This window comes from Pseudoalteromonas sp. SWYJZ12, assembly GCF_015864395.1.
Classification (GTDB): Bacteria; Pseudomonadota; Gammaproteobacteria; order Enterobacterales; family Alteromonadaceae; genus Pseudoalteromonas; species Pseudoalteromonas arctica.
On sequence record NZ_JADYXH010000002.1, the window covers coordinates 115,344 to 173,014 of the forward strand.

The window sequence follows — 57,671 nt, forward strand, 5'->3', positions numbered from 1 at the left end:
TGTGCGCAAGGTGCTTAAAACCGACAGCCAATTTGGTAAAGCAACGCCCAATGTTGCAGCCACAGCGCAAGCTGCTAAAGAGCATTTAATTCCGTTATTAGACGCTCAAGTAATTGTAACTCAGGGATTTATTGGTAGTGACGAATATGGTCAAACCACAACGCTAGGACGTGGTGGTTCTGACTATAGCGCTGCATTACTAGCTGAAGCGATTAACGCTAAAAGTGTGCATATTTGGACCGACGTAGTGGGCATTTTTAGCACTGACCCGCGTTTGTGCGCAAAAGCGACGCCTATTGCACGCTTAAGTTTTGACGAAGCCGCTGAAATGGCAACCTTTGGCGCAAAAGTATTGCACCCAGCGACTATTTTACCAGCAAGCCGTAGCCACATTAACGTGTTTGTAGGTTCTAGCCGAGAGCCTGAGCGTGGCGGTACGTGGATTGAGCGTGAAAAATCGCAGCAACCAGGTATACGCGCAGTGACGCAACGTAAAAACCAAATATTGCTTACGCTTAAAAGCCCAGAAATGCTACTCGCAAGCGGCTTTTTAGCACGCGTATTTACACTATTAAGTGAATACAATATATCGGTAGATTTGGTAACCACATCAGAAATCAGTGTAGCTATAACGCTTGATAACGCGCAAAACGCCTCGCGCCCAGAGCTTGATCAAGAATGCCTAGATAAGCTTGCAGAGTTTTGCCATGTTTCGGTAGAAAACAACCTAACATTGGTGGCACTTATTGGCTCTGAGATTCAATTACGGCAACACGAAATGAACTTAATGAGTGTACTAAAAGACTTTAACATTCGATTAATTTGTCACGGTGCTAGTAAGCACAACCTGTGCTTTTTAGTAGAGCAAACTGAGTCAGATAACGTAGTACAGTCTATTCATAGCCGTTTATTAGAAAACGACTTTGCTGCGTAAGTAATCGTTATTCAAGAAAATCACCTAGTAAAGTTACCTAGTAAAATTAACTAGTAAAGTTACTTAACAAAATTACTTAACAAAGTCGGTTAATAAAAAGCATCGCCAGTCGATGCTTTTTTTATGCACCACGCTTACATCAAAACAAACATTGCTGTTACTACTATCAACTACAGTAACGTTATTACTGCTAGCACTCAGCTTTGCACTATGTAATTCGTCAAACACATTGGGGCTAAGTAATTTTGCAATAGGGCGGCTGGTGGCTTTAGCAAGTGACTCTTTTAATGTCCAAATTCTAAAAAACGTATCTGCTTGCGCTTGGGTATTAGTAGGCTCGGTAATAAGTGTAATTTCATCATTATGGTAAAAATGCTTAGCGAGCTTTTCAAACGGGCGCTTTAGGCTTACTTTTTCAATATCAAAACCAAACTCACTTTTATCAAAATTTAGCGCGACCCCAACTAAACCATGCGAATGCGAAATACAGGTATTTATAACATCATCACCCACGTGTATTTGCAGTTTTGAGCTTTCTTCGTCAAATTCTGTACTCATTTTATTAAGGGCTACGTGCGCATGTTGCGGCTGCGCTACTTTAATAAGGTGTTTTAGCAATAACCGCGTCGCTAAATACTCTTGCTTAGCTGGCGGGCTTTTACGGCGGTTTATAATAGTTAATTCAAATGGGCTTAAGCAATCGGGCAAATTAAAGTCACTAAGCTCAAGTGTTTTAGCATTAAATAATAAAATACTGTTACTCGCTAAAGACAAATTTGCCAATTGAGTTGAAGTAATACTCAAGGTGTTTTTAAAATAGTGTTCAGTCATAAAAGCCCTAAAGCAAAAGAAGTCGCTGATATTGTGAGCGGTTAGTGCCACTAATAAAGGCTGGGTACAATTTTATTACTCAGCTGGCATGAAATATGGTTTAATTCACAATAATCAAAATAATAACAGATTTGTAGATGTATGGCACAAGTGCGTGATGGGTTTCAAAGCCGACTTGGTTTTGTTTTAGCCGCTGCTGGCGCAGCAGTGGGTTTAGGTAATATTTGGGGTTTTCCTACGCAAGCGGCCAACCATGGTGGCGGTGCATTTTTACTGGTTTACTTTATTGTTATATTTTTACTTGCGCTTCCTGCGCTGTATACCGAACTATATTTAGGTCACAAAGCACAAGCTAACCCTGTAAAAGCATTGGGCGATGCATGGCAAAACACTAACCGTAAGGTTGGTGCTGCGGCAGGTTATATAGGCCTTGCGGGCGCAGTTGTTATGCTAAGTTTTTACTCAATAGTAGCAGGGTGGATGCTCTCGTACGCTATTGAACCTATAACAACCTTTTTTGGGTTTACAGGCGCAAGCGAGTTTTTACATAGCGACTCAGTGCTGCGTAATTTTGTATTTACGCCGCTTATGCTTATTTTAACTGCCAGTATTATTTTAAAAGGTGTTAAATCGGGAATCGAAACCTGGTCGCGCCGTTTAATGCCACTGCTACTCGTATTGCTTGTTGGTTTAATTGCCTACATTGCAACACTCGATGGCGCAAGCGAAGGCTTTGCCGCGTATTTAATTCCTGATTTTAGCCAAATACTCGACCCTAATTTAATTATTGCTGCAATGGGGCAAGCGTTCTTTTCGCTCTCGTTAGGTGTGGGCTGTATGATGATTTACGGCTCGTATTTACAGCCAGATGCTAATTTACCAAAGCTCACCGCAGGTGTTGCACTACTTGATACTGGCGTTGCTTTTTTAGCGGGGTTACTTATTATTCCTGCTATTTATGTGGCGCAGCACAACGGTGTTGAAGTATTTAGTGGCGGTAAACTGATTGGCGAAGGGCAGCTTATTTTTGCTATTTTACCTGAGCTATTTAGCACCATGGGCGAAATTGGCTTATTAGTTGGTTTATTGTTTTTTGTATTAATGTCTATCGCATCGGTTACGTCAACAATATCGACCACCGAAATTCCGGTAGCGTTTTTAGTCGAAAATCACAACGTTAGCCGCACCAAAGCAACATGGGCAGTAAGCGCCGTTGTACTTGTGTGTGCAAGCGCAATTATACTAAATTTTGATTGGTTATTTGGCTTAGTCATTATGCTATTTACCCAATACCAATTACCGCTTATGGGCTTGTTTTACTTTATTACGGTAGGTTGGATGTGGCAGCGTGGTAATAAATTACATCAAGCAACAACCGGCGTACATTACTGGTTTGCTCAGTATATTCGTTTTGTTTGCCCAATATTAATGACCTTGGTATTTGCAAACGTTGCCTTTGGTTAATTTTATCTAAGCCCTAAAATAAATTAATAAAGCGAAGTGAGTTTAAAACGCACTTCGCTTTTTTGTGCCTGTTATTTAGGTATAGCCAAGAACTTTATAAAACCTCATAAGTTAGAGGTCTACCTTCATTTACTTCAAGCGCGTTAAGTAGGGTTGTGTTTGCTATTTCGGTGAGTGCTTCTTGGGTAAAAAAGCCCTGATGGCCTGTTACTAAAACATTTTTAAAGCTCACTAAGCGCGAGAATATATCGTCTTGATTTATTTCGTCGCTGTGGTTTTTAAAAAACAGCTCCGACTCTTGCTCGTAAACGTCGAGCCCCAAGTAGCCTAATTTTTTAGTTTTAAGTGCATTAATGCACGCTTTGCTGTTAAGCAGTGCACCGCGAGAGGTGTTAATAAGCATAACGCCGGTTTTCATTTTACTAAATGCCTCATCATCTATTAAATGATGAGTTTGCTCCGTTAGGGGGCAATGCAAAGAAATCACATCGCTTTGGCTAAGTAAGGTGTCTATATCGGTAATTGTATAATTGCCAGGTTGTGCGTAGGGGTCGCACACTAATACTTTAGCGCCAAAGCCATTTAAAATGTTGCACAGCGCAAGGCCAATTTTACCGCAACCTACAATACCCACGGTTTTATTGTGCAAGTTAAAGCCTAGTAATCCGTTTAAATCAAAATTGTCTTCGCGTACGCGGTTATACGCTTTATGGGTTTTACGGCTAAGCGTTAGCATAAGTGCAATACAATGCTCGGCTACTGCTTCTGGGCTGTATGCTGGTACGCGTAATACTTTAATTTTATGTGCTTTTGCTGCAGGTAAATCAACATTATTAAATCCTGCACAACGTAGCAAAATAGTATTTATGCCTTGGCTTGCCAATTGTTCAATAACCGTGGCGTTTACAGTGTCGTTTACAAATACGCATATGGCATCAAACCCGCCTGCTAAAATAGCCGTTTGTTCACTCAGGGCTTGCTCAAAATACGTTATTTTTATATCACGGTGATCGCGTGTACTTTGTTCAAAAAAAGGCAGTTCGTACTTTTGTGTACTAAAAAAAGCAATGTTCATGGTAATAGCCTCGACGCTTAAGGAGTATTATTTATTACTAATACAATAAACTACTTTATAAACCTGTGCTTTAGTAACACGCATTTTATTGATTTAAATTAAGCCCTAATTTATGCCTTAGCCGACGTAAACAAAGGTATTTTTGACGATACTTTTTTACCAACTCTGGCAGCGCTTAACTTTGCGGCTTGCAGTAGGTTGCTTTCTATTACTTGTTTAAGTGTTTCAGGCTTAGTACGTGGTGCATAGCGTGCAACAAGTTGCCCTTGTGAGTTAATTAAAAACTTAGTGAAATTCCACTTAATTGCACGATTTTGCGAAATACCTCGCGTATGCGACTTTAAATAATTAAACAACGGATGTGTTTCTGGCCCGTTTACCATTACTTTACCAAATACCTCAAATGAGGTATTAAATTGATCTTGGTAAAAGTCTTTAATGGCTAAATTATCAAGTGGCTCATTTTGGCCAAACTGGTTACACGGAAACGCAAGTACAGTAAAACCATTGCTTTTGTATTGCTGATAGAGCTTTTCGAGCGCATTTAATTGCACCGAAAAATTACACTTACTCGCTGTATTAACAATAAGGACGGTTTTGCCCTGTAATTGGCTAAGAGAAAAATTTTCGCTGTTAAAAAGTGGTGCATTAAATTGATAAATACTATCCATAGGTTACCTACTTACCTTTCCCGCTAAGGAAATTTTATAAAGACTTTCATTCGCTTTTTTATCGACCGGTTGACATAATCGAGGTCTAGTTTCTAAGTTATCAGTTTAATAGGTCATTTTTATGTCAATGAAAGTCGCATTTATAGGTTTAGGCGTAATGGGTTACCCAATGGCGGGGCATTTAGCAAAAGCAGGGCACAGCGTATGCGTTTTTAACCGCACTCAAGCTAAAGCACAAGCGTGGACTGCAGAACATTCAGGAAGCTTTGCATCAACCCCGCGCGAAGCTGCCAGTAATGCCGACATCGTATTTATGTGTGTTGGTAACGATGACGATTTACGCTCAGTAGTGTATGGCGAAGATGGTGTGTTAGCGGGCATGTTACCGCACACTATTTTGGTTGATCACACAACAACCTCTGCCGAAGTAGCCCGCGAAGTGGCTGCAAAAGCGGCTCTGCAAAATATCGACTTTATAGATGCGCCTGTATCGGGCGGACAAGCTGGCGCCGAGAACGGCGTATTAACGGTTATGGCGGGTGGTAGTGAAGCTGTATTTGCTAAAGTGCAGCCAGTTATGGCGGCGTTTAGTCGTTTTAGCCAATTGTTAGGCGGCGTTGGCTCGGGACAACTTTGTAAAATGGTTAATCAAATTTGTATTGCTGGTGTAGTGCAGGGTTTAGCCGAAGGCTTACATTTTGCCAAGCAAGCTGGGCTTGATGGTGAAAAAGTTATAGAAACCATTTCTAAAGGTGCAGCCGGTTCGTGGCAAATGGAAAACCGCTACAAAACAATGTGGGCGGGTGAATATGAGTTTGGTTTTGCCGTAGATTGGATGCGTAAAGATTTAGGTATTGCACTCGATGAAGCTAAAAACAACGGTGCAACACTGCCAATGACCGCAACGGTCGATCAATACTACGCCGATGTACAAGCACTCGGCGGCGGCAGATACGACACCTCAAGTTTACTAGCACGCATTGAAGCACTGCATAAAAAGTAACGCTGTAGACGCGAAGCTTGCTTGCGTGACGGGCAAAGCCCGTAAAGTGACTTATTCACAAAGAGGTTATGAGGCGCTGCGCTTTTAGAGGCAGTGATAGATAAAAAAGATTGTTGTTTTATGTCTTCTCATTTACTTCTCATTCGCTTCTCTTTGTGAAATAGATTTTGCTTGTTTGAAGTGGCACAGATATTTATAAACAAAAAACGCGACGCTTTATTGCTAAAGCGTCGCGTTTTTAATGCGTTATACAAACAAAATTACATGCTTTGAGCGTAATTATACAGTGCCTTTAAAATTGTAAGATTTTTTTCGCTGTCGTCATGTTCATGCGCTAGGTTTTCAAGGGTAATCATAAAATCTTGTGCATTAATCGACGGTTGATCTTCTCCGTGCATTAACTTGTTTTGGCAATACTGGCGCCATTGATCAAGCTCTTGCTGGTTTAGCGTTTCAGGCCAGTTACGGGCGCGGTATCTAAACAACAAAGTATTAAACTTTTTATCTTCAAAGTCTAACTTCAACCCAGCCAATTCATCTGGTTTTGCATCACGAATAATCGCAAATTTAGCTTTATCGGCATGGCTTGTAAACCCATCGTAAAGTAAGTAGTCAACGTTAGTAGTTGCGCTGTAATCGCCTTGCTCGTTAAACACTTCGGTTACTTTATCGCGAAGGTCGGTATTGGCTTTTAAAATAGCTAAGTTAGCGAGGCATTGCTCGCGGTCAATTCCCAAACGGGCGGCATTTTCAGGCAATAACGTTTTAGCTGGGGCTAAAATAGGGCACTTGTTTAAATGCACTAGTTTTAAGCCAACAGGTAAATCGTCTTCGGCTAAATCTACACGTTTGGTGTATAAGCGTTTGCGTAACTCTTCTACGTTTAAATCAATGAGCACTTGCGGGTTTTGAGTTAAATCAAAACAAATAACCGCGTTTTTATTTACCGGATGAAAGCTCATTGGTGCAACCCAGCTTGTACAGCCTTGTGTTGCAGGTATGCGCGACGTGGTATGCACCAGCGGCGTCATGTTAAATACATCAACCAATTCAGCAAGGGCTTTTTTGCCACGCAAACCAAAAAAGAAGTTATACAGCTTTGGTTGTTTTTCTTTTATTAGCTTAGCCAGTGCAATAGTGGCGGTTACATCGCTTAGTGCATCGTGCGCTGCGGCGTGTTCAATACCATTGGCTACGGTTAAATGTTCTAGCTTAAAGCTTGGGCTGCCGTCTTCTTTTAACGGCCATTCAATGCCTTCAGGGCGCAGTGCGTAACAAGCACGTACTAAATCAATAATATCCCATCGGCTATTATTATTTTTGTATTCACGCTCGTATGGGTCGTAAAAGTTACGGTAAAAGCTGTAACGGCTTACTTCGTCATCAAACCGAATACTGTTATAACCGGCAACACAGGTGTTTGGCACGCTAAATTCGGCATGAATTTTTGCTATAAACTCAGCTTCAACTAAGCCTTTTTTCATCGCCACTTGTGGTGTAATACCCGTAATTAAACAGGCCTCAGGGTGAGGCAGGTAATCCGCTTGCGGCTTACAATATTCAATAAGTGGCTCGCCAATAATATTTAAATCAAGATCGGTACGAATACCCGCAAATTGGCTTGGCTTATCCTTTTGAGGGCTCGCTCCCCAAGTCTCGTAGTCGTGCCAATAGATTGTTGCTTGATTTTGCTCTTGATATGCCATGCTGAAAACCCTGAGTAGTTAACTTAAAAACGCCTAAATACGCGCCAAGTTACTAAAATAATGAATTATTTAGATTATGGCATATGGGCGAGGGAGTTTATAGGTTTGGGTGATAAATGATGTGTTAGTACACTTTTTTAATTTTGAGGGCAAGGACTTACCTAATGCTTAATTAAGTAGTTCCAAAGTGGGCTTTATTGCTGCGAATAAAATTAACTGTTACATTTGTAATCATATTATACGAAAGGACTCTGTAAAAATGAAACTCAATCAAGTTTTATCAATTGTTAACCAAGTCGAAAAATCTAAATTCATTTCGTGTCTCGACCGCCTTTGTTCTGATGCTGCGAAAAATAATAAAAAACTAGCTAAAACAATAGACAATATTGACGGTCAAATTAAAAACGCATCTGGTAGCGAAATTACCCAATTATTCCATACGGTCAGAGATTTTTTTAAATGCTCTGTAAAAGATCAAATATTAATGAGTACAGCACAACTCAACTTGCTAGTTAATATTTTGAGTCGTGATGGGAATGGAGTTGCTCGAATTAGCTGGATTGAATCGCTTTATGAGAAAGAGTGGGCTGAATTATCAAGGCTTTCTAAAGAGCTTAAAGAGTATATTCAACAAAATTCGGCTGAAAGCATTTTAGAAAGAAATCGCGCCTTGAAAATTTATCATTCGTGCATGAAAGAAGCATACTTTAATGATGAAAAGAACAATCGCGATGCTAAAGTAACTGACGATGAGCGCAGCATTCTGAATGTGCTTGCAGATGAGTTGAATTTAACAACAGATGAATGCGCTGCTGTAGAGCATTTAGTCGATGTTATTCCTAAAAATGGAGTGTTGGATGCTTTAAATAGCCTGAGGGATATGGGGTTATTGTTTATAAGTAAAAAGCGCCAAGAAGTGTTCATTCCAGATGAAATAGTAACTTTACTTAATGAAATTCAAGGGAAAGATTTAGCTGATAAATATATATTAAGAATCCTTAGAACTCTTACAGACGCTGAGCTTTCAAATGCACTCAAAGCGCATGGGCGTAAAATAAGAGGCGTAAGCCGAACTGATAAGATTCAAACAATTATTCATTCAGGACTTAGCGCAGCTAAATTATTATCAGACGATATTCACAATGTTGAAGATAATCAAAATCAACGTAAAGAACGCTTAAAACAGTTAATACAAGACTTAGAAATTGACACAGAAAAACTTGGTACTACTTTAGATGAACGTATTGGTTTAATACTGTCATCGCTATCAGGTGCAACAGAAAAGGAGTTTGATTCCCTCAGTGCTAGTGGATTTAAGCAGCTTCTAAAAACATTAGAAGAACATTTCCCAACAATGCAGGTAGTGCTTAAAGAAGCATTTGAGCTTGAAGCTAATCAAATAATAGATACTGAACAATTACGTGCCTTAAGTATTACACCTCACGATATTCTATATTTACTTTCAAATGATGAAGTAAGGGAAGTTAGAGATAGTATGGGGCTATCTAAACGAGGTAATGCGCGTTTTGCTATTTTAGAAAGCTTTGCTAACGCGACTGATAAACTAATTGAAAATTACGACGCACTAGCGCGCCGCGATATTAATACTCTTAGAGAAGCTGGTGCAGATGTAACAGAAGCTGATATTGGTGTTAAGTTTGAAGAAGTCACAAAAGCAATTTTTGAACTACTAGAGCTTAATATCGACGAGGACCTTCGTAAAGACTTAAATACCGCTAAAGATAAAGCAGATATCGTAATTTCACTCAGTGATAACGATATAATTATAGGTGAAGCAAAAACATGTAAAAATGGAGATTTTGCCAAATATTCAACAACATCGCGCCAAGTAAAAGCCTATGTAACTCGTGCAGAAAACCAGGGTAAGCGCGTTGCACAAGTGTTGATCATCGCCCCCAGCTTTTCAGATGATTTCATTGAGTCCGCCGAAATGGATACTGAAGTAAATATCTCATTGTTAGAAGCGCATGGTCTTAAGTTAATACTTGATGCTTACAAATCTAAACGTAATCCAAGTTTCGCTCCTAAGTTACTTACTAAAGGTGGTTTGTTAAAAGCAGAGTTAATAGCCAAGAATATTTAAGGCAGACACTAAAGGCATGTACTAACTTTAAAAATTAGTTAATTTAATAAAAGAAAGATCTACCTAATACAATGAGATTAAAATTAAAAGTAACATTCCTTTGCTCATTCCTTATATCTACTAGTGCTTTAGCTGGACTGGCTAAAGTTCAAGTAAATGGCTTTGTCCTTGAATACGAGCTAGCTGGTAAAGGTAAACATACTATTTTTCTTGAAGCGGGCGGCTCTGCTGGTTTAAGTGATTGGGACCCGGTTTTTGAATCACTTACCAAACACGGTAAAGTTATACGGTATTCTCGTATTGGTAATGGTGGTTCTACGCAAATAAAGAAAAACTATAGCTCAGAAGAATATGCAGCGGAGGTTGAGTTATTACTCAAAACACTGAAAATAGATGAGCCTGTTGTATATATTGCGCATTCTTATGGTGCTTATATTGCACGTGTATTTGCTGCAACATACCCTAATCAGATTAAAGCGTTGATGTTAATTGAGCCTGCATCAGAGCACGATGTAGATATTATGCGCGCGATTGATTTGCCACGCGCTGAAAAAGAAATTGCAGCAATAAAGCTCGACGATATGAAAAATGGAATGTCGAATCAGTATTTAGATTTTTGGGCAAAACGCCCGCTACCAGATTATCCACAAATTGCTGATATACCCGTGACAGTAATTGCCTCAGTTAAAAAGTATAAAAAGTCATCTGTATTATTTTTTACCGACAAAGCGCGGGAAATGTGGGGCGACTTACATTCAAAGTGGGCTAATGCATTTCCTCAAGGTGAAATAGTTATAACAGATAAAAGCTATCACTACCCGCAAAAAGATGAGCCAGAAATGGTTGTAGCCCAAGTAGTTAAGTTGCTTGAACGTACTAAATAAGGTGTTGGTTCGGTTGCTGATTGTATAAATACCAATTGCCGTAAATTAGTAATTTGGCATTAGACTAAAGTCTATAGGTTAGATTTATTCACTTATTAGGTTTGTTTTAATCGTTTGTCGGTTTTGTGTTAATTCTCTAAAGTTTAGTTGTCGGCAACAAGTACGACTAACTAATACCAATTTTATTAAAACATGATCATTTTAGCGAATTAAATAACTCACTAACGGCGTTAAAAATTACTTATATAGAACGACTATATTTCATAATTTTTGCCTTGTTATTAAGCTATTTTCTTGACGCTAAAAAAGCTCACTAATTTAAACAATTGGCATAACAGGACTACGACCATGAAAACACTTATCAAAACTATCGCTCTTAGCTCACTACTTACATGTTCAGCTGCTGCAATGGCTGAGCAAAGTGATTACAAATTAATGGTTATTGAAACTGCAACAGCGCCACAGCCACTTGAGCAATCATTTAATAGCTGCGCACTGAATGTTAAGTCAAAAAATTACGCTGAGGCTGAAGCAATTTGTACTAAAGCAATTGCGCTTTTAAAAGACGCAGATGGCCCTAAATTTAAAGTACGCCAACTTACATCGTTTGCATTAAGTAACCGTGGTGTTGCACGTTTAAAAGCGAATAACGACACTGCTGGCCTTGCTGATTTATACGAAGCAAACCAAATGTCTACAAGTACAATGGTATCGCACAACTTAACTCGCGCTAAAGAAGAGCTTTCTTTATAAACACTTTATAAACACTTTATAAACACTTTATAAAGTGCTTACCAAAAGCATGTTATAAAATAGCGAGAGTAAAAAAACCCATGTTAGGTTAATTCCTAACATGGGTTTTTTGTTTTATTTAACGCGTGAGTTAATACTTTAAATACGTTAATAGAGTAGGGTGTGTATTTATAATTAATATTTTGGGTATGCTTGTTTAGGCTACGCGAATATAATGCGAGATAATCGTATAAAAAATAATAACCCTTCTGCTTTGCTTGTTTTGAGCAAGGTATCATTAAATAAATATTGAGATTTAAACCATGGCACCAGGAACCAGCCTAAGCGTACTTGAAATAAGTGCGATATTTTTATCAATTACCGCGTTACTCACCTATGTAAACCATCGCTTTATTGGCTTGCCAACAACCATTGGCGTTATGGTTATTTCGATGCTTTTATCTATCGGCGCTATATTTTTGGGCTTTTTAGGGTTTGATGATCTTATAGATTACGAAGTGAGCTTGCTCGATCAGTTAGATTTTACTGAAGTTTTGCTTGATGGCATGCTCTCTATGCTGCTTTTTGCTGGGGCGCTGCATGTAAATGTTAGCGATTTAAGGCGCTATAAATTGCCAATAGGTATTTTGGCCTGTGTTGGTACGTTGTTATCTACGGTTATTATTGCAGGCGCGCTTTATTTAGTACTTCCTTTGCTTGGTTTTGATTTAGCGTTTATTTGGTGTTTACTGTTTGGCGCATTAATTTCGCCAACCGATCCGATTGCGGTAATGGGTATTTTACAATCTGCGGGTGCGCCTAAAAGTATTGAAACCGTGATTGCGGGTGAATCGTTGTTTAACGATGGTATAGGCGTGGTTATTTTTGTGCTTTTATTGGGTGTTTTATCAAGTGGTGATATTCCTACAACCTATTATGTAGCGCACACGCTGGCGGTTGAAGCCGGTGGCGGTATTGTTTTTGGTTTGGTATTAGGTGGTATTTTATATTACTTACTTAAAAGTATTGATAGTTACCAAGAAGAAGTACTACTTACTTTAGCGGGCGTTATTGGTGGTTATGCACTTGCAAGCCATTGGCATTTGTCGGGCCCTCTTGCAATGGTAATGATGGGGTTAATGGTGGGCAATCATGGTCGTAGTATGGCTATGAGCGACAAAACACGCCATTACGTTGATTTATTTTGGGAGCTGATTGACGAAATTTTAAATGCCATTTTATTTGTACTCATAGGGCTTGAAGTCGTCATGATTGCATTTTCGAGTAATTTATTTATTGCTGGTGGCTTAACTATTTTTATAGCGTTAATGGCACGTTTAATTGTTGTGGGTATAACAACCACTACATTTAATAAGCAATTAGAGTTGCCATCTGGCGCGTGGAAAGTTTTAACCTGGGGTGGCTTGCGTGGTGGTATTTCGGTTGCACTGGTATTGCAACTACCTGATGGGAACGAGCGCGATATTTTATTGGCTCTCACTTATGCGGTTGTGGTGTTTTCTATTTTAATTCAGGGTTTGAGTATTGGTAAAGTAGCCAAAGCTATCCGTTAAATATAATTTTTTAAAAAGCGTGTGAAATAGCTGTATTTCACACGCTTTTTATTTTTCTTATAAAACAAAAGGGCAATTAAAACGTAAAGCTGAGCTGCACACCGCTGTAAATATGTTCTTGTGCTTCCCAGTAGTCGCCATCTATTTGGCGTGCTCGGGTAAATACTTCTATTTTAAATGGCTTAAAGTGATAACCCGCACCTATACCTGCGTAGCCGTCTATGTCGTTGTTCGATTTTTCTATTTGGTAGGTGTTATCGCCTCTATCGTTTTTAAAGGCGAGTTCGAACAGATCTAAGCCAAGCTCGGCGTATATAAAAAAGTCATTAAAATAACCAAGCTTCATGCCATTGTCCCACGTTATAAATTCTTCTTGCTCGCCTTGTTTATTATCGATTACTGCCGCGCCAATTGCGCTTGTAAAAACAACACCAAAGTTACTGTAATTTTGTTTGACCATCATTTCTACACCCGCAGATGTAATGCTGCTATCGCCATTAAATTCTGATTTTATAAACATACCGGTGTTAGGCATGTCATTACCGAGCAAAAGCCTTGCGTTAACATTTTGGCTAAATGATAAAAGCGTGCTTAATAAAACAAAAAGAGGAAGTATGTGTTTCAAAAAAGTTAACCCATTAATGATGAAAAGTTACCAGGTCTGTAATTATAAATACATGACTTAGTATTGCATGTAATTAAATGTATAAATTTGTTTGATTGTTATTCAGCTATGCCAAAGCAAGGTGTTTAAAATAAAACCAACTAAAAAAAAGCATAAATAATTATATACATTTTAAAACGTAAAGTAGCGATTTTAGGCACGATTTTTGGTTCGTAAGTTATTTAAATATATAGAAAAAATTCAAGCGTATTAGACTAAGGTCTATAAGTTAATTTTCTTCACTTATTAGGTTTGTTTTAATCGTTTGTCGGAGTTGTGTTAATTCTCTAAAGTTCAGTTGTCGGCAACAAGTACGACTTAACTTACAGGAAATTAATCATGAAATTTACACTTATCAAAACTATCGCTCTTAGCTCACTATTAACATGTTCAGCTGCTGCAATGGCTGATCAAAGTGATTACAAATTAATGGTTATTGAAACTGCAACAGCGCCACAGCCACTTGAGCAATCATTTAATAGCTGCGCACTGAATGTTAAGTCAAAAAACTACGCTGAGGCTGAAGCAATTTGTACTAAAGCAATCGCACTTTTAAAAGACGCAGATGGCCCTAAATTTAAAGTACGCCAACTTACGTCATTCGCATTAAGCAACCGTGGTGTTGCACGTTTAAAAGCGCATAACGACACTGCTGCACTTGCTGATTTATACGAAGCATCAAAATTGTCTAACAGCTCAATGGTATCGCACAACTTAACTCGCGCTAAAGAAGAATTATCTCTATAAGGTCTTTTATAAAGTGCTTACTAAAGCATAATATAAAATAGCGAGAGTAAAAAAGCCGATGTTGGATTAAACCCCAACATCGGCTTTTTCGTGTTTATAGCATTGATAAAATGCATTACATACATCATCACAATATAAAAGTAACACTCCTCATATAACGCCCAGCATCCCTTGTGTTTTAAATCTGTGCACTTATAGCCTCGCTTAGAATTAATTGATGATTAATTCTCATGGTGACCTATCAAAAAAGTAGTTTGTTTGTTGCTGAAATGTTAAGCAGAATTTGAGAGCTAATTTTAATAAATAATAAATGTGGTTAATAATTATTAGTCATATTTAATATACCGAAAAACATCTGTTTTTATTAGCATTATTGCTTTTACGCGGTTGGTTTTAACGTGTGATTAGGCTTACTTTTTAATGGAATTATTGTTTTTTTTGTAATTGTATTATTGCCTGTTTACGTGAATACAAAGCTAAAAGTAATAAAAAACGAGTAATGCTACACATAATAAAACATCAACACGGCACACAAGGACACACAATGAGAGCTTTTAAACTATCGGCTTTAGCCGTTGCTATGGGGGTTGTTACCTGTAGTGCTAATGCAAGCGATGATCTAGACACAGTTAAACAGCAATTAAGCGAATTACAGCAACAGGTTGAAAATTTACAGCTTAAGCTTGCAAACGCCAATAAAAATGAAATAAATGCCATAAAACGCAATACTGAAAAACTATCAAATAGTGGCGAAGCGCAAGATGTTGTAGCTGAGCAAAAAGCAGGAGGAATAAAAGTAGGTGGGGCTGTTCGTACTAACTACAGTTATACGTCGTACGAGGATGGCAGTAAAAACAGAGGTGGGGATTTTGATTTTGATATTTTTAGGATAAATTTTACAGGCGATGTAGGTGGTGTAAAACTAAATGCCGAGATCCGTTTTTTTGATTATATGACCGCAGTTAAATATGCTTATGCAGCATATGATTTTGCTGACATTTGGCAAGTACAAGCCGGTATTACAAAGGTACCATTTGGTAATTGGCCTTATAATTCGCACAGCTATTTTTTTAGTACTAATTACTACATTGGGCTCGAGGATGACCACGATTTAGGGGTGATATTTAAACGTAAAATAGCAGATAATTGGCAGCTTGATTTAGGCTTTTTTAAAAATGATGAGCTAGGTGGCATAGATGGCTATGTTGATAACCGTAGTGATCGTTATTCATATGATGTAGTGGGTTTTAGGGGCGCACAGGAGGGGACATACGCAGAGCTTGATAATCCACTTGCTGAATATAATACATTTTCCGCGCGTTATGGCTATCATATTGAACACGATAAAGGGAAGACTGAGGTTGGCTTTTCTGCTTTAAGTGGTGGATTACATGATGGTGTAGACAGAGCGGGTGATTATTATGCGTGGGCAGTGCATGTGAATAGTAATTTAGGGCCGTGGAATTTACAGTTTCAACATGGCGAATACAATTACGATATAGAAAACGCAAACACCATGGCTGTAGGTGCGTACTCGTTTTATGACAGTATTGCTGCTGAGGCCACTACAACCAATGCAAATATTGCTTACAACTTACCTGTAAAATGGGGGCCTGTAACCGCTTTGCAGTTTTATAATGATTACGGAGTAATTTACGATAAATCTGATAGCAGTGCAGATACTTGGATGAACGTAACAGGGTTTTCAGTTGCTGCCGGTGGATTGTTCACCTATTTTGACTTAGTACACGCTAAAAACCAGCCGTTTGTTGGTGGCTCAATTGCTGGTGACAGCGATGAAACTGAGCGCCGTTTTAATATTAATATTGGTTATTATTTTTAAAAAAGAAGAGCATAAGCTTTGCTTGAAATAAGTTTATGCTCTTATATTACTTTTTATAATCGGTTACAGTGAATTAGTCTATTTGAGATGATAGGTTGCTGGCAATCGACTTGGTAGAAAAACTCAAGCGAACAATGAGTTGACCACAACAATTACCTGCAAATTACTCACCTTAATTTATACCTTATAAACGTGTATGTATTCTCAAATTGGTTGGTCAGTCGTTTCTATTGAGTAGAGACAAAGTAGGAAGCTATATGAAAATTAATCCGTTACCGCCGTTAAATAGTTTAGTGGCATTTGAAGCGTCTGCACGACATTCAAGCTTCACTATTGCTGCAAAAGAGTTAAATGTGACGCAAGGGGCAATTAGCCGTCAAATTCGACAATTAGAAGAGTACTTAGGTAAGGCTATTTTTATTAGAGCAAGCCGAAGTATTCATTTAACACCAACGGGGCTTCAATATTATCAGGCAATCAGCCGCTCTTTAGTTGATATTGCAGATATAACTGGGCAAGTTAAAAAATGGCAAGGTGATAAAAAAATAACTGTAGCAACAACAAATGCCATGGCTTCGTTATGGTTGTTACCTAAAGTCGCCGAGTTTCAAAATTTACACGATGATATTGATTTGCGTATTTTAGCCTCCGATAACGAGGTTGATTTAAACCGCTTGGAGTGTGATCTCGCTTTATTTTACTGCAGAACCCAACCTGCCAATATGAATATAACAACGTTGTTTTGCGAAGAAGTTTTTCCGGTGTGTAGCCCTTCTTATTTAGAAAAAATAGGCAGTCCAACTAAACCGGAAGATATTTTTACTAAAACAATTTTACACCTAGATGAAACACAAATGGGCTGGGTTAACTGGGAAGAGTGGTTTGCGGGTGTTGGGCTTGAGCAACTTGAGCCAAGAAACCGTATAAATATTAATAACTACCCAATGCTTTTACAAGCTTCAATTAACGGTCAAGGCATTGCATTAGCGTGGGGGTCACTAGTTGATGAATACTTACAAAGTGGAGTATTGATCCGGCCAACAGAACATGTACTTACTACAGGTTCTAAGTTTTCTATGATAGAACCTAATAATCGTGGTCGTATGCCAACAAGCGTTAAGCACTTTAGAGAATGGTTGTTACAACAAATTCCAGATGAGGTAGGTGAACGAGGACTCGTTTAATTACCCTCTGTTGTAAGGTTAGAATTTGGCGTTTAGATTCTGATATTTAATAGTATGAATGCGCTGCCTTAGAAGCAAACCTAAGAGCAGCGCGTATTTTTTGATCATTTAGCAGATTAGTTGATTGTATTAGTATGCTTTATTGGTTCATCGAGTTGATCTTTACCAGGGCGAACATGTTGTGGAAGCATTGCCCAAGGTTTTGGCTCGCGTCGAATGCTATAAAATAGCGTTACACCCATCATTAAAATAAAAATCGAGATAGGAAAACCAATAATAATGGAAGCAAATTTAATTGCTTGTAATCCGCCTGCATAAATTAATACCCATGAAATTACCGCAATTGCAACTCCCCATAAGACACGTATAGATTTAGGTGGTTCTGTATCGCCTGCGGCATCAAGTATGCACAGGACTAACGTTCCTGAATCTGCAGAGGTGATAAAGTAAGTTGCGAGCAATATACACGCTAGAATACTGAGTATCGTCCCTAATAAACCTTCATCTAAGTTATTAAATAATGTAAACAGTGCGCGCGTGCTGTCTTCTTTTGTGGCCTTAAGGACTGTTCCACCTATAAATACATCTTGCTTAATTACTTGCTCTGAATTGCTTACTTGAGCTGCAACGTTATTTTTTTCAAAGGCGTTTCGCTCGTCTTGCTCTATTTTTAATGCACTGCCACCAAATACAGATAACCAAATAAATGCAATGGCTGTCGGTGCTATCAGTGCACCGCCTATAAGTTCACGAATTGTGCGACCTTTAGATATACGCGCAATAAACATGCCTACAAATGGCGCCCAGGTCATCCACCATGGCCAGTAAAAGCTAGTCCACGAACTTTGCCAATTGGTGTCTTTTTGTGTGTCGGTCCATAATCCCATTTGCACAATATTTTGAAGATAGTTACCAGTGCTTTCGAAAAAAATATTAAAGATGTATCGAGTAGGTCCAATCGCTAAAACAATTAATACTAATAATAGAGAAAGCAGCATATTCCACTGCGATAATAAACGAATACCTCGGCCAACCCCTGAAAGCACTGAGCCAACAGCGATGGTACATAAAGTAACAATTAAAATAGTTTGTGTTGTTAGGCTTATATCAATACCAAAAGTTTGTTGTAATCCGGAGTTTATTTGTATAACACCGAGGCTTAAAGTTTGGGCTATACCAAAGGCAGTTACAGCAACGGTAATAATATCGGCAATATGACCAATTGGGCCGTAAATACGTTCCCCTACGATAGGATATAAAATAGATCTAAAAGTGAATGGTAGGCCTTTACGATAAGAAAAGTAAGAAAGGGCTAGTGCGACAATAACAAAAAGTGACCATGGATGAAGACCCCAATGATAAAAAGTTAGCTGCATTGACATTGAGGCTGATTCGTCGGTTAACCCTTCGGTAAATGGATTATCTGCGTAATGCCACATAGGCTCTGCGACTGACCAAAAAACTAAACCTATTCCCATCCCGCCTGAAAACAACATTGAAATCCAAGCCCAAAAACTAAATTCGGGCTTGTCGTTATCGTTTTCGCTTAATCTAATATGGCCATAACGACTAACCATAAGATAAATCAAAAAGGCGACCACGAGCGAAACTAAGCCAATAGAAAACCACTTCATATTATAAAGTAAGAAAGTAGCGAGAGTTTCAAAGTAGTGACCTGCTTTATTAGCGAGTATCACAATAAATAAAATGAAGGCGATTAAAATTACTTTGGAAGCAATGGTAACCGTGGGGTTGAGTCCCTTAAAAATTCCGGACTTAGCTCTTATTGTGGAGTGTGTCATGTGTTGTCCTGTGAGTGTGTGTTTTTATTGCTTTTTGTTAAATAGTGTTTGAAAACTAGAAAATTTACCACCTCATTACAAATTATAAATTCTCATCAATCCATGAGTTTTAGTTATGCATGAAATTTAGTGCTATTACTCTAAAGCCTTTTTAGGTGTTAAGTTCAACAATTATGCATGATAAAAACTCATCGATAGGTAGCGCAAAAATCGTTTGTTTAGTGCGCTGTTGTTAATCAAAATCAAGTCAGTTGATAACAAAATGTAGTTATGACCTGAGAGTTTAATTTAAATAAAAACGCTTAATTTGTTGTTCTTAAATTAAAAGTTAGGACTTATCTTTCATCACACACACCGTTTGGAGAAATAGCATGAGCAATGTAAAACAAAAAATAATCCCTATTCAGCAGATTGATCGTGTACTTAATCCTATTCATGAGGCCACAGGGATGCCTAATGAGGCTTATACCAATCCAGAGTATTTTAAATTTGAACGCGATCAGGTTTTTGGCAGCACATGGGTCTGTGTTGGTTTCGCTTCTGATTTGACAAAAAATGGTTACGTAAAGCCAATTAACTTTATGGATTTACCACTTTTACTAATGAAAAACCGCCAAGGCGATGTGCAGGTTTTTCATAATGTATGTAGTCACCGAGGCATGAAGCTGATTCATGAAGAGGGTGAAGTACAAGGCATGATCCGCTGCCCTTATCATTCTTGGACATACGATCTGGACGGTAACTTAAAGGGGACTCCTCATATTGGTGGTATTGCAAAGCATAAAGACGAGCGCTTTAAGTGTGAAAATCATGGGTTAAAAGCACTGCGCTCAGCCATTTGGATGGATATGGTTTTTGTTAACTTGTCGGGCGATGCTGCAAGTTTTGAAGAGCACATTGCACCGCTTGAAAAACGTTGGGAACAATTTATTGGTAATGACGGTTTAGATTTATTGCGTCGCGTAAATATGAGCGGACACATTGAAATAGAAGTAAATAGTAACTGGAAACTAACAATAGAAAACTTTTGTGAAGCCTACCACTTACCTTGGATACACCCCGCTTTAAATAGTTACTCTAAGTTAGAAGATCATTATAACATTATGTTTAATGAGCATTTCTCTGGTCAGGGTAGCTTAGCGTATAACCTTTCTGATACCGCCGGTACACACTTACCTAAATTCCCTAACTGGCCTGAGGACAAGTTACGTCAAGCCGAATATATTGCGCTATTTCCTAATGTTTTAATTGGCATTCAAGCCGACCATGCATTTGCGATGATGATTGACCCGGTAAATACCGATAAAACAGTTGAGCGATTACGCATTTTTTATGTGGGTGACGAGGCAATGAAAGATGAATATGCGGCATGTAGAACGTCGACCGTTGAGTCTTGGCGCGTGGTATTTAGCGAAGACATTATTGCGGTTGAAGGCATGCAGCAAGGACGTTACTCTCCTGGATTTGGTGGTGGTGCTTTTTCTCCGGAAATGGACAAGCCAACTCACTTTTTTCAAACATGGTTAGCAAAACAAGTTAAATCGGCGACGGAGCAAGAGTGATGGCACATTACCTTAATTATATAGGCGGTCAATGGCTTAATGCTGATACCCATATAGATGTAATTAATCCTGCATCTGGGCAGTTATACGCAACAATTGCCAGTGCGACGATTAACGATGCCGATAAAGCGATGGCAGCGGCTAGACAATGCGTTAATAGCGGCGAGTTAAACGATATACGCCCTGCGATGCGCGCACACTGGATGCTCAATGCGGCGCAAGCAATACGAGATATTGCTGATGAAGGGGCGCTCGAGCTATGTCGCGAAAATGGTAAATCTTTGCAAGATGCTAAAGACGAATTTTTAGAATCGGCTCGCTATTTTGAATACTACGCAGGTATGGCGGATAAACTCGAAGGTACCTCTATTCCGCTTGGTAAAGACTACATTGATTTTACTCAATATGTGCCTATGGGTGTATCGGTTCAAATAGTGCCTTGGAATTTTCCAGTGTCTATTTGTGCACGCTCTTTAGCCCCGGCGCTTGCTGCAGGTAATGCCGTAGTTATTAAATCCCCTGAAATATCACCTGTAGGCATGGTGTATTTAATTAGGGCACTTGAAAACTGTGGTTTTCCTAAGGGATCAATAAACTTACTTTGCGGAAAAGGCTCAGTTATAGGTAACCATTTAGTTGAACACGCTGAAGTAAATCAAATTGTTTTTACGGGTTCAGTGCCTACAGGGCAGCATATTCTTAAAGCATCTGCTGCGAGAGCAACACCTTCAGTAATGGAATTAGGCGGTAAATCTGCCGCTATTGTTTTACATGATGCTGACTTACAAAACGTTGTAAGCAGTGTACGCAGCGGGATATTTTTTAATGCTGGACAAGTTTGCTCTGCTATGTCGCGTTTATTAGTACATAAAAGCCGTTATACAGAAGTGAAAGACGCAGTGGTAAAAATGGCTGAAAGCTTATTGATTGGCTCTGGCGAAGAGCAAGCTGATTTAACGCCTGTTGTCTCAAAAGCGCAGCAAATCAGTGTTATGGCAATGATCGAGCAAGCTAAAAAAGAAGGCGCAAAAATCATCACCGGTGGCTATATACCTGATATGCCTGGCTACTTTGTAGCACCAACCATAATTGAAGCAACGCCAGAAATGACAATAGCGCAAGAAGAAGTATTTGGCCCTGTACTTGTTGTTATGCCGTTTGATACAGACACTGAAGCTGTTGCTATTGCTAATGGAACCGACTTTGGTTTAGTTGCGGGTGTGTTTGGTGAGGGCTTAAACCATGTATTTAATGTTGCTCAGCAACTTAGAGGTGGCCAAGTGTTTGTTAATGAATGGTTTGCCGGTGGTATTGAAACCCCTTTTGGTGGTGTGGGCTTGTCTGGCTTTGGGCGAGAAAAAGGCCAAGAAGCAATTTATAGCTATGTTCAAACCCGCAATATTGCGATTCGTTTGCATCATTAAAACAATATTTCGGCTTGTTACTCGCATTCACTTCTTATTTTTTTATTCAATAAAGTGAATGCAACAGGTGTTTTAAATAAAGTCAGTAGGATGAGAGATATGAAAAAATGGCTCTGTATTATTTGTGGTCTTATTTACGATGAGGCTCAAGGCTGGCCAGCTGATGGCATTTTACCAGGCACTCGTTGGGAAGATGTACCAGAAGATTGGGTCTGCCCAGATTGTTTAGTAGGTAAAGCTGATTTTGAAATGATGGAGATCACACAAGACGACGTTCAAGTAGCGAGTCATGTGGAGCTAATCGAGAAGGCTCAACCTATTGCAGCACAAGACCTAAAATCAGACATTACTTTAAAACCGATTGTTATTATTGGCAGTGGGCATAGTGGTTATCAAGTAGCGGCAGCACTTCGTAAGCAATCTTCAACGGTCCCTATTACTGTTATTACTGCTGATAACGGCGCGCTTTATAGTAAACCGGCACTATCTAATTCATTTGCATTAGGTAAAAGTTGTGACGATTTACAAAATGAAAGTGCGTTAGAGTGGGAGCAAAGGCTTAATATTCGTGTCTACCCTCATACTCGAGTAGAAAAGATTGATAGGAATAAGCAGACCCTAAATACTAATATTGGCAGCTATGAATATAGCAAGTTAGTACTAGCCACTGGTGCTTCTGCTATTAAAATCCCGATTGCTGGCGATTGTAGTAATGTATTAAGTATTAATGATTTAACAGACTATCGCTGTTTTAAAAATGAGCTTACAGGAAAAAAACGCATCGCTATTCTAGGTGATGGTTTAATTGGCTGTGAATTTGCCAACGATTTGAGTGCAAGTGGTTATGACGTGAGTGTAATTGGTTTAGGTAAATGGCCAATTGAGCGCTTAATTCCACAAATATTAGGAGAGCGTTTAAAGAAATCATTGACCGATATTGGGGTTTCTTGGTTTTTAGAAGACAGTATTTCTCATATTGACGCTGAGCCTGATGGAAGTTCTCAATTACATTTACAAAGTGGAAAAGTAATTGAAGCTGATTTAGTTATATCGGCCGTTGGCTTAAAACCAAATACAGCATTAGCAGAGCAAGCTGGCCTTGAAGTTGGCCGAGGTATAAAGGTTAACGACTATGGTCAAACAAGTGATGAAACTATTTTTTCATTGGGTGATTGCGCCGAAACAAGTCAAGGCTGGCAGCCATTTATAGCGCCAATTAATCAGCTTGTGCCTTCATTGGTTTCTTGTTTATTAGACGACTTGACCAAAGCTATTTTTACATGTTCACCAGTGATAGTGAAAACTCCAATCATGCCTTTATCTATTTATCCTGCGGCAGTAGGGGCACTTGGTGAGTGGCAAATAGAGCAGATTGATGATGGTTTAACTGCTCGGTTTTATTCTGTTGATGGTTTATTACTAGGTTTTGCCCTTTTGGGTAAACAAGCTCAGATAAATAGAAGCCACTTACTTGAGCAGCTTAATACAAAACAGCTTACTGTAGCGGAGTAATAAATGATTCATTTACCAAACGATGATGCTACATGTGGTTGGTATCATGCAATAACTAAAACACCAGAAAAACCTAGACTAACAGGTGAACAAACTGCCGATTACGTTGTACTAGGTGGCGGGTTCGCTGGACTTGCAATGGCTAGGCGACTAGCTTTGCATGCGCCTAATGCACGTATTATATTGATTGATGCGCAGCGTATTGGGCAAGGAGCATCGGGTCGAAACTCAGGCTTTGTAATTGATCTACCGCATAAATTTTCATTAGAGCATCCAGATCCTGCGCATAAGCAAAAGCTACTTAAGCTTAATCGCTCAGCGATAGATCAGCTTTCGAGTTTAGTGTCGAAATATAAGATTGATTGCCAATGGTCTGCAGCTGGTAAATATCAAGGTGCAGTCGGTGAGCGTGGTGAAGCTTATTTAGATCATTTTGAACACTTAATGAAAGATTTAGGTGAGCCTTACCAACATATAAATGGAGATGATCTTTCTAAAGTATTGGGTACAAACTATTACAGTCGCGCTATTTATACACCTGGTGGTTATTTAGTTCAGCCTGCGGCTTTAGCATGCGGGTTAGGAGATAACCTTCCTGATAATGTTGAGGTATTAGAAAACTCGCCAATAAATAACTTATCTAAAGAGCATGGGAAGTGGCTACTGCACTCTAAGCATGGTGTAGTTAAAACACCTAAGTTACTACTTGGTACTAGTATATTTACGCGAGAGTTTGGCTTTTTAAAAAATCGATTATTACCTGTCATGACTTTTGCTAGTTGGACCAGGCCTTTAAACGATGATGAAATGAAAGCGTATACCGGGTTGTTAGATTGGGGCTTAACACCCGCAGATCATGCTGGCACAACGATAAGAATGACAGCCGATCGCCGCATATTAATTCGTAATACTTACAAGCATGTCGATAAATACGGTGCTAGTTCCACTGTAAATGAAAATGTGCGTAAACAGATTCAGGATGATCACCGTAAAGTATTTTTAGCACGTTATCCTCAGTTAATTGACGTTCCTTTTACCCATTCGTGGGGAGGTACTTATGCAATTTCTCGTAATTTTACCAACTTTTTTGGCGAATTAGATGATGGCGTATATGCCAGTGCATGTGATAACGGTGTAGGCATTGCGTGGGGGACAGTATCAGGAACATTATTAGCAGATTTAGTGATGGGCGAACAATCAGAATCCCTCGACGATATTCAACACGTTACAGGTATGCCCAGCCTTAATCCTCCAGAGCCGTTTTTAGGTATTGGTGTTAAAAGCCGAATTAGCTTAGCTAAATGGTTAAGCCGGAGCGAAATATGAAACAAGTTAAATTAGTAGATAGTAAAAATCTAGATTTTAATGTTAGAGGGGAGACCCTTGGTATGGCTTATGTTGCACGTGCTTTAAGCACAGAAATATCACCTCACATTGGAGTGGGTTTTGCTAAGTGGGAAGGGGCGAAAGTTGCTTGGACCGTTTTATACGATGAAGTTATTTTTGTAATTGAAGGGTGCTTTGAGCTAACTGCAAATGGAGAAACGCATTTGGTTCATCCGGGTCAAATGTTATGGATACCTGAGAATACAGAATTGGTATACGGCGGGCATGCGTTATTTGGCTATGTGGTACACCCAGGTAATTGGAAAGAAATACATGGAATAGTTTAATTTTTAAATCTACACATAGTTCCTGAGCCCTTAGTGCAACCAAACTAAGGGCTTTTTTAGTATATTAGAAGAACTCAATTTTTGTAATTTAGGTAAATTTAAAACCAAATATTAGACTAAAGTCTATAGGTTAGATTTATTCACTTATTAGGTTTGTTTTTATCGTTTGTGGTAATTGAGCTAACACTCTAAAGTTTAGTTGTCGGCAACAAGTACGACTAACAAATACCAATTTTATTAAAACATGATTATTTTAGCGAATTAAATAACTCACTAACGGCGTTAAAAAGTTACTTATATAGAACGACTATATTTCATAATTTTTGCCTTGTTATTAAGCTATTTACTTGACGCTAAAAAAGATCACTAGTTTAAACAATTGCCATAACAGGAATATAATCATGAAATTTACACTTTTAAAAACCATCGCTCTTGGCTCATTATTAACTTGCTCAGCTGCTGCAATGGCTAATCAAGGTGATTATAAATTAATGGTTATTGAAGACTCAGTAACAGCAGCCCCAGCATTTGAAAAATCATTTAATAGCTGTGCTTTAACTGTTGAATCAAAAAACTACGAAGAAGCAGAAGCTATTTGTACACAAGCAATTGCATTGCTTAAGCAAAGCCATGGTCCGCGTTTAAAAGTACGTGAGCTTACATCGTTTGCATTAAGTAACCGTGGTGTGGCGCGTATTAAGGCTCAAAAAGACACTGCGGGTATTTCTGATTTATATGAAGCGGTTCAAATCTCTAAAAACTCACTTGTAACACATAACTTAACTCGCGCTAAAAAAGAGTTATCTCTTTGAGATTAACTTTATAGCTTGAATTAGCTGTAAAGTTCGCGAGTAGCAAAACCCCACGTTAGATAACACTTAACGTGGGGTTTTTGTATTTGTATTAAAAACACATTTGCTTACAAAAAACTCTCTACCACCAACCCCCTTTAAACTTGGTACATATAGCTCATATTAGTGAATAAAAGTGAATAGTATGTTTATTTTATTAACAAATGTAAGAGCTAAATTTAACAGGGTGTGTCACTATATAGGTACAGGGCATGTTAACTTGTTGCCATCCCCCATAAAAATTCAATAAATTTCTGTTGTTTAAATCTACTTATATAATTTATAACAATATGATTTTTAATAATAATTAAAGTGCAAAAAAGGAAGTCTTTGTATGTTTTTTAAAAAAAGTCAGTTAGCTATTTCATTAGCGTTTACGCTAGGCCTTGTTGGATGTGGCGGCGGTGGCGATGATAAAGTGGTCGTTGTAGAGCCAGTTGTAGCCAAGCCTGACCCTATAAAAGTAGATCCCGTAGAAGTTAACACTATCTCTCTTACTGGAAAGGTCATTGATGGTTATGTATCTGGTGCAATAGTATGGCTAGATATTGATGGCGATGGTACTTTTGATGAGCAAACAGAACCTTCTGTAGTCTCTGAAGAATCGGGTAATTATAGTTTTAATTTTACAGAAGAGCAGGCGCTGTGTGTGCCGTATTCAACTATGTATGTTGATGTACCGGTTGGTGCAATTGACGAGGATTTAGGAGAGGTAACACAAGCGTATCAAATGTCATTTCCGCCCTCAATTGAGGCTTTGACTGATGAAGATATTCGAAATATATCCCCTTTAACAACCGTTATTTGGGAGCAGTTAAGCCTTCAATTACAAAAAAGTGGTAACAATAATTTAAGTTGTGATGCACTTAAAGAAAATACTGAGCTACTTGCAAACCTTCAAAGCGAAATAACAAATGTTATGCAAAACTTGGTTGCGCATTATAATTTGTCGACAGAGCAAATTTACTCAGATTTTATCGCTACTAACGACAGCGACGCTTACGACAGAGCACAAGCAATTGTTAAGGGACTAAAAGCGGCCTATAAATTCAAGCAAGAGCTAGATGCTCAGTATCCTGATGCAGAAGAAGTAAGAGCAGTGATTTACCAGGACACAGCAAAAGATGCAGAGTATGGATTTGAAAATGCATGGTACCGCGATAAAGTTATTTTTGCAGGCGCTGAACTTATTTATGAGCAAGTAAAGCTTCAAAATACAGACGAACTCGACAAAATTGACGTTATTTTGTCTCGATTGGATTCAACAGATACGCCTTGGGGCGAAGAATCGTTAAATGGAAAATTAACAGTTAGAGACGATGTTTACATTAACGCCGATCGTACTTACCGATGCTCTAGCATTGAGAACGTTAGTTTTGAGCAAAGCAATGTGCTTTATGGCGTTGATAATACAAGCCCATCGGTTAACTTCCCAACAGCAGATGAATGCGTTAGTGCTAATTTAGATACACCGTTCGAGCGAGGTTTTAGCATTAGCTATACTGAGTTGGGATCGTTTTACCAAACTGACTTTGCCTTTAGAGAGGAAAATGCTGACTTTCAAACATTATCTAATTGGGTAAATGTTAAAGACAAAGCTGCTGATTTAGAAACTCAAGATTTAGTTACTGTACTCGCTGCTATGCCTTATAAGTTTGATGACGAAACATCTATTGATGCTAGCTTTTGGCGTAAATATAAAACCACAGACAACGTACGTATTATTAAAACGATTGAAGGGAAATGGTTTAGAGATACTCGCCAAGAAGATGGAACAATGCTGCATGAGTGCGGTGAAAATGGTATTGATTGGGTGCAATGCGAATAATGTAAAAAGCACTTTAATAAATATTAGTTTAATGCCAGTCAGTAAATAACTGACTGGCATTTTTTTGTTTGAAAAGCTTACTTTTACGTGCGGTTTTTACTGTATACCTGATGAACACTATTTTTAATCTGTTTTTTACTTGGGTTTACTGTAAAATTACTGGGTTAACATTTGTTAAGTAATACTTACAATTGTTATTGCTCATTAAGTATTTAAACTAATTTAAGTAGAGCTTATGATTTTTTATATTATAGGGTTAAGTTTACTTGTTATTATTTTATGCGTTGCGCTTTATGTAATTTACAGCAACGTACATAAAAGTCGGGTAAGAAAATCCAAAGAATACAACGTACTGTTTGATAAAGACACGATAGTGGATGATTTAATCACTCAACTAACAGAAAAAAATCAAACACAAGAAAACCAAGATAAAACAGCTAAAGGTAAAGAAGAAATCCTTGCAATATTTGTTGAGTTACATCGCTCTGGTAGCTTTTGCGCACACTTGAGTGAACAGGAAATTATTTACTTTGTTAAAAAGAAATTAAACATGGAGAGTAGTAAAAATGGATAGCGAAAAAGCAGTCCCAGCAGTAAAAAGTGACTCATTTATGAGTCGATTTGGTCGTCGTAATGTAATTGTTGTTTCATCAATTGTTGTTGTATTAGCCGTAATTGCAACGCTTACATCGCAAGTTGTTTCGTGGAATGAAGCAGATGAGCGTTTAGTACATCAATCGGCTTTTACAGGTAACTTGACCGTAATAAATCAAGCCGGCCCTTATTTAAAAGCGTTTGGTACTACATCGGCATATAAAAAAGTAATTTCGATTAACTTTACGGGCGATGCTGGTGCAACAGCAAGCGCAATTGTGCCGTTAATTCCGATTCGATTTTTAGACACTACAACCGGTGGCGCACGAGGTGTCTCTCGTTTTAGATTGCCAGGCAATGTACCAGCAGCAGAATCGGGTGCTTTACGTGGTTTACTTAAAATACACGAAGAGTTTGGTTCACAAGAAACATTAATATCTAATTTATTAATGCGTGCGACCACTGAAAATGTAAAAGCGTCGGCGCGTATGATGTCGGTAGAGCAACATTACTCTGGTGGTAATGGTCAATTAAGCCAAGATTTTGCTGATCAATTAACCAACGGTATTTTTGTTACTGAACAAATTATTAGTACGGGTGAGCGCGATAAATCTGACGATTTAGGTAATTTAAGTAAACAGCAGCGCGTCACTATTAATATTAAAATGGATGATGAGGGTAATACACTGCGTAACGCACCTATTTTAGGCGCTTACGGTATTACAGTAGTTGATGCCAGCATTATTGATATTGACTACGAAAGCAAAGTAAATGCTCGTCTTGAAGCCCAAAAGCAAGCTGCTGCTGATGAAGCGCTAGCGCGTCAAAACCTTAAAAAAGCTGAGCAACAAGCACGTACTGAAGTGGCTTTAGGTGAACAAGCAATTGCTAAGCAACGTGCTGAATCTGAAAAGTTAAAAATAAAAGAGCAAATTGATGCTGAACGAATTAAGGCAAATGCCATTATTTCTGCGCAGCAACGAGTGGCTGTAAAAGCGGAGCTTGCAAAAGAGCAAGAAGAGATTTTAAAGCAACAACGCTTAGAAGCATTAGGTATGGACGTTTTAGCTGAGGCTCGTTTAAGAGCTAAGTCTGCTGCACTTGATCCTAAGTATGTATTTGATGAAACGCTAAAAGCAGAAGTTAAAATTCAAACCGCCTTATTTACAAGCTTAGGTAATAGCCGTTTAGTGCCTGAAATTGTAATAGGCGCAGGCCAAGGCGAGCAAAGCAATGGCTCTGAATTTATGCGTTTATTAGCCGCTGACGCTGCATTAAGCCTTAAGAAACGTTTAGAAAAAGATAAAAAATAAATAATTACTAAATATATAAACAATATTGAGGCTTAGCCTTTAAATACTTAGCCTTTAAATATTATATAAACAATAAAAACGCTGGCCAATAAGCATTGGTCAGCGTTTTTTATTGTGCGTATTTTGCTATTGTACTGTTTAGGTAAGCTTTGTGGCTTATTAAACATGTATTTAGGTAATAAAAGGTAAATAGTGAGCAGTTATGGATTCGAACAGTAATCAGTTTATTTTAGATTTAGGGCAAGAGCATATTACTATTCAGCGTCGATATGAAGCGCTGGGAGCGTTTAACGATTTTTTAATTGCAGTGTGGTTTTTAATTGGCAGTTTTTTCTTTTTAAATGATGCATTAGTGCAAAGTGGCACATGGTTGTTTATAGCGGGCAGTGCTCAATTACTTATAAAACCTGTTTTGAAATTGATCAGCTTAGTGCATGTTAGTCGGGTATTTCATTCAAATAAAACTCCATAAATAAAACCATAAATACGACTCATGATGAGTTCAGTTATTATGGCTAATAATTTACCAGTATAAGTTATTTAAATATCAAGGATTGAAAAGTGAAAGTACTTAAGTGGATTGCAATTGGAATAGCTACTTTATTAATTATAGGCTTACTAATTCCCGAAAAAATAATGATTCCGCTACAAGGTGCCACAAGTAAAGATTGGAACCATAACACGTTTTGGTACGAGCCTTGGGGTAGGTCGGGTGTGCATAAAGGGATTGATATTTTTGGCACAAAAAATACTCCCGTAGTTGCCTCAACAAACGGTGTTGTTATATTTGCAGGTGAGTTAACTCGCGGTGGTAAAGTGGTTGCGGTGCTTGGGCCTAAATGGCGCGTGCATTATTTTGCACATTTAAATGACTACTCGGTAAGTACAGGTGATGTAGTAAGCATAAACAGTCAAATTGGATTACTGGGCGATACCGGAAATGCAGCAGGAAAACAGCCTCATGTGCATTATTCTATTTTATCGTTAGTGCCTATGCCGTGGCTTTTTACAACGCAAAACCAAGGGTGGAAAAAGATGTTTTTTTTGAGCCCACATAAAAAACTCACTGCTAAATAATTACTTCATTATTTATAAATGACCTTTGTGTAAATAATAGTTTTAGCTGTTAAAGCAAGGTATTTAACAGCTAGAATTAGTTAATAAGTAAGCGTGTATTTAAGCTAGAGGTTAGCCTGCAACAGGTGTTTTACCTGCGCGAATATTTTTAATGCTTTTAATAAACATATAAATACAGGTAGTGATTAAACAGCCTGCTAAATAAAACACAATACCGTTTGGTGCATCAGATAAATTTGCGGCGAGCATAGGGCCAAATACCGAACCAATACTGTAACTCAAAAGCATTACCTCAGTTGCCGATACTATTTTTGCCATTGGCAATGAGTCGCACGCAAGTGTTATAGCAATCGGGTAAAGTGCAAAGCTGCACGCGCCTAGTATTAAGTAGCTCACTATTAATCCTGCTAAAGTGTTTGCTTGTAATATACCCACAGCACCGGCTGCGCCTACTAAACAAAACATACCCATCAATAAGCTTTTTTCAAGCCGAGTAGATAAGTAACTTACAAGCGGCTGCACGACCATGCCGCCTAAAATAATAACCGCCATAAGTGTCCCTGTGTACTGAGCTTGATCAGTCTGCGCTGAAATATAAACCGGCATTAAGCCGTAAATAGGGCCCAGTAATAAGCCCGATGCTAAGCATCCGAGCATTGCAGGGTGGCTTAGTGTTTTTATTTCTTTTAGTGGTAGTTTTTCAAGGTGCTGTTTTTCGGGCTGACCTTTGGTTATTAATAAAGGCGCTAAAATAGCTAAAAATAATAGCGAGGCTACAAATAAATAAGGCGTTGAACCTTCGGTGCCAAGCGGCCCTATAGCAAGTTGACCTACTGCGCTGCCCCCATAAAGTGAGGTCATGTATAAGCCCAAACGTTTAGCACGCGACTTTGCTGTATTGGTCATTAATAACCAAGACTCAACAACGACAAACACACCGGCAACAGCAAAACCTGCTACAAATCGTGCAATTAACCAGTTAACGGTATTTGGCAGTGCAAGTTGTGCAAGCACGCTTGCTATTAATAGGCTTAAAAATAATATAAATGCGAAGCGATGACCAATTTTTACCACAATGCGCTCTATTGTGGTGGCGCCAATAAGTAAGCCAAAGTAAAAAATGCTCGCAAGCCAAGGCGCTAGGTTTTCATCGAGTTTAAATGCGGGTAACGACAGCGGAATAAGGCTCATTAAAAAGCCGGATGCGATAGCAAAAAATGACAGCCCGATAACGGGTGCTAAAGGGTTATTAGAGGTGCTTGTGGCGGCTAATTCGGCCATTTGTGTTTATCGACTCTTGAAGGTAAATAACCACTGTTTTAAAGTTTGAGAGGTTACTTTAATAATAAAATTTGCGCGAATTTAGAGCCAAATTAAAAATAAGTAAAGTGATATTTTATTAAACAATATAAATAAACTTTAAAACGATCTATTTGGTAAATTATCGGATCTATTATGCTTTTTATTGTAGTTTTTTCATGTGGATATTGTTTTATATTTGTGAGCATTTATGTCTGAATAGAGTTTTTTGTAATGCAAGCAGACAGGCACATATCGCATGCTGCACGTCACTTTTAAAAGTTTGCGCAGCAGCACGTAGAGCAATATTTAGATACGCAGTGGGTGCGTAACGAGTTACATAAATTAGATTTAAACTAGATTTAAATTAGGTTTAAAGTTAATTAATGTCGGGTGTTGAGTCTCTTAAAATAAGCTTTGGCTGAAACACATGCTTTACTGTTATGCCGCTTTTTTTATAAATGTCTTTAAGTACTAAGTTAGCCGCAGCTCGGCCCATTTCGGGAACTGGGTTATCTATTGTAGTCAGTGTTGGGTAGAGGTAATTGGTAAAAATTACGTTATCGAACCCAATAATGGCTAAATCTTTTGGTAGGTTAAAACCGTGTTCGCGGGCGTATTTCATAGCACCCGATGCCATTTCGTCATTGGCACATACAAGGGCGGTTATTTGCGCTTTATTTTGAATAAAATGCCTTAAGCCGTCGCTGCCGCCGGTTTCTTTAAAGTCGCCTATGTAAAATAGCTTTTCGTCAAAGGTTAGGTTGTACTCTGCTAGGGCTTGTTTGTGACCTTTTAAACGATTTGACGCGTCTTCTTTAAACTGCGGGCCTGCTATGTACGCAATGTTTTTATGACCTTTGTTGATCATGGCTTTAGTGGCTAAGTAGCCGCCCATTACGTTGTCGAGGCTAATGCAGTTTTCTTCAATTTCTTTAACGTAGCGGCTCATTAAGTAAATAGGGGTTTTGCCTTTACTTAACTCAATTAGGTACTCGTTTGATACCGCTTCTACGTGGGCAATAATAGCGTCGCAATTACGGCCTATTAAAAACTCAAAGCCGCTTTTTTCTTTTTTCTCGTCACTGTGCCCAGGCGTAATAATAACGTGTTTACCTGCAATACGAAGGTGCTCTTCAATGGCTGACATCATTTGACCAAAAAACGGACCATCCAACTCAGAAACTAAAATACCGACGCTGTTTGTAGTGCTAGACGCCAAAGAGCGAGCAATAGAACTTGGCTGATAGCCTAGCTCTTTCATTGCTTCTAATACCTTTTTTTTAGTTTTTTTGCTTACGTAGTCGTTGTCGTTAAGTACCCTTGAAACAGTTGATAAAGACACACCTGCCATTTCTGATACTTGATAAATTGTCGCCATTGATGTCCTAGCTTATATGTGTTTTTACTCGCGCTTTATAAAAATATAAAGCGCGAAGGGTCATTAAAAGTTAATTTACACATTACTGCGTCTAATTGCTAAGTCTTCTGTTATTTTTTGCGTCATCGCTGAAGTAAGCGGATAAATAAGCATCAATGCGGCACCTAAAAAAGCAAATGCGGCAGGTATCCAGCTCATAAGTAACTGCATACCAGGTAGGGCTTGCGTAATTGTTAGCTCATCCATACCGTTATAGCCGTAGCCTGCAAGTACCACTAATACTAATGCACCGGCAAAACCACCACCGGTTTTTTGCACAAATGTACCCGCAGAATAAATAAGGCCTGTAGCGCGGCGTTTGTTTTTCCACTCTGAATAATCGGCTGAATCACCAAGCATACTAAAAAATAATGTTGGCATCATCGCGGCAAAAAATTCAGCAGCGCAACCAAAGGTAAATACAGCAATAAGGTTATCGCTAGGTACCCAGTAAAATGCAGTAGTGAGTATGCCGCTTAGCATTAATGATGCAATAAATAGGTTTCGTTTACCCATAATTTCGGCCAGTTTACCTGTGGCAAGTGCGCCTAATATAGATACAACCAACAAGGCGATAAAATATTGCCCAGCCATGAGTTCATTGGCTACGTGGTACTTAAAGTAGTACGCAATTACACCGTATTTTATGCCATTAAACATCATGGTTAAAAAACCAATGCCAAGTAACACCAACCAAGGTTTGTTGGTCAGAAGGTCAACCATGTCACGCTGTGATCCCGTTAAGCTTTGCTTATCTTTATTGAGTAATTTTTTAATAACGAATGTCATTGCAGCCATAACAAGGGCAAAAAATACGCCGCTGTATAAATCGCGGTAATAAAAAAACAGGGTGGTAGCAAGCAAAGGTAGGATTATAAATGGCAGGCTTTTGGTTAAATCAAACAACTCTGATTTTAAATTGCCTTCATTTGAGGCGTGCGGTGTTACACGCTCTTTGGTAGTCGCAAACGTTATAATCATTAAAATAATAAGTAAGCTGGCAAATAAGTACATAGTAAGCTGATAGCCTTTGGCATCGTCGCCGCCACCAAAAAAAGCTACTAGCTCAGGTAAAAAACCCATAACCAATAAGCCACCAGTAAACGCACCTGCAAACCTAAAACCAGAGAGCTTTGTGCGCTCTGTATCGTCTGGTGTCATTACGCCCATAAGTGCCGAGTAGGGCACGTTACTTACGGTGTAGGCAAGCGTTAAACCAATGTAGGTTACGTAGGCATAAATAAGTTTGTTGGTGGTGCTAAAGTCGGGTGTAGTAAAACACAACACCATAAACAAGCCCAAAAATGGTGCCGAGTAGAGTATCCACGGTCGAAACTTACCAAAGCGCGACTGCGTTCTGTCGGCAATCATACCCATAATAATATCGGTTACGCCATCAGACAGCCTTACAACCAAAAACAACATGGCAGCGGCAGCCGCCGATATGCCAAATGTATCGGTGTAAAACACCGCTAAATAAGCAAGCGCACCGCGCCATACTAAGTTAGCGCCGGCATCGCCCATGGCGTAACCGACTTTTTCGTATAAAGGGAGTTTGTTCACAGTGTGTGTTCTTATTGTTATAAGCCGATAAATTATCGGCTTGTTATTAGTTTACTGTACGCTTTACCGCTGGCTTTAACAGTTCGTTTTTGTGTGTTGTAGTCTACGTGTACTATTCCAAAACGTTTTAAATATCCTTCAGCCCATTCAAAGTTATCCATTAGGCTCCACGCAAAGTAACCATCTACTTTAACGCCTTGCTCTGCTGCGTTATGCAGGGCATTTAAATGTTCGTGGTAATATTCAATACGGTCGATATCTTTTACTTCACCGTCTTTAAATTCGTCAGCCATGGCTGCACCGTTTTCGGTAATATAAATAGGTGGTAGGGTGTATTTTTCGTTTAACGATACAAGTAATTCTGTAAGCGCTTTAGGGTAAATTTCCCAGCCAATATCGGTCATTGGCGCTTTATGTGGCAGCTCATGGTAAAAGTCGGTTTCGCTTGCTTGATAATGCATGCGGGTATAAAAGTTAACCCCTAAATAATCCAGCGGTTGAGCAATTATTTCCATATCGCCATCTAAAATATCAGGGCGGTGGGCTTTAGGTAATTGCTTAATAATATCAGGGTATTTACCTTGCATTACAGGCTGCATGTACCATTGGTTTATATAGTCATCAGCAAATGCAGTGGCTTTTAAATCTTCTTCACTTTGGGTAACGGAGTAACAAGGCGTAAAGTTAAGTACAATACCGTTTAGCGTATTTGGGCTATTTTTAGCAAGTACTTGCATAGCTAAACCGTGACCCAGTAATAAGTGGTGCGCGGCTTTACGACCAAATTCACGACCTACAATGCCAGGCGCATGTACGCCAATTTCGTAACCTAAGTAAGAGCTACAAAACGGTTCGTTTAAGGTGGCGTAAGAGTGCACACGTTCCCCAAATGCTTTGGTAATTAAATCTGCGTAATGGGCAAATTCGTAAGCGGTGTTACGGTTTAGCCAGCCACCTTCGTCTTCAATGTGTTGTGGTAAATCCCAGTGGTATAGCGTTACAAAAGCTTTAATGTTACGTCGTTTTAATTCATCTAAAATGTTGCTATAAAACTTAACGCCTGTCGGGTTTAAGTGACCGCTTTTAGTCATTACGCGCGGCCACGAAATTGAGAGTCTGTAAGCGTCTACACCTAATGACTCAATTAAGTTTATATCGTCTTTCCAGCGAGTGTAGTGCTCGCAGGCTACGTCGCCATTTGAATTATCGACTATTTTGCCTTCTTTACTGCAAAAGGTATCCCAAATACATGGCAAGCGATCAGCTGCGCCGCCTTCAATTTGAAATGAGGCCGTAGCTACACCATAAGTAAAATTTTTGGCTAAAAGTGGTGAGCCACTAGGTAAAGATAATTGTTTCATTAAGAGAAAACCTCTGCTTCTTTGTAGTAAATTTTGCTTTTATTTATAGTTTATAAATTGCATTGATGGAAGCGCTTCCATATTTAATTTGATTAATCACTAAGGATGGTATTTAATAACTTTAAGGAAGCGCTTCCATATTTAGGTTAGTGGCTATTGTTAAGCAGGTCAATAGTTAAATTTAAATAACAAATAGGCGTTCCACAAAAACACACTGACACAACACAGGGCTATAAAAATGAAAAAAAGCTTAAACACTAATAGGTTACACATGCTCCCCATTTTAATAGGAGGATTGTGCGTTTTAAGTGGGTGTAATAAACAAGAGGTTAGCGCAAATAATAGCCAAGGCGCCGTAGCCAAAAAGGCTGAGCATGAGCAAGGTGATTTATCACTTTGGCCAACGCTTAAAAGTAAGGTAGTGAAAACGCCTGAAATTGAAAATACGATTGCACAGTTTTTAAAAACAATGACGCTTGAGCAAAAAGTAGCGCAGATGATCCAACCTGAAATTCGCGATATAACCGCTGCAGACATGCGCAAATACGGTTTTGGTTCGTATTTAAATGGCGGTGGCTCGTTCCCGAATGCTAATAAGCATGCAACGCCTGCAGATTGGATAACGCTTGCTGAAAGCATGTATCAGGCATCAGTTGATGACTCAATTGATGGCAGTAAAATTCCGACCATGTGGGGCACCGATGCAGTACATGGCCATAATAATGTGATTGGGGCGACGTTATTCCCGCACAATATTGGTTTAGGTGCTGCTAATAACCCCGCATTAATTGAGCGCATTGCAGCAGCTACGGCAATAGAAGTAATGGCAACAGGCATAGATTGGGTGTTTGCACCGACTGTTGCGGTTGTGCGCGATGACCGATGGGGCCGAACGTACGAAGGCTACTCAGAAGACCCTGCAATTGTACGTGAGTATTCAGCCGCAATTGTAAACGGATTGCAAGGCAGAGCCGATGAGGACTTTTTAAGTGATAAACGCGTAATTAGCACTGTTAAGCACTTTTTAGGCGATGGCGGCACGGTAGATGGCGACGATCAAGGGGACAACATTGATAGCGAAGAGACGTTATATAACATTCATGCACAAGGTTATATAGGAGGCTTAACCGCAGGTAGTCAGTCGGTTATGGCATCGTTTAATAGCTGGAATGGTAAAAAAAATCACGGCAATAAATATTTACTTACCGATGTACTAAAAACAAAAATGGGTTTTGATGGCTTTGTTGTAGGCGATTGGAACGGGCACGGACAAGTTGCCGGCTGTACAAATGAAAGCTGCCCGCAAGCTGTTAATGCAGGGCTTGATATTTTTATGGTACCAACGGGTGCTTGGAAACCACTTTATGAAAATACAATTAAACAAGTAAAAGCGGGCACAATAACAATGGCGCGAATAGATGACGCCGTAGCACGTATTTTACGCGTTAAATTACGCGCGGGTTTATTTGATAAACCAAGTCCCGCAAATCGAAAATATTCAGGTAAATTAGAACTAATAGGTGCGCCAGCACATCGCGATATTGCCCGCCAAGCCGTACAAGAGTCGTTAGTACTGCTTAAAAACAACAATCATTTATTACCGCTTAACCCATCAAGCAACATACTTATAGCAGGCGATGCGGCCGATAACATAGGCAAGCAATCGGGCGGTTGGAGTATTACGTGGCAGGGAACTAATAATCAAAATGCAGATTTTCCCGGAGCAACGTCTATTTATGCGGGGCTAAAAACGCAAATAGAGGCTGCTGGCGGTAACGCTATTTTAAGCCCAACGGGTGAATTTAATACCAAACCCGATGTAGCCATTGTTGTATTTGGTGAAGAACCATACGCAGAGGGGCATGGCGATAAAGACAACCTTGAGTTTGAACGTAATAATAAACGTTCTCTTAAAATATTAAAAACATTAAAGCAGCAAGGTATTGCGGTGGTATCGGTGTTTATATCGGGCAGACCAATGTGGGTTAACAGCGAGCTAAACGCGTCAGATGCATTTGTAGCAGCATGGCTTCCTGGCACTGAAGGGCAAGGCGTTGCAGATGTTTTATTAGCGGATGCAAGTGGGCAGGTACAATACGACTTTAAAGGTAAGTTGTCTTTCTCGTGGCCTAAATCGCCACTTCAAACCGCAGTAAATAAGGGCGATGCTGATTACTCACCATTATTACCCTATGGCTTTGGCTTAACGTATAAAGATGAAAGTACGCTTGGCAATAATCTAAATGAAGACTCAGGTGTTGATATTAGTAACCTTGCGCCGCTATCTATATTTAATGGCAGCTTTAAAACACCGTGGCGTTTGTTTTTAAACTCAAACAGCGAGCAGCACCAAGTAGCAAGTAACAGTGTAAAGCTCGGCGGCATTACTTATCGCACTGAAGACAAAGCGATTCAAGAAGATGCGATGCAATTTAATTTTGATGGCACTGCAGCCAGCTACATCGAAATTAATAGTAACTTTACCGAAGATAAAGTGGCCTACATTGAAGCAAATTCGGCCCTTAGCTTTAGCTATAAAGTAAACCAAATACCTAGCTCACAGACATACCTTGCAATGAAATGCGAACAAGGCTGTGGTGGCGAGCTTGATATTACCAATGAGCTTAAAAATGCTGATTTAAATACATGGCAAACCATGAGTATAGATTTAACGTGTTTTGCTAAAAAGGGCGTTGATTTTGCCAGAGTAACCAGCCCTTTTATTATTAAAACGGCAGGAGAGCTTAGCGTTTCAGTTGCAGATATTAGCTTTGAACCACAAAGCGCTAAAACAGCAAAAATAAAGTGTGAGTAGTAGAGTGTTGATAAGTTAAGTTTATTGTGTGTTGTCTCAAAGCCCTAAGGGCGTGTTGATCTTTGTGGATTGAAATTTGTTCAATCTAGGGGCAATTTAATCGCGGCGCGAGGTTTGTAACCTAGTGGGCTAAGTAAAAACCGAGCAACAAAAAGTAAATTGCCCCTAGGCAGAACCCTACGGGCAGCGCATGTTTGGCATTTATGCTACGTTATCGCCTATTTATGGGGAATAACCACACTACATAGGCTCTGCCTTGCCTAAAAACCAAATATGCTGCTGCAAATTCAACCACCAAAGAACAACACGCCCTAGTAAGGGCTTTTTTTATGCTGGGCAATACTGCTTTAAAAACTCATGATGAGGTGGTAATTGGCTGACGCGTTGCTCTATTTGTTGCTTAATACCGTGTAAAAAACGGGTGAGTTCTTCATCGCTCATCATGCTGGCTATTAAGTGATGTTGATTAGGCTCAATGCCTTGACCAAGCATAACTTGTACCCACGAATCGACTCTAAAAATATCGCCATCGTCTAAAAATACACGGCCGGTTTGCTTAAAAAGATCAATTTTATGCTGAAGTGTTTTTGGCACTTCCATGGCGCTACAATGCTGCCAAAACTCACTGTCATCGCGATTAGTTACTTTGTAGTGCAGCACAATAAAGTCGCGAATATTTTCAATTTCGCTTTTAAGCTGTTTGTTGTATTCGTCAATGGCGTGATTGGTAATGCCATTAAACGGAAATAAACGCATAAAGCGAATAATACCCGACATAATTAAGTGAATGCTGGTGGACTCAAGTGGCTCTACAAAACCGCTAGCAAGACCAAGCGCTAGGCAGTTTTTGTTCCAGCCTTTTAAGCGACGCCCTGTTTTAAATTTAATAATACGGGGCTCTGTAAGCGGCTCGCCCTCAATGTTATTTAACAGCAACGCTTTGGCTTGTTCGTCATCCATATATTGGCTGCAATAAACTAATCCGTTGCCTACACGGTTTTGCAGCGGTATACGCCATTGCCAGCCGCTTTTGTGGGCAATAGAGCGGGTAAGTGGTAATACGGTATCGCTGGTTGATTTTGTTTGCACCGCAATGGCGCTGTTACACGGTAGTAAATGCGACCAGTCTTCGTAGTCAGTATGCAATGCTTGCTCTATTAATAAACCTCTAAAGCCGGTGCAATCAATAAAAAAGTCGCCGTTAATGTGCTCGCCATTATTTAAAGTAAGTGATTCTATATGGCCCGTTTTAGTGTTTTTTACTACTTTTTGTATTTTACCTTCAATGCGTTTTACACCCAATGGCTCTGAAAATTCACGTAAAAACTGCGCGTAACGCGTGGCATCCATATGGTAGGCATAGTTAATGGGATTTTGCTGATTAAACGCAAATTTACCGCTTTTAGCCGCTTGCAGCTCGTAGCAGTAATCGCCAAATGGGTTGTTTATTCCTAAAGTTTTACCTTGAAGCCAAAAGTGGTGAAATTCACCCGCCCAACATTCTTTGCCCGTTGCGCCAAATGAGTGAATATAATGCGTGTTTTCATCGCCCCAGTTTTCAAAGCTAATACCTAATTTAAAGCTTGCTTGAGTGGCTTTCATAAATGCTTGCTCGTTTATACCCAGCAATTTATGAAATGTACGAATAGGCGGAATTGTTGCTTCGCCAACACCGACAGTGCCAATATCGTCAGATTCAACAAGGGTTATGTTTATATTGTTGCCAACTAGTTTAGCAAGTGCTGCTGCGGCCATCCAACCTGCAGTGCCGCCTCCAGCAATTACTACATTTTTAACAGCGTTTGTTTTAGTCATTATGTGGCTGCCCATTATTTGATAAAAGGTGATTTAAAAGCGCGCGATTACTTGGCAGTCCATTTAAGCACTGCGCTATTTTTTCGCGATTTTGCTGATAATAGTAATCCCCAGCGCGTGGGTCGTTAAATGTATTTTGTGCAGATACTGTTTGTGTATTAAAGCCCATGCCATATAAAACGTATTGATAACTGCTTGATGAAAACACTTCTTCGTTTTCAATAAAATCAAAGCGGCTAGGGGGCTGAAATTGCCAAAGTTTAAGTAAGTTTTGCAGGCGCTCGGGTGCGGTATTTAAATTACTAATATCTTGCCAATAAGGAGTGTCGTCGCGCTCGCTTAGCACATAATGAAGTTTTAAAAACTCAATAACGCGCTGCCAACGAGTGCTAAAACGCTCATTAAAACGCGTTTCAAGCTGGCTCATGTGGGTGCGGTTTTGCGGTAGTTGCTCACTTATCATGCTAATTGAAAGCTCAACCATAGCAAGTGCTGACGCTTCAAGTGGCTCTAAAAAGCCAGCAGACATACCCACGGCAACACAGTTTTTAATCCAAAATTTTTGCCTGTAACCAGGGCTGAATTTTAATACGCGGTAGTTAAGTTGCTCAGCTTGTTGCTCACTGGTGCTTTTGGCTATGTAGCTTTTTAGTGTACTTGTTGCGCTTTCATCGCTTTGATATTTACTACTAAATACATAACCTGTACCACGGCGCGTTGGCAGGGCTATATCCCAAATCCAACCGTTACTTTGCGCTGTAGATAGCGTAGCAGAGGCAATTGGTTGATCTGCGTGTGCATTAGGTATTTGCGCCGCAACAGCGCTGTTATTAAATAAAATATGATCTTGCGCTATAAACTCACTATTAAAATACTCACCAATTAAACGAGCACGAGAGCCTGAGCAATCTATAAATAAATCACCTATTATATCGCCATTATTATTTGTTTTTAATGAGGCAATATAGCCATGCTCGTCGTTAATAACCTCGGTTACATCGTCAGTAATATGCGTAACGTTTAGGTTTTTAACACAGTGATTTTTTAAAAATTCAGCAAATTTACCCGCATCTAAATGATAGCCATAGTTGGTGACTGCTGCATATTCGGGTGTTTGTAATTGCTTTGGTGCAAGTGCTGCTTGGCATACAAAGCTTTGCATATTAACAACGTCGGCAAATTTTTGATCAGGTGCAATACGTTGCCAGCTGGCGTGTAAATTAGTGTGCTCGTAGCCTTGTGGATTCATAAAAGGGTGGTAGTAGTTTTCTCCCTCGCTAAGGTTGCGCCAATTTATAAATTTAGAACCTTGCTTAAATGACGCGTCGCACTGGGTTATAAAATCACTTTCTTTAATGCCAATGCGCTGTAGGGTGTTGCGCATTGACGGCCACGTGCCTTCGCCCACACCCAATATAGGCACATTTGCCGACTCCACTAACGTTACATTAAGGTGCGGGTGTTCGGCGGCTAATAAGCCTGCGCTTAGCCAGCCGGCAGTACCACCACCTAAAACGACTATTTTTGTTATTGGTTTGGTCATGAGTTAACACCCTAAAGTTGATAACAATTAAACTAGCATTAATACTGTTTTAAATACAAAAAAGCCGCTAGTAAAAACTAACGGCTTTACTTTGTATTACCTTTAGAAGTTGTAACGCATACCAATATTGTAACGTGCACCTAGCTGTTGTAGGTTCCACAATTGTACTGACGTACGGCCATGTTCGCGGCTGTTTTGTTCAGTAATATTAAGGCCTTCAACAAAAAACGATAGTTGCTCGCTGTAGTTGTACGCAACATTAAAGTCGATTTGATAATATTCTTCAGTAAAGCCTGGCTCATTTACGTATCGAGCTGCGCTATTTAAAAACTTATCACGCCAGTTGTAAGCAATACGTGCTTGAAAATCATCGTTTTCGTACATTGCAATAAAGTTAGCTGTATCGCTTAAACCCACTAGTGCAAATTGTGTAGTAGTAGGGTCGGCGTTTACATCAAAGTCTATGTCGCCATTAACAGTGGTGTAGTTTGCTTGCACCCCAAAACCGCTTTCACCAAAAAAGTGCTGAAAGGCAATTTCGAAACCATCAATGGTGGCATTTTTATTGTTGGTAGGTACTTGCGCTGTAAATTCTAGTAATGGGTCATCGCTGTTAGCAATTACATCGTAAGCGGCTTCAAACTCTTCGTAGGTCATAGAGTCAAAATCAACATTGTTTTCTGTGGCGGCAACCATTTGAAATAAGTTTGAATCGGTTACTGCAAGTCCGCGAGATTCTAGCTCAGCAATGGCAGCTTGAGCGCGAGGGCCCGCTGTTGCATCGCGTAATCCGTAGTAGTTTTGCGTCATTGGTGTTAAACCAATAAAGTTTTCGATGTCTTTAGTGTAATAACCTACCGACACATAACTTGTTTCTGCAAAGTACCACTCAGCCGATACATCAATATTATCTGATTCAAGCGGTACTAAACCAGGATTACCCGTTGACGCTGTAGCCGGTGATGAACCCGCTAAAAGAGTAGGGGCGCCCGGTACACCAACCGTCGCTGCTGAACTTAAGTTGTCGTAAGTTGGGCGAGCAATTGTTGTGCTATAAGAAAAACGCGCTTTTACGTTTTCGATTACTTCTATGTCAAAGTCAAAGCTTGGTAAAAAGTGATCGTAGCTAGATTTAAGCGTGAAATCTTCTTTATCTGAGCCAAAGCGAACGTTAAAGTCGTTATTACCTTCCCATGCTACTGCGTTAGGTAAGTCGATATTAGCCGTTGAGGTAATGTCAGTAGACTCTTGGCGTGCGCCAATAACAATGTTGTATGGCATATCGCCAATGTAACCATTGTAAGTAAATTGCACAAACGCTGCGGTTATATCTTCTTCAATGGTGCGGTTAGTTGCAAATGCGCCATCGGCTGCAAAGTTAAAGCCGTACTCTTCACCTGCCCAGTAACCAATTTGCGATGCGCTGCCGGTATAACCTTGGTTGAACGAGCCCGATGTATCGTAGTCGTCAAACTCAGCTAAAAAGTTTGTTGGGTTTAGGTAGCCATCAGGTAGTTCGCCTGGGTTTTCTATCCCCCAGTTACCCATTGTATTACGTGTAAGTGATTGCAGTGAATGGCTTTCCATAGAGCGAGACTCTATACCAAAGTCAATTGCGCCGTTTTCAATTTCGTATTTACCATGGATTCTAAATTCTGTGATTTCAGACTCTTGGCGAGCAAAGTTAGAATCTAAAATAGACGTACCCACATCAGAGGCATCTAACGTGTTATTACAATTTAGGTTGTCTCGGCGGCAATCATCAAAATCGATACTCATTGATGGAAGCTCACGGCTAAAATCAACTTCTTGTGCGTTAACTACGTTTGCGCCCAAGCCTGCATTTACCCAGCTGCCGTAAGGTGCATCTGGTTTGCTAGTGGCTTTTGAATTGTGCGCATCAAACATAAAGCTCAATTCTGAATTGAAATAGTATTCAACGTTTAAACCAATAGAGTCGTTTTGGTTAACTTGGTTTAGCTCTTGAAACGCTAAACCTAAATCGCGTGTTTGCTGATCGCGACGTTCTTCTCGGTAGTAAATAGGGGTTTTTACCGTGTTATCGTCAAATGTTAGCGCGCTTTTGTAGTTATCCATCCATATTGATTGCTCAGCACGGGCTTCGAACAAGTCTTGCTTAGAGTATGTGTAATCAAGCGTGGCTGTTAAATCGTCAATTGGGCTGTACTGCAGAGTTAATTGTGCGTTTGTACGAGTACGTTCTCTGTCGGCAATGGTGTAGCGCAAATCTGATGGCATTGAATAAAGCTGACCAACAGCGGGTGCATTAGTTAAAACAATATCGTCTGCTGCTTGTGGGATTGTGCCGTCAAAAGCAGATGTATTCCATTGATTTACAAACGCACCTGTTGATGAGCTATCGCGCTGTTGCATGCTTGCAGTTAACGAGGCACCAAATTTAGCTTCACTGTCGGTCCAGCTAATTAAGCCCGAAAGCTCTGGTGTTATGTCATCACCAATGCGGTTTGTTGAGTCGTGTAATGCTTTTACGCCAATGCTTGAAACAAAGCCTGGATTGTCGAGTGGGCGAGCCGTATTAATATTAATTGTTGCGCCAATACCACCTGATGCAATACTTGCTTTACCTGTTTTATATACTTCAACCGATTTAACGCTATCAGACGCTAAGTTTGCAAAGTCAAAAGCACGAGAGCTTGGTGTACCACCGCCTGAAGGCAATGAAGCTGCCGGCATAGTTCGACCGTTTAGGGTTACCATATTGTAGTCGGGACCAAAACCACGAACAGTTACTTTAGAGCCTTCACCATTTGAACGATCAATCGACACACCCGTAATACGCTGTAGCGACTCGGCTAAGTTGGTATCGGGGAATTTACCAATATCTTCAGCTGATATTGCATCTACAACACCTGCGGCGTCGCGTTTCAATCGAGTTGACTCTTTAATACTGCTTTTAAAACCAGTAACTTGAATTACTTCAACATCTGTATTTGCTTCTTGTGCATACACAGGTAAAGAGATTGATGCGCCTAAAATCAGAGATAGGCTGGTCGCTATCTTTGTTTTTCTTACAATATGGTTAGACATTCGGTTTCCCTCGCACTTTTATCATTATTATTAACAGCTGTATGGGGCTGTTATTGTGTAATTATAAACATTGTCAAATGTATGGAAGCGCTTCCAGAAAGGTTCATTTAACTGAGCTTTGTGGAAGCGCTTCCAGAAATGCTAGTTTAAATTTTAAATAGGGTCAACTATTGTTTTAATAAAATGAGACTAAATTGTTCTTAAAATGTATTTTTTTAAATTTAATTTTATTTAAATTATAAATTACAGGTGGTTATAAAAAACCGTTTGAAATAGTGCTGTAACAACATTTTATTATAAGAAAACCAATTATTGATTAATTTAGTTATTTACACACTTTTATAAGGTGTTTTAATCAGCTTTTAATACAAGCTAAAATTAATAAATCGGCCGTTGGTCACTCAACTAAAAAATAGGTACATTTGCTAACTTAGCGAAAATGCCGATGTAGTGATTATGTACAACGCAATTGATGAAAACGCATCAAGCGGCGGTTCTATCTCATTTTATGAATCGGTCATTAAAAAATCGGCAATTGTTTAAAAAATCGTTAATTAAATCACTAAAAAGTAACGTAGTTTTTGCAGAAGATGGTTTAAAAATAAACTTATAAAGTAATGCGCATAAGAGTGTTGCGGGTCGCTAGTTTTATCGCTATTTTAAAGGTTCTCTCATAGATGGATTTTATTATGCGCATTAAATTTTTAGCGAGCTTTTATTCTTTCTTCTTGTTTGCACTGTTTGGTTGTGACGACCAAAGTATGGCAATGCAAGATAGCCCTCAGCTAAATAATAATGCAAGTAACTTACCCACTAATAACAAAGTAAACACACCTCCAGCAGCTCAAACAAACGAACCCGCCTTAGTGGTCGGTATGCTAGCAACACATTGTAAAAGTAATGAAGCAGCCTACATTAACGCAAAAATGCATAAAGTTGTGCGTAACCCAGATGAAAGTACAGCCTACAAGTTAGAACCTACCGATAAAGTGCTTTCTATTTGTGTTGCAAAAGATGACTCATCGCTTAGTTATCGATTTGGTAGAGTTAATGACATAGGGCTTGAAAAAGAAGCAACACCGGATGCTCCATTTGGTAGTTACTACAGGCAAGTAGGGCGTATTGGCGAGAGTATTTTATTTTTTAGTAACGGCGAATATCATTATTATATTATTAACTCAGGCGGTATGGGCAGCGGTGTAACCGTTAATGTTTATAAAAACGATACATTAATAACTGAGCTGTTTTCGGGTAATGATCCTTACGATGATTTTGTTATAGCAACCGATTTAAATTTCCCTAAAAAATTGGTTATCGAAAAACAGCCATTTAATAAGCAAATGCAGTAAATAATGACTCCACAGCAGCAAAACGTAATAGAGCAAGGGCATTGGTTTAAAAACCGTAGCGCTTATTTAAAAAGCTTTTTATTAACGCAGGGCAAAACGCTCTCGCTAAAAGCTCAGCAATCATTATTTTTGCGAGGTGATAAGCACGATGGAATTTATGCCGTGCTTAGCGGCGTGGTGCGTATTAGTGGCGTAAGTAACGAAGGCAAAGAAGCCGTATTGAGCTTTATTGATTCATCACTGTGGTTTGGCGAAGTTACCTTGTTTGATGGTGGCCTGCGTACTCATGATGTATATGCGCAAACTGATGTTGTGCTTTTTTACGTGCCCCAACGCGAGCTTGAACAGCTATTAAACGAACAGCCACAATATTGGCAAGAGTTTGGTTTATTGCTGGCACAAAAGTTACGCCTAATGTTTACCTCAATGGAAGATCACGCATTACTAAGTGCTGAGCAAAAAGTATGCAATCGACTTTTAATGCTCAGCGAGCATACAGAGCACTTAACACCGCTTGTTTTATCTCAGCAGCAACTTGCTGATATGACCTACCTAACGCGCCAAACTATTAATCAAATACTGCAACAGCTTGTTAGCCTACAAGCCATTAGTTTGGGGTATCAACGCATAACTGTTTTAGATAAACAAAAGTTACAGGCGCGTGCTACACAAGCTTAAATAGAGACTGTTTTATTTAGTTGGAACCAAAATTGCTACAGATAATGTAACGCAACAATGGATTTGAGCTAATGACTACAATAACCTTTAAAAATCAATATAGTAATTATAACTCTCCTACAGTAAATAAAGCGGCAGGTTCAAGCGAAGTTGCGGCAACTAATACCCTCCCTAATGAAAAAACAAGTGATGCTAAAGGCATTACCTCAGCCCCTAAAGAACCAACGTTTTTAGAAAGTGCTCAAGAAGCGCTTGTTTATCAGCGCTTAGGTGTAAACAAAAACAAAATAGACGAGCTAAAAGCGACAATAGAAGAGCTCATTAAAGAACAGCAAAGTGAGGGCGCAGACCCTAGCGCAATTGCTGATAAAATAGAGGAACTTCAAAAAATGCTTGAGCAAGAGTATCAAAAAGGGCGCGAGCGAACGGATATGAAAGGTGAGCATGAGCCGGGTAAAATAATTTCTGCATTTGTTTAATTTACAAAATGTCGGATACCTGACATTGTTGCTGTGCTTACTTTTGCTAAAGTAAGTTTTATATATAAAAAGAAAGGCAAAACAATGAAAACACTTCAACAGCAACTTGGTAAATATGGTTTGTATCATCGTTCTAAGCGTAACGTACTAACGCACTTTATTGGTATTCCGCTCATTGTATTTGCAGCGTTGTGTTTACTAGCGCGCATTCAAATACCCCTTGGTAGTGTAGTAATTGATGGTGCACAATTTTTTGTATTAGCGTCGGTTGTTTATTATTTTATGCTGAGCTTTTCGCTTGGCTTTATTATGGCCGTGATATTCACTTTACTCCTTGTTGGTGCTCAGCCTATTGCGGCAATGGCGTTTTGGCCGTGGTTGAGTATTGGCGTAGGTGTGTTTGTATTTGGCTGGGTATTACAGTTTATTGGGCACTATTACGAAGGTAAAAAACCGGCATTTGTAGATGACCTAATTGGTTTAATTATTGGCCCTTTGTACGTAACTGTTGAACTACTATTTTTAATGGGTTTTTACAAAACATTAGAAGATGAAGTAAACGCAATAGCAGGTCCTACAAAGGCGTAAAATATTTTACTAAGTACCTTAATAAAACTTAATAAATAACAATAAAAGGCAGATAACGCATGCAATATAATAATAAAACCGTGTGGATCACCGGCGCATCATCAGGTATTGGTAAAGAGCTTGCTATACAATTTGCCGAGCTTGGAGCGCGCGTTATTTTATCGGCGCGTAATGTAGATAAACTAAACGATTTAAAAGCAACGCTTAAAGGTGAAGGGCACTTAGTTGTGCCGCTGGACTTAGCCCAGCCAGAGCATGTACTGAGTGCAATAACAGCAAAAATGAGCGAGCTTCCTGCAATTGATATTTTAATTAATAACGGCGGCGTATCGCAGCGCAGTTTATTTCTAGAAAACGACTTTAACGTGTATCGCCAATTAATGGAGGTTAATTACTTTGGCTTAATTGCACTTACTAAAGCTGTATTGCCTGCTATGGTGGCAAGGCGCAGTGGCTCAATTGTGTCTATTAGTAGTGTGGCGGGTAAAGTTGGTTCAAAATTTAGAACAGGTTATTCGGGTTCTAAATATGCGGTGGTTGGTTTTATGGATTGCCTACGTGCAGAAGTAGCACAACATAATATTCATTGTTTAACAATTTGCCCAGGCTCTATTAAAACAGCAATTGCGCATAACTCACTAAACGAGCAAGGCATAGCGCAAAATAAACCAGAAGAGTCGATAGAAAATGGCATGGATGTAAGCGTAGCAGCTTCAAAAATGATTCGTGCCATTAGTAATAAAAAAGACGAAGTGATTATTGGCAAAGGTTTAAGTGGTTGGGCGCCTACAATTAAGCGCTTTTTTCCTACTTTGTTTAATCGCATTACTGCAAAAACAAACTATAGGTAGCGTCGTTTATTTCAAAGGCGTAAAATGCCGTAAATTTGATCAATTTAGAAAAGGATTCTAAATGAAGTATTTATGGCTGAGCCTGTTTTTTATTGTATTAATTTGGTCTGGTATTAACCCAAAAGATCAATTTACATGGCTGCTTGAAGTTATCCCCGCAATTATTGGTTTAGTGCTGCTAGCAAGTACCTATAGCCACTTTAAACTTACTCCTATTTTATATACATTTATTTTAGCGCATTGCATTGTGCTGATGATTGGCGGGCATTACACCTACGCCGAAGTCCCTTTGTTCGATAACCTATTTGGTAGCGAGCGTAATAACTACGACAAAGTAGGGCACTTTTTTCAAGGGTTTGTACCTGCACTACTAGCACGCGAAATTTTACTGCGCAAAAAAGTAGTAAATGGTCGAGGCTGGTTAATCACCTTTGTTATTTCGGTATGTTTGGCATTTAGCGCGTTTTACGAATTAATAGAATGGTGGGTTGCAGTATTAAGCGGCGAAAACGCAGAAGCGTTTTTAGGCACTCAAGGTTACGTGTGGGATACCCAATCAGATATGGGACTGGCGTTATTTGGGGCTATTTGCTCGCTGTTAGTGCTTTCAAAGGTACACGACAAACAGCTAAAAAACGTTAAAGATTATTTATAGACTATAGGAACGTTAAAGGCTTTCTATAAGAATGTTTATAAAAACATTGGTAAAAAAAAGACTACTAACTTATGACCGCAAAAATTAGTAACTACTCAATTAGCACAGACAAAAGCAAACTTAACTTTAACGTTATTTATAACTTTATTGCTAATAGCTATTGGGCCAAAGGCATTCCTAAAAGCGTGATGCAATCGGCTATTGATAACTCAATGTGCTTTGGTGTTTACAGCGCTCATAACGAACAAGTTGGCTTTGCCAGGGTAGTGACCGATAAAGCAACCTTTGCCTATTTAGCCGATGTATTTATTGCCCCGCACTCGCAAGGAAATGGGCTGAGTAAGTTACTTATTAAAACGATAGTAGAGCACCCTGAGCTGCAAGGGCTCAGGCGCTTTTTATTAGCGACTTCTGATGCACATGGCCTTTATGCGCAATACGGGTTTAAACCAATAGATAACCCCGCACTACTAATGCAAATAAGTCCTGAGAATGTTTATGATGAAAATAATCATGAGACCTAATAAATGGGGGAAAGAGCAAATTCCGTTTAAAGTTCTTGTTATATTTCGTATTTACTCTTAATCAAATTGATAACATCTTGTGGTAAACCCTGCGAAGCTAATTTTTCTAACCCTCTATCCATATTAGTTTTTGAATCAGCCTTACAAAAGTTCAAATCTGAATTACCTTTTAAATCAAAGTTTGTTGCGCCAGCTACAGAGGCTAGCTCAAATATATCTTCCGTTGTGTGATAGTTTATTTTCTCATTCAGAATGTTTTTAGAAAACAAAATCCACTCCAATGAATCCACCACTATTGACTTTAAATACTTATAAAACTCTTCAGTATCTTCAGAATAAAACAAGTCGATTTCATGACCAAACTCTTTTTGAACGCCATCTTTATTAATATATGAGTTTATACAAGATTCAATTACTGCTCGGTGAGCATCAGCAAGCCTCAACTCCGTAGTATCTTTTTGTTCTTTTACGAACATCAATGGGTTCCATTGAACAGCTCTTTTTAGAAGTTCTGTATCAAGGTGACCTATACCTTTATTCCTAAAATGGTTTGCCAGTTCCAGTTTTTTTCTAAGTGATTTTGTTTTTGCTGTATGTTCAGGTAGGTTTTGAATCCTGAGCTTTGTCGTTAGATCTTTAATATTATATAAAGTGAGAAAAACGGCTCTAGTCGCACGAAGCTTTTCAATCCAGTCTCGCATTTCTTCTATTGGCTTAGAAAGGATAAAATCAAAATGTTTGAGCTCGTCTTCAAGTAACATAAGGCTAATGAAATTCGCTTTAATTCCTACCTGATATTTATCTTCGTCCATAATGATAATACTCAACCTTTTAAGAAATATAACGCCTACTTAAGCGAAAAAATGTAGTTGGCTAAAATGTTGAACGGAGTGAAAACAGTTAACTGTATTTTTTTCCGTTTGAAGTTCTTATAGTTACTCCGTTCTATTAATTAATGTATTTACCTATCTCATTAATACATGGAATATGCTTCTGTTGATCACGAATATTTGAGCGGAAACAATCAATGTTTGTAACAAGACTTTCGGATCAACAGAAGTTATTTGTTTCAATACGCATACTCAGGGCGTGTTGTTAGCTAGCAAGCCACGCGAACATTTGATAAATATAATTAAATGTCCAAGCAAGTATCCCAGCCCCCATTTTTAATACATTACTCAAACCAAAAATAGCTTCTACGACAGTAATTACAGTTAACCCAAGGATTAAATTGTTAGTTCTAGTTTGGAGTAGTTGTTGCTGGCTTTGGCAATAATAGTCATGCCACCATTCATTTTCTTTATATTTTTCATCAACATCATGATCTCGATGATGCTGATAGGTCATTATTGTTTCTTTTTCACTGTCGGGAATTAGTGAGCAACTTGTCTCTATAGAGCCCTCGTGCCACAAAGTATACCTATCAAAGTAAAACTCGTATTCTTCTTCTGGGTTAAGTGGCTTAATTTTAGGGTGGTTCTGCGCATCTTGGCCTAACCGTGTTGGTTGATGTATCATTCTAAATTTAGAAATACTAGCGCCAGAAAATGCTGTACTTCCTATATTTTTAACTCTTAATCCATATTTAAAAGGTTCATTTTGAATCAAAAAAGGGTATTTACCTCTGAACCATTTTTGGTTGAGCGGTTTATGAATAAACTGAAGCCGAAGGCTAACTTCAACTTTTTCAATTTCTTTTTTTGTTGATTCCAAAATTTACTTCCTTGAAATAGTAATAGTCACAATGTAGTAATATACATTGCTAGCTAACGAGCCTGTAGATTAACTCGTTTTTTATTTATTTTTATTGATAAATAAACCATAGCTGAGTTCCTATTTTGGTTCAATCGATTACTGTATTTTTACGCAGAATATTGAAGTGTTTGATATTGTTTTAATTGGCGTTTTGGAAGGGATTACGGATGTTTGAGTAGCCTTTATTCACTGTAATGTTCCGCTTTTTACCTAAAGTAAAGCCGGTTCAAGGTAATTAGGATGGGTGTCATCCTAATTTCGCAACTTACTTAACAGCATTGAAAAGCAAGGGATCACCGCTGTTATAATTTGCGGTGGAAAGTGAGCTTTAGAGCTTGCTGTCCACCTCAGGGCGTGTTGTTTTATAAGCCCATTTATATATCTATGATGATACGCTGAAGCTCACCCTTGTAGCTTTCCACAGAAACGGGATAAACACCATCGCCACCTAAAGATATTGAAATACCAGCACCAACTCTGCCATTTAAAAATGAGTAATGCCTAACTTGGCGGTATACACGTTCAGGATCAATAAAGTCACCTTTGATGTAAGTTGATTCAATAGCAGGTAAATCACCAGAATATTCAACTTCTTCAATTAACCCCATAGCCAGCATTTGTTCTGGAGTTAATTCGTCATCAAGCCCTAACAACTCCATATCGGTATAGTCATCATTCAGATCGGTACAAAAAAACTCGCCAGTTTCGACAACTTTATATTTTTTTGTTTGTGTTTGGAAATCTTCTTTTTCTTGATCATCACGCATTTTTAAGTAGAAGGGATCGCAAATCATTAAACTTGCTGAGTCTACGCATAGTGAGCCAATAGGTTTTTGTTCTAATTCAGAGTGAGGTATTTCAATAAAGTCTCTTTGATCGCGATCCCAAACAGAAATACTTTTACGATATTGATGTGCTTTATTAACAGCTTCATTGAGTTTTTCAATCTCATCATTTTTTAATGATATTTTTTCTACATGATTGTCGCTATCTTTTGCAAGCCTTACGATTTCTTCTTCTCTTATTTTAATTCTTTCATTTAGCTGTTTTTCAACAAATTCGGGGGATTTACGCTCTAGTTCTATAGCTTTATCTTTCCATAGTTTAACATTTTGCTCTGCAACTTTAAGTTGGGTTTCTTTAAGGTTATTCATTGCTCGAAGATTTTTTACATAAGCAGTATAAATAAAACCAATTACAGTTAATGCTCCTAAGTTTGCAACAGTAGCAATAATTTCAAACACCATAAATTCCTTATAATTTGTGCAAGTTTTGCAGAGAGCCTATTTGGGCTTATAACAGCTTTATCGAGGACACTTTCCTCTTTTTATGAGCAAAGTATGTCCTCTTAATTATTTTTAATATTAATAACAAATCCTGTAACACATTGCGAGTATTAAACTTTAAGTCGGGATGTTCTTTTAATAATATGCAGAAAAGAGGAAAACGTCCTCATTTTTAGACTTATGAGGAAAAACGCCAGCGCGGTACATAAATACAGCAATTAAATATTTAAAATGAAAACCAAATCCGATTTTAAATCATTTAATAGTCACTAAAAAACGGTGGCGATAATGCAAGTAACCGCTTTAAGTACACTTGTTTGTGTAAGCATATTATAAAAGGTGGTTTAGGGATGGTGGAAGCTGTAAAAAGGAGGTCATTAATTATTTACTAAACGCGTCTTCCTTCTTTTAAAACAGGGCAGACACGATGTACTTAAACCAATCGACTTAAATATTTAGCCTTTCTAGCGTGCTAAATAAAGCGTTAACGGCGTTATAAATTTCTTATGTAGAACAACTACATGTCGAAATTTATGCCTTGTTATCACTCTATTTATCCGTCGCTATAAATGTCTAATAACTTAACATGATTGGTGTTATTTGGCTTTTTTAGCCTCTAGAGTTTCTATTTCACTCCAGATTTTTTCGGCTTCTGCACTTAACATAGCGAAGCTTTTAATGTCGCCTTTTCTTTGTGCCTGCATGCCTTGCTCTAGTTTTACGTCGTATTCTTTACGCAGTTTTTTTACGGGATCAGGCTTTAAAAATGAAAACATTAGTATTCTCTTAATTTATTAAATTATATGTAATTAGTGTACGCATTAATGGGCTTAATAGTTCTTTGTTTGGTGAAAATGTTTACTTTGCGCTTTTAAAGCGCAAAGTAAACACGGTGTAATTATTAACGTACTGTGTGCTAGTTCTGGTTCTAGTGCTAATGTTTACATTTCTGGCTCTAGGCGTTTAATACCTTGGCCATCAATACCTAAATAAATAAAACCATCACTGCCTTGGGCTAAGCTGCGTACTCTGCCTATTCCATCGAGTATTTTATATTGCTTAACAACCTTACCTTTTGAGAGCTCTAGTGCGCTAATGAATGCAAATTTCATTGATGCTAGTAATAGCTTACCTTTTAACTTGGGGTATTTATCACTCGTTACATACAGCATATCGGAAGGTGCAATTGAAGGGGTCCAGTGTAATACGGGCGATTGCATGCCGTCTTTTTCTTTAAGGTCTGTAAATGTGGTACCGCTGTAGTTAACGCCATAACTTACCAAAGGCCATCCGTAGTTAGCGCCTTTTTTTATTATATTAAGCTCATCGCCGCCGCGTGGTCCGTGTTCGTGAGACCATAAAATATTATTTTGATTATCAAACCACATGCCCTGTGGATTACGGTGCCCATAAGACCATGCTGCATGTTTTGCATCTTTTTGTTTAACAAACGGATTGTCGCTTGGGATACGGCCATCATCGTGTAAGCGATAAATTTTACCACCATCGCGAGTGAGATCTTGCGGGTTTATGTCGCGCGAGCCGCGATCGCCAATTGAAAAATAAACATAACCTTCATTATCAAACACAATACGGCTGCCGTAATGCTGGCCTTTGGTACTATTATGCTCGCCTTTGTATAGCAATTGCTGATCAGATAGCTGCGTATGATCGCTACTTAGCTTGGCGCGCATTAAGGCGGTGTTACTTCCGCTTCCTTTGCCCTCACTACTTGAGTAACTAAAGTACAGCCATTGGTTTTGCTTGCTATCGGTGTGTAGTGCTAAATCAAGCAATCCACCTTGGCCATTAGCTTCAATGTTGGGCAGCCCTGAAACCTTAGCTAACGTAGTTGTATTTTTAGGTAATAAAAATAACGTTCCACTGCGCTCAGATATTAGTAAATCACCATTAGCTAAAGGCTCAATAGCCCAAGGTATAACCACACCTTCTGCCGCTGTTACTGCGTTAACGTTAAGCGGTAAAGTATCGAGCTGTTTATAGTTTTTTACGTAATCGCTTTTTGCATTTGCGGGTGCGTTAATAGCAAATATAGCAACAGCCAAGCCTGCACTTATTAGTTTAGGGAGTGTGTTATGTGACATTAAATTTATCATTATGGCTTCCAAAATTAATCCAATCTTACATAACCTTAACATGGCATAAATAAATTTGTTAAGCGTTGAGTTGAATGAAAAATGCACACTTATATTTTTATACGATGGCCTTTTAACAGAAAATTGTTTTAGCAATTAGCGCTAATAAAAAATTGAATAATTACTCTATTGGGGTTGAAAACTAAAAATTTCAGCGTACACTTGTGCGCTGAAGTTTGAGCGTACACGTGTAAGTTCAAACGTTAAGTATTTTACGATCCAAGAGATTAATAGTGATGATAATTAAAGTATTAAACCAATTTTCAAAATGGTTTTTACACCATCAAAGTTTTGCAGGCTACATAGAGCCAATAATGCAGGTGTTTAAACCTGCGTGGCGTGCAGGGCAGTTTAGAGCGCAAGTAGTTAGTACCGCTGTGCTTGATGGCGGTTTTTTAAGTGTGCAACTTAAACCAAGCAAACAATGGCGGGCGCATACATCAGGGCAGCATATAAGTTTAACGCTTGAAATTAATGGGCGATTATTAACACGCGTTTTTACCGTGGCCTCAAGCGCTAAGCAATTTAAAAATACTGGGTTAGTGCGTTTACTAATCAAAACAAATACGCAAGGGCGCTTTACTGGCTTACTTAGTAGCGCATTAAAAGCGGGTTTGTGGTGCAATATTTCTGCGCCAAGCGGCGACTTTGTATTTAAAAACACACACACGCCAGCCACTTTTATTGCCGGTGGGTCGGGTATAACACCTATGCTGGCTATGCTTGATGATTACTTAAGCCAAACTACGCAAAAAGTGTCGTTGGTGTATTACGCAAAAGCCACTGAGCATCAATGTGTTGATGAGCTAAGTGAGTTGGCAGCGCAATTTGAGCATTTTTCGTTTTTATTATTAACGCGTGAGCAATCAAGCGATATAACCAGCAATATTAAGCCGTGGGAAAACCCAGATATTTACTGCTGTGGCCCTGCAGCATTTATGCAAACGGTGAGCGATTTTGCTAAAACGCATAAGCTAAATTACTACCAAGAGGCCTTTGGTTTGGCGCTGCCTACCTTAAACGATGACAGCCAATTTAATGTAAAAATTAACGCCAGTGCCCATATTGTATCGGGCAACGATGTTTTACTGACTCAGTTTGAAGAAAACAAGCTACCCGTTAAACGCGGTTGCGGTATTGGTATTTGCCATCAATGCCAATGTATTAAAAAGTCAGGCGTGGTACGTAATTTAAAAACAGGTGAATTGAGTGACAACGGCGAGCAATTAATACAACTTTGCGTAAGCCAACCTGTTAGTGATTTGGAGTTACAATTATGAAAAACATTAACTATGACATGCTCGCAAGCGAGCTAGATGCCATTAAAATGGAGGCCCTTGGCAAAGTTGGCCAACAAGATGCCGACTATATTCGCTCTGTTGTGCGCAAACAGCGAGTGTGTGAATGGAGCGG

At 39.0% G+C, this 57,671-nt stretch carries 49 protein-coding genes and 2 pseudogenes (2 of these 51 cut by a window edge); 33 read left to right on the forward strand and 18 right to left on the reverse strand.

Translation table 11 applies throughout. The annotated features are described in order from the left end of the window. A protein-coding gene (gene lysC, locus I6F42_RS02770) for a lysine-sensitive aspartokinase 3 (protein WP_024592661.1) crosses the window boundary here: on the forward strand, positions 1 to 934 show its 3' portion. 470 nt of this gene lie to the left of the window's left edge; 934 of the gene's 1,404 nt are visible here — the last part of the coding sequence; its start codon lies off the left edge, out of view; it ends in the stop codon at positions 932 to 934. A gap of 72 nt (positions 935 to 1,006) precedes the next feature. On the opposite strand, the gene I6F42_RS02775 is transcribed toward lysC, so the two are convergent. Next, the gene (locus I6F42_RS02775) at positions 1,007 to 1,765 is read right to left on the reverse strand and encodes a 4'-phosphopantetheinyl transferase superfamily protein (protein ID WP_197150798.1); all 759 of its coding nucleotides are present in this window, start codon (positions 1,763 to 1,765) and stop codon (positions 1,007 to 1,009) included. 141 nt (positions 1,766 to 1,906) lie between these two features. Between I6F42_RS02775 and I6F42_RS02780 the strand changes: the two genes are divergently transcribed. After that, positions 1,907 to 3,229, forward strand: a complete 1,323-nt coding sequence (locus tag I6F42_RS02780; RefSeq protein WP_101217588.1) for a sodium-dependent transporter — start codon at positions 1,907 to 1,909, stop codon at positions 3,227 to 3,229. Positions 3,230 to 3,323: 94 nt separating this feature from the next. Here I6F42_RS02780 and I6F42_RS02785 read toward each other — a convergent pair whose 3' ends face one another. Then, positions 3,324 to 4,304, reverse strand: a complete 981-nt coding sequence (locus I6F42_RS02785; RefSeq protein ID WP_197150799.1) for a 2-hydroxyacid dehydrogenase — start codon at positions 4,302 to 4,304, stop codon at positions 3,324 to 3,326. A gap of 110 nt (positions 4,305 to 4,414) precedes the next feature. Next, positions 4,415 to 4,975: a glutathione peroxidase gene (locus I6F42_RS02790; protein ID WP_197150801.1), complete on the reverse strand. Its 561-nt coding sequence runs from the start codon at positions 4,973 to 4,975 to the stop codon at positions 4,415 to 4,417. 121 nt (positions 4,976 to 5,096) lie between these two features. Between I6F42_RS02790 and I6F42_RS02795 the strand changes: the two genes are divergently transcribed. Then, positions 5,097 to 5,978 (forward strand): NAD(P)-dependent oxidoreductase, encoded by an 882-nt coding sequence (locus I6F42_RS02795; protein WP_197150802.1) that lies wholly within the window; start codon positions 5,097 to 5,099, stop codon positions 5,976 to 5,978. A gap of 260 nt (positions 5,979 to 6,238) precedes the next feature. Here the strand turns inward: I6F42_RS02795 and sbcB are convergent, their stop codons facing one another. Then, a complete protein-coding gene (sbcB, locus tag I6F42_RS02800; RefSeq protein WP_007581911.1) occupies positions 6,239 to 7,684 on the reverse strand; it encodes an exodeoxyribonuclease I in 1,446 nt (481 codons plus the stop codon). A 259-nt stretch (positions 7,685 to 7,943) separates the two neighbouring features. Between sbcB and I6F42_RS02805 the strand changes: the two genes are divergently transcribed. The 4 genes from I6F42_RS02805 (at position 7,944) to I6F42_RS02820 (ending at position 12,978) form a co-directional block, all read left to right on the forward strand. Beyond that, the gene (locus tag I6F42_RS02805; RefSeq protein WP_010553485.1) at positions 7,944 to 9,788 is read left to right on the forward strand and encodes a hypothetical protein; all 1,845 of its coding nucleotides are present in this window, start codon (positions 7,944 to 7,946) and stop codon (positions 9,786 to 9,788) included. Positions 9,789 to 9,859: 71 nt separating this feature from the next. Beyond that, the gene (locus I6F42_RS02810; RefSeq protein WP_010553486.1) at positions 9,860 to 10,672 is read left to right on the forward strand and encodes an alpha/beta fold hydrolase; all 813 of its coding nucleotides are present in this window, start codon (positions 9,860 to 9,862) and stop codon (positions 10,670 to 10,672) included. A gap of 348 nt (positions 10,673 to 11,020) precedes the next feature. Then, the gene (locus tag I6F42_RS02815) at positions 11,021 to 11,425 is read left to right on the forward strand and encodes a hypothetical protein (RefSeq protein WP_002963246.1); all 405 of its coding nucleotides are present in this window, start codon (positions 11,021 to 11,023) and stop codon (positions 11,423 to 11,425) included. Positions 11,426 to 11,727: 302 nt separating this feature from the next. Further along, positions 11,728 to 12,978 (forward strand): sodium:proton antiporter, encoded by a 1,251-nt coding sequence (locus I6F42_RS02820; protein ID WP_010553487.1) that lies wholly within the window; start codon positions 11,728 to 11,730, stop codon positions 12,976 to 12,978. Between the two features lie 76 nt (positions 12,979 to 13,054). On the opposite strand, the gene I6F42_RS02825 is transcribed toward I6F42_RS02820, so the two are convergent. After that, a complete protein-coding gene (locus I6F42_RS02825) occupies positions 13,055 to 13,513 on the reverse strand; it encodes a hypothetical protein (protein WP_231616293.1) in 459 nt (152 codons plus the stop codon). Between the two features lie 468 nt (positions 13,514 to 13,981). Here I6F42_RS02825 and I6F42_RS02830 point away from each other — a divergent pair, with 468 nt between their 5' ends. From I6F42_RS02830 to I6F42_RS02840, 3 genes are all read left to right on the forward strand, one after another. Beyond that, the gene (locus I6F42_RS02830; protein WP_002963253.1) at positions 13,982 to 14,389 is read left to right on the forward strand and encodes a hypothetical protein; all 408 of its coding nucleotides are present in this window, start codon (positions 13,982 to 13,984) and stop codon (positions 14,387 to 14,389) included. 544 nt (positions 14,390 to 14,933) lie between these two features. Beyond that, positions 14,934 to 16,232, forward strand: a complete 1,299-nt coding sequence (locus I6F42_RS02835; protein ID WP_010553489.1) for a porin — start codon at positions 14,934 to 14,936, stop codon at positions 16,230 to 16,232. A gap of 257 nt (positions 16,233 to 16,489) precedes the next feature. Further along, a complete protein-coding gene (locus I6F42_RS02840) occupies positions 16,490 to 17,416 on the forward strand; it encodes a LysR substrate-binding domain-containing protein (protein WP_010553490.1) in 927 nt (308 codons plus the stop codon). 116 nt (positions 17,417 to 17,532) lie between these two features. Here the strand turns inward: I6F42_RS02840 and I6F42_RS02845 are convergent, their stop codons facing one another. Continuing rightward, positions 17,533 to 19,218, reverse strand: a complete 1,686-nt coding sequence (locus I6F42_RS02845) for a BCCT family transporter (protein WP_197150803.1) — start codon at positions 19,216 to 19,218, stop codon at positions 17,533 to 17,535. Positions 19,219 to 19,589: 371 nt separating this feature from the next. Between I6F42_RS02845 and I6F42_RS02850 the strand changes: the two genes are divergently transcribed. The 12 genes and pseudogenes from I6F42_RS02850 to I6F42_RS02900 all read left to right on the forward strand — a co-directional run bounded on the left by I6F42_RS02850 (position 19,590) and on the right by I6F42_RS02900 (position 31,052). Then, positions 19,590 to 20,780: an aromatic ring-hydroxylating dioxygenase subunit alpha gene (locus I6F42_RS02850; RefSeq protein ID WP_010553492.1), complete on the forward strand. Its 1,191-nt coding sequence runs from the start codon at positions 19,590 to 19,592 to the stop codon at positions 20,778 to 20,780. Continuing rightward, positions 20,780 to 22,204, forward strand: a complete 1,425-nt coding sequence (locus I6F42_RS02855; RefSeq protein ID WP_010553493.1) for an aldehyde dehydrogenase family protein — start codon at positions 20,780 to 20,782, stop codon at positions 22,202 to 22,204. Before I6F42_RS02850 ends, I6F42_RS02855 begins: the two co-directional genes overlap by 1 nt. Positions 22,205 to 22,303: 99 nt before the next feature. Further along, positions 22,304 to 22,465 (forward strand): annotated as a pseudogene (locus I6F42_RS20145) (rubredoxin); the annotation flags it as partial. Then, on the forward strand, positions 22,457 to 23,716 hold the full coding sequence (locus I6F42_RS02860; protein WP_231616299.1) for an FAD-dependent oxidoreductase: 1,260 nt from the start codon (positions 22,457 to 22,459) through the stop codon (positions 23,714 to 23,716). The pseudogene I6F42_RS20145 and the gene I6F42_RS02860, both read left to right, overlap by 9 nt. Before the next feature lie 3 nt (positions 23,717 to 23,719). Then, a complete protein-coding gene (locus I6F42_RS02865) occupies positions 23,720 to 25,042 on the forward strand; it encodes an FAD-binding oxidoreductase (RefSeq protein WP_039488163.1) in 1,323 nt (440 codons plus the stop codon). Further along, positions 25,039 to 25,389 (forward strand): ethanolamine utilization protein EutQ, encoded by a 351-nt coding sequence (locus tag I6F42_RS02870; RefSeq protein WP_010553496.1) that lies wholly within the window; start codon positions 25,039 to 25,041, stop codon positions 25,387 to 25,389. The genes I6F42_RS02865 and I6F42_RS02870 overlap by 4 nt, the downstream gene beginning before the upstream one ends. A 401-nt stretch (positions 25,390 to 25,790) precedes the next feature. Continuing rightward, positions 25,791 to 26,201, forward strand: a complete 411-nt coding sequence (locus I6F42_RS02875) for a hypothetical protein (RefSeq protein ID WP_010553497.1) — start codon at positions 25,791 to 25,793, stop codon at positions 26,199 to 26,201. 373 nt (positions 26,202 to 26,574) lie between these two features. Next, positions 26,575 to 28,068 (forward strand): hypothetical protein, encoded by a 1,494-nt coding sequence (locus I6F42_RS02880; RefSeq protein ID WP_197150805.1) that lies wholly within the window; start codon positions 26,575 to 26,577, stop codon positions 28,066 to 28,068. A 235-nt stretch (positions 28,069 to 28,303) separates the two neighbouring features. After that, a complete protein-coding gene (locus I6F42_RS02885; protein ID WP_007583302.1) occupies positions 28,304 to 28,642 on the forward strand; it encodes a hypothetical protein in 339 nt (112 codons plus the stop codon). Further along, entirely contained in the window at positions 28,635 to 29,975 is a 1,341-nt protein-coding gene (locus tag I6F42_RS02890; protein WP_010553499.1) for an SPFH domain-containing protein, read from the forward strand. The genes I6F42_RS02885 and I6F42_RS02890 overlap by 8 nt, the downstream gene beginning before the upstream one ends. Positions 29,976 to 30,177: 202 nt before the next feature. Further along, on the forward strand, positions 30,178 to 30,447 hold the full coding sequence (locus tag I6F42_RS02895; protein WP_007583304.1) for a YrhK family protein: 270 nt from the start codon (positions 30,178 to 30,180) through the stop codon (positions 30,445 to 30,447). 89 nt (positions 30,448 to 30,536) lie between these two features. After that, positions 30,537 to 31,052, forward strand: coding sequence for a M23 family metallopeptidase (locus I6F42_RS02900; RefSeq protein ID WP_010553500.1), 516 nt, complete (start codon positions 30,537 to 30,539; stop codon positions 31,050 to 31,052). Positions 31,053 to 31,163: 111 nt separating this feature from the next. Here the strand turns inward: I6F42_RS02900 and I6F42_RS02905 are convergent, their stop codons facing one another. Further along, positions 31,164 to 32,333 (reverse strand): MFS transporter, encoded by a 1,170-nt coding sequence (locus tag I6F42_RS02905; RefSeq protein WP_010553501.1) that lies wholly within the window; start codon positions 32,331 to 32,333, stop codon positions 31,164 to 31,166. Positions 32,334 to 32,576: 243 nt separating this feature from the next. On the opposite strand from I6F42_RS02905, the pseudogene I6F42_RS20150 reads away from it, so the two are divergent. Then, positions 32,577 to 32,711 (forward strand): annotated as a pseudogene (locus I6F42_RS20150) (LysR family transcriptional regulator); the annotation flags it as partial. Between the two features lie 19 nt (positions 32,712 to 32,730). Here the strand turns inward: I6F42_RS20150 and I6F42_RS02910 are convergent. From I6F42_RS02910 to I6F42_RS02920, 3 genes are all read right to left on the reverse strand, one after another. Then, positions 32,731 to 33,732 carry a LacI family DNA-binding transcriptional regulator gene (locus I6F42_RS02910; protein WP_010553502.1) on the reverse strand — a complete coding sequence of 334 codons (1,002 nt, stop codon included), beginning with the start codon at positions 33,730 to 33,732 and terminating at the stop codon, positions 32,731 to 32,733. A gap of 75 nt (positions 33,733 to 33,807) precedes the next feature. Then, complete coding sequence (locus tag I6F42_RS02915; RefSeq protein ID WP_007583314.1) at positions 33,808 to 35,334, reverse strand: MFS transporter; 1,527 nt, start codon at positions 35,332 to 35,334, stop codon at positions 33,808 to 33,810. A 32-nt stretch (positions 35,335 to 35,366) separates the two neighbouring features. Beyond that, entirely contained in the window at positions 35,367 to 36,695 is a 1,329-nt protein-coding gene (locus I6F42_RS02920; protein ID WP_010553503.1) for a GH1 family beta-glucosidase, read from the reverse strand. Positions 36,696 to 36,933: 238 nt separating this feature from the next. Between I6F42_RS02920 and I6F42_RS02925 the strand changes: the two genes are divergently transcribed. Beyond that, on the forward strand, positions 36,934 to 39,510 hold the full coding sequence (locus tag I6F42_RS02925) for an exo 1,3/1,4-beta-D-glucan glucohydrolase (RefSeq protein WP_197150814.1): 2,577 nt from the start codon (positions 36,934 to 36,936) through the stop codon (positions 39,508 to 39,510). A gap of 327 nt (positions 39,511 to 39,837) precedes the next feature. On the opposite strand, the gene I6F42_RS02930 is transcribed toward I6F42_RS02925, so the two are convergent. The 3 genes from I6F42_RS02930 to I6F42_RS02940 form a co-directional block, all read right to left on the reverse strand. After that, on the reverse strand, positions 39,838 to 41,325 hold the full coding sequence (locus tag I6F42_RS02930; protein ID WP_197150817.1) for a tryptophan halogenase family protein: 1,488 nt from the start codon (positions 41,323 to 41,325) through the stop codon (positions 39,838 to 39,840). Further along, positions 41,318 to 42,868, reverse strand: a complete 1,551-nt coding sequence (locus I6F42_RS02935) for a tryptophan halogenase family protein (RefSeq protein ID WP_197150819.1) — start codon at positions 42,866 to 42,868, stop codon at positions 41,318 to 41,320. Before I6F42_RS02935 ends, I6F42_RS02930 begins: the two co-directional genes overlap by 8 nt. Before the next feature lie 102 nt (positions 42,869 to 42,970). Then, the gene (locus I6F42_RS02940; RefSeq protein ID WP_197150822.1) at positions 42,971 to 45,937 is read right to left on the reverse strand and encodes a TonB-dependent receptor; all 2,967 of its coding nucleotides are present in this window, start codon (positions 45,935 to 45,937) and stop codon (positions 42,971 to 42,973) included. 677 nt (positions 45,938 to 46,614) lie between these two features. Here I6F42_RS02940 and I6F42_RS02945 point away from each other — a divergent pair. The 7 genes from I6F42_RS02945 to I6F42_RS02975 all read left to right on the forward strand — a co-directional run bounded on the left by I6F42_RS02945 (position 46,615) and on the right by I6F42_RS02975 (position 51,061). Then, positions 46,615 to 47,286 carry a hypothetical protein gene (locus tag I6F42_RS02945; RefSeq protein ID WP_197102411.1) on the forward strand — a complete coding sequence of 224 codons (672 nt, stop codon included), beginning with the start codon at positions 46,615 to 46,617 and terminating at the stop codon, positions 47,284 to 47,286. 3 nt (positions 47,287 to 47,289) lie between these two features. Next, positions 47,290 to 47,964, forward strand: a complete 675-nt coding sequence (locus I6F42_RS02950) for a Crp/Fnr family transcriptional regulator (RefSeq protein ID WP_010553509.1) — start codon at positions 47,290 to 47,292, stop codon at positions 47,962 to 47,964. A gap of 71 nt (positions 47,965 to 48,035) precedes the next feature. Further along, complete coding sequence (locus I6F42_RS02955; protein WP_197150823.1) at positions 48,036 to 48,443, forward strand: hypothetical protein; 408 nt, start codon at positions 48,036 to 48,038, stop codon at positions 48,441 to 48,443. Between the two features lie 84 nt (positions 48,444 to 48,527). Beyond that, positions 48,528 to 49,031, forward strand: coding sequence for a DUF962 domain-containing protein (locus tag I6F42_RS02960; protein WP_197150824.1), 504 nt, complete (start codon positions 48,528 to 48,530; stop codon positions 49,029 to 49,031). A gap of 59 nt (positions 49,032 to 49,090) precedes the next feature. Then, complete coding sequence (locus I6F42_RS02965; protein ID WP_197150825.1) at positions 49,091 to 49,882, forward strand: SDR family oxidoreductase; 792 nt, start codon at positions 49,091 to 49,093, stop codon at positions 49,880 to 49,882. A 61-nt stretch (positions 49,883 to 49,943) separates the two neighbouring features. Next, positions 49,944 to 50,537 carry a DUF2238 domain-containing protein gene (locus I6F42_RS02970; protein WP_149604942.1) on the forward strand — a complete coding sequence of 198 codons (594 nt, stop codon included), beginning with the start codon at positions 49,944 to 49,946 and terminating at the stop codon, positions 50,535 to 50,537. Positions 50,538 to 50,608: 71 nt separating this feature from the next. Then, positions 50,609 to 51,061: a GNAT family N-acetyltransferase gene (locus I6F42_RS02975; RefSeq protein WP_197150826.1), complete on the forward strand. Its 453-nt coding sequence runs from the start codon at positions 50,609 to 50,611 to the stop codon at positions 51,059 to 51,061. 38 nt (positions 51,062 to 51,099) lie between these two features. Here I6F42_RS02975 and I6F42_RS02980 read toward each other — a convergent pair whose 3' ends face one another. The 5 genes from I6F42_RS02980 to I6F42_RS03000 all read right to left on the reverse strand — a co-directional run bounded on the left by I6F42_RS02980 (position 51,100) and on the right by I6F42_RS03000 (position 56,219). After that, positions 51,100 to 51,873, reverse strand: coding sequence for a hypothetical protein (locus tag I6F42_RS02980; protein ID WP_101216576.1), 774 nt, complete (start codon positions 51,871 to 51,873; stop codon positions 51,100 to 51,102). Between the two features lie 283 nt (positions 51,874 to 52,156). After that, positions 52,157 to 52,774, reverse strand: a complete 618-nt coding sequence (locus I6F42_RS02985; protein WP_101216575.1) for a hypothetical protein — start codon at positions 52,772 to 52,774, stop codon at positions 52,157 to 52,159. 416 nt (positions 52,775 to 53,190) lie between these two features. After that, entirely contained in the window at positions 53,191 to 54,063 is an 873-nt protein-coding gene (locus tag I6F42_RS02990; RefSeq protein WP_197150827.1) for a hypothetical protein, read from the reverse strand. Between the two features lie 635 nt (positions 54,064 to 54,698). Then, positions 54,699 to 54,878 carry a DUF6435 family protein gene (locus tag I6F42_RS02995; RefSeq protein ID WP_007375469.1) on the reverse strand — a complete coding sequence of 60 codons (180 nt, stop codon included), beginning with the start codon at positions 54,876 to 54,878 and terminating at the stop codon, positions 54,699 to 54,701. Between the two features lie 165 nt (positions 54,879 to 55,043). Beyond that, complete coding sequence (locus I6F42_RS03000; protein WP_197150829.1) at positions 55,044 to 56,219, reverse strand: PQQ-dependent sugar dehydrogenase; 1,176 nt, start codon at positions 56,217 to 56,219, stop codon at positions 55,044 to 55,046. 275 nt (positions 56,220 to 56,494) lie between these two features. Here I6F42_RS03000 and I6F42_RS03005 point away from each other — a divergent pair, with 275 nt between their 5' ends. Both I6F42_RS03005 and I6F42_RS03010 read left to right on the forward strand, forming a co-directional pair. Further along, positions 56,495 to 57,538, forward strand: coding sequence for a flavin reductase family protein (locus I6F42_RS03005; RefSeq protein ID WP_197151120.1), 1,044 nt, complete (start codon positions 56,495 to 56,497; stop codon positions 57,536 to 57,538). Continuing rightward, positions 57,535 to 57,671, forward strand: partial view of an acyl-CoA desaturase gene (locus tag I6F42_RS03010; RefSeq protein WP_197150830.1) — the beginning only. 916 nt of this gene lie beyond the right edge of the window; only the first 137 of its 1,053 coding nucleotides appear in the window; its start codon is at positions 57,535 to 57,537; the stop codon falls past the right edge of the window. Before I6F42_RS03005 ends, I6F42_RS03010 begins: the two co-directional genes overlap by 4 nt.

Excerpts from the sequence above, each read along its gene's own strand:
- I6F42_RS02925 (WP_197150814.1), top strand. The coding sequence starts at position 36,934 with ATGAAAAAAAGCTTAAACACTAATAGGTTACACATGCTCCCCATTTTA.
- sbcB (WP_007581911.1), bottom strand. The coding sequence starts at position 7,684 with ATGGCATATCAAGAGCAAAATCAAGCAACAATCTATTGGCACGACTAC.
- I6F42_RS02805 (WP_010553485.1), top strand. The coding sequence starts at position 7,944 with ATGAAACTCAATCAAGTTTTATCAATTGTTAACCAAGTCGAAAAATCT.
- I6F42_RS02910 (WP_010553502.1), bottom strand. The coding sequence starts at position 33,732 with ATGGCGACAATTTATCAAGTATCAGAAATGGCAGGTGTGTCTTTATCA.
- I6F42_RS02995 (WP_007375469.1), bottom strand. The coding sequence starts at position 54,878 with ATGTTTTCATTTTTAAAGCCTGATCCCGTAAAAAAACTGCGTAAAGAA.
- I6F42_RS02975 (WP_197150826.1), top strand. The coding sequence starts at position 50,609 with ATGACCGCAAAAATTAGTAACTACTCAATTAGCACAGACAAAAGCAAA.
- I6F42_RS02820 (WP_010553487.1), top strand. The coding sequence starts at position 11,728 with ATGGCACCAGGAACCAGCCTAAGCGTACTTGAAATAAGTGCGATATTT.
- I6F42_RS02810 (WP_010553486.1), top strand. The coding sequence starts at position 9,860 with ATGAGATTAAAATTAAAAGTAACATTCCTTTGCTCATTCCTTATATCT.
- I6F42_RS02940 (WP_197150822.1), bottom strand. The coding sequence starts at position 45,937 with ATGTCTAACCATATTGTAAGAAAAACAAAGATAGCGACCAGCCTATCT.
- I6F42_RS02965 (WP_197150825.1), top strand. The coding sequence starts at position 49,091 with ATGCAATATAATAATAAAACCGTGTGGATCACCGGCGCATCATCAGGT.
- I6F42_RS02895 (WP_007583304.1), top strand. The coding sequence starts at position 30,178 with ATGGATTCGAACAGTAATCAGTTTATTTTAGATTTAGGGCAAGAGCAT.
- I6F42_RS02880 (WP_197150805.1), top strand. The coding sequence starts at position 26,575 with ATGTTTTTTAAAAAAAGTCAGTTAGCTATTTCATTAGCGTTTACGCTA.
- I6F42_RS02885 (WP_007583302.1), top strand. The coding sequence starts at position 28,304 with ATGATTTTTTATATTATAGGGTTAAGTTTACTTGTTATTATTTTATGC.
- I6F42_RS02875 (WP_010553497.1), top strand. The coding sequence starts at position 25,791 with ATGAAATTTACACTTTTAAAAACCATCGCTCTTGGCTCATTATTAACT.
- I6F42_RS02775 (WP_197150798.1), bottom strand. The coding sequence starts at position 1,765 with ATGACTGAACACTATTTTAAAAACACCTTGAGTATTACTTCAACTCAA.
- I6F42_RS02860 (WP_231616299.1), top strand. The coding sequence starts at position 22,457 with ATGGAGATCACACAAGACGACGTTCAAGTAGCGAGTCATGTGGAGCTA.
- I6F42_RS02960 (WP_197150824.1), top strand. The coding sequence starts at position 48,528 with ATGAAAACACTTCAACAGCAACTTGGTAAATATGGTTTGTATCATCGT.
- I6F42_RS02890 (WP_010553499.1), top strand. The coding sequence starts at position 28,635 with ATGGATAGCGAAAAAGCAGTCCCAGCAGTAAAAAGTGACTCATTTATG.
- I6F42_RS02905 (WP_010553501.1), bottom strand. The coding sequence starts at position 32,333 with ATGGCCGAATTAGCCGCCACAAGCACCTCTAATAACCCTTTAGCACCC.
- I6F42_RS02840 (WP_010553490.1), top strand. The coding sequence starts at position 16,490 with ATGAAAATTAATCCGTTACCGCCGTTAAATAGTTTAGTGGCATTTGAA.
- I6F42_RS02955 (WP_197150823.1), top strand. The coding sequence starts at position 48,036 with ATGACTACAATAACCTTTAAAAATCAATATAGTAATTATAACTCTCCT.
- I6F42_RS02930 (WP_197150817.1), bottom strand. The coding sequence starts at position 41,325 with ATGACTAAAACAAACGCTGTTAAAAATGTAGTAATTGCTGGAGGCGGC.
- I6F42_RS02825 (WP_231616293.1), bottom strand. The coding sequence starts at position 13,513 with ATGCCTAACACCGGTATGTTTATAAAATCAGAATTTAATGGCGATAGC.
- I6F42_RS03005 (WP_197151120.1), top strand. The coding sequence starts at position 56,495 with ATGATAATTAAAGTATTAAACCAATTTTCAAAATGGTTTTTACACCAT.
- I6F42_RS02830 (WP_002963253.1), top strand. The coding sequence starts at position 13,982 with ATGAAATTTACACTTATCAAAACTATCGCTCTTAGCTCACTATTAACA.
- I6F42_RS02990 (WP_197150827.1), bottom strand. The coding sequence starts at position 54,063 with ATGGTGTTTGAAATTATTGCTACTGTTGCAAACTTAGGAGCATTAACT.
- I6F42_RS02815 (WP_002963246.1), top strand. The coding sequence starts at position 11,021 with ATGAAAACACTTATCAAAACTATCGCTCTTAGCTCACTACTTACATGT.
- I6F42_RS02780 (WP_101217588.1), top strand. The coding sequence starts at position 1,907 with ATGGCACAAGTGCGTGATGGGTTTCAAAGCCGACTTGGTTTTGTTTTA.
- I6F42_RS02855 (WP_010553493.1), top strand. The coding sequence starts at position 20,780 with ATGGCACATTACCTTAATTATATAGGCGGTCAATGGCTTAATGCTGAT.
- I6F42_RS02835 (WP_010553489.1), top strand. The coding sequence starts at position 14,934 with ATGAGAGCTTTTAAACTATCGGCTTTAGCCGTTGCTATGGGGGTTGTT.
- I6F42_RS02935 (WP_197150819.1), bottom strand. The coding sequence starts at position 42,868 with ATGACCAAACCAATAACAAAAATAGTCGTTTTAGGTGGTGGTACTGCC.
- I6F42_RS02795 (WP_197150802.1), top strand. The coding sequence starts at position 5,097 with ATGTCAATGAAAGTCGCATTTATAGGTTTAGGCGTAATGGGTTACCCA.
- I6F42_RS02845 (WP_197150803.1), bottom strand. The coding sequence starts at position 19,218 with ATGACACACTCCACAATAAGAGCTAAGTCCGGAATTTTTAAGGGACTC.
- I6F42_RS02785 (WP_197150799.1), bottom strand. The coding sequence starts at position 4,304 with ATGAACATTGCTTTTTTTAGTACACAAAAGTACGAACTGCCTTTTTTT.
- I6F42_RS02980 (WP_101216576.1), bottom strand. The coding sequence starts at position 51,873 with ATGGACGAAGATAAATATCAGGTAGGAATTAAAGCGAATTTCATTAGC.
- I6F42_RS02945 (WP_197102411.1), top strand. The coding sequence starts at position 46,615 with ATGGATTTTATTATGCGCATTAAATTTTTAGCGAGCTTTTATTCTTTC.
- I6F42_RS02865 (WP_039488163.1), top strand. The coding sequence starts at position 23,720 with ATGATTCATTTACCAAACGATGATGCTACATGTGGTTGGTATCATGCA.
- I6F42_RS02870 (WP_010553496.1), top strand. The coding sequence starts at position 25,039 with ATGAAACAAGTTAAATTAGTAGATAGTAAAAATCTAGATTTTAATGTT.
- I6F42_RS03000 (WP_197150829.1), bottom strand. The coding sequence starts at position 56,219 with ATGATAAATTTAATGTCACATAACACACTCCCTAAACTAATAAGTGCA.
- I6F42_RS02970 (WP_149604942.1), top strand. The coding sequence starts at position 49,944 with ATGAAGTATTTATGGCTGAGCCTGTTTTTTATTGTATTAATTTGGTCT.
- I6F42_RS02850 (WP_010553492.1), top strand. The coding sequence starts at position 19,590 with ATGAGCAATGTAAAACAAAAAATAATCCCTATTCAGCAGATTGATCGT.
- I6F42_RS02920 (WP_010553503.1), bottom strand. The coding sequence starts at position 36,695 with ATGAAACAATTATCTTTACCTAGTGGCTCACCACTTTTAGCCAAAAAT.
- I6F42_RS02950 (WP_010553509.1), top strand. The coding sequence starts at position 47,290 with ATGACTCCACAGCAGCAAAACGTAATAGAGCAAGGGCATTGGTTTAAA.
- I6F42_RS02790 (WP_197150801.1), bottom strand. The coding sequence starts at position 4,975 with ATGGATAGTATTTATCAATTTAATGCACCACTTTTTAACAGCGAAAAT.